At 31.6% G+C, this 57,671-nt stretch carries 62 protein-coding genes (2 of these 62 running past the window's edge); 2 read left to right on the forward strand and 60 right to left on the reverse strand.

Going from position 1 to position 57,671, the window contains the following annotated elements:
* From smc to FOC48_RS05725, 14 genes are all read right to left on the reverse strand, one after another.
* Positions 1-3,272: the 5' portion of a chromosome segregation protein SMC gene (gene smc / locus FOC48_RS05660; protein WP_003147020.1), read on the reverse strand. It extends 283 nt beyond the left edge of the window; 3,272 of the gene's 3,555 nt are visible here — the first part of the coding sequence; the start codon lies at positions 3,270-3,272; its stop codon lies beyond the left edge, outside the window.
* 21 nt (positions 3,273-3,293) lie between these two features.
* Positions 3,294-4,007: a ribonuclease III gene (gene rnc, locus FOC48_RS05665; RefSeq protein ID WP_003147021.1), complete on the reverse strand. Its 714-nt coding sequence runs from the start codon at positions 4,005-4,007 to the stop codon at positions 3,294-3,296.
* 101 nt (positions 4,008-4,108) lie between these two features.
* Positions 4,109-5,242 carry a radical SAM family heme chaperone HemW gene (gene hemW, locus FOC48_RS05670; RefSeq protein WP_003147022.1) on the reverse strand — a complete coding sequence of 378 codons (1,134 nt, stop codon included), beginning with the start codon at positions 5,240-5,242 and terminating at the stop codon, positions 4,109-4,111.
* Positions 5,242-7,059, reverse strand: coding sequence for a translation elongation factor 4 (gene lepA, locus FOC48_RS05675; RefSeq protein WP_003147023.1), 1,818 nt, complete (start codon positions 7,057-7,059; stop codon positions 5,242-5,244). Before lepA ends, hemW begins: the two co-directional genes overlap by 1 nt.
* 12 nt (positions 7,060-7,071) lie before the next feature.
* Positions 7,072-7,857 (reverse strand): RecX family transcriptional regulator, encoded by a 786-nt coding sequence (locus FOC48_RS05680; protein ID WP_003147024.1) that lies wholly within the window; start codon positions 7,855-7,857, stop codon positions 7,072-7,074.
* 144 nt (positions 7,858-8,001) lie between these two features.
* Entirely contained in the window at positions 8,002-9,516 is a 1,515-nt protein-coding gene (locus FOC48_RS05685) for an ABC transporter permease/substrate-binding protein (protein WP_003147025.1), read from the reverse strand.
* Entirely contained in the window at positions 9,516-10,244 is a 729-nt protein-coding gene (locus FOC48_RS05690; protein WP_003147028.1) for an ATP-binding cassette domain-containing protein, read from the reverse strand. The genes FOC48_RS05685 and FOC48_RS05690 overlap by 1 nt, the downstream gene beginning before the upstream one ends.
* A gap of 2 nt (positions 10,245-10,246) precedes the next feature.
* On the reverse strand, positions 10,247-10,705 hold the full coding sequence (locus tag FOC48_RS05695) for a MarR family winged helix-turn-helix transcriptional regulator (protein ID WP_003147029.1): 459 nt from the start codon (positions 10,703-10,705) through the stop codon (positions 10,247-10,249).
* Positions 10,706-11,034: 329 nt separating this feature from the next.
* Positions 11,035-11,421 carry a hypothetical protein gene (locus FOC48_RS05700; protein WP_003147030.1) on the reverse strand — a complete coding sequence of 129 codons (387 nt, stop codon included), beginning with the start codon at positions 11,419-11,421 and terminating at the stop codon, positions 11,035-11,037.
* Positions 11,422-11,681: 260 nt separating this feature from the next.
* Positions 11,682-13,340 carry a SulP family inorganic anion transporter gene (locus tag FOC48_RS05705; RefSeq protein ID WP_003147031.1) on the reverse strand — a complete coding sequence of 553 codons (1,659 nt, stop codon included), beginning with the start codon at positions 13,338-13,340 and terminating at the stop codon, positions 11,682-11,684.
* A 223-nt stretch (positions 13,341-13,563) separates the two neighbouring features.
* A complete protein-coding gene (gene miaA, locus FOC48_RS05710; RefSeq protein ID WP_003147032.1) occupies positions 13,564-14,460 on the reverse strand; it encodes a tRNA (adenosine(37)-N6)-dimethylallyltransferase MiaA in 897 nt (298 codons plus the stop codon).
* Between the two features lie 8 nt (positions 14,461-14,468).
* Positions 14,469-16,592, reverse strand: coding sequence for a DNA mismatch repair endonuclease MutL (gene mutL, locus FOC48_RS05715; protein ID WP_003147033.1), 2,124 nt, complete (start codon positions 16,590-16,592; stop codon positions 14,469-14,471).
* Positions 16,593-16,597: 5 nt separating this feature from the next.
* On the reverse strand, positions 16,598-19,360 hold the full coding sequence (mutS, locus tag FOC48_RS05720) for a DNA mismatch repair protein MutS (protein ID WP_003147034.1): 2,763 nt from the start codon (positions 19,358-19,360) through the stop codon (positions 16,598-16,600).
* Between the two features lie 335 nt (positions 19,361-19,695).
* Entirely contained in the window at positions 19,696-19,839 is a 144-nt protein-coding gene (locus FOC48_RS05725; protein ID WP_172497888.1) for a hypothetical protein, read from the reverse strand.
* Between the two features lie 31 nt (positions 19,840-19,870).
* Here FOC48_RS05725 and FOC48_RS05730 point away from each other — a divergent pair, with 31 nt between their 5' ends.
* Positions 19,871-21,154 carry an FtsW/RodA/SpoVE family cell cycle protein gene (locus FOC48_RS05730; RefSeq protein ID WP_003147035.1) on the forward strand — a complete coding sequence of 428 codons (1,284 nt, stop codon included), beginning with the start codon at positions 19,871-19,873 and terminating at the stop codon, positions 21,152-21,154.
* A gap of 37 nt (positions 21,155-21,191) precedes the next feature.
* On the opposite strand, the gene FOC48_RS05735 is transcribed toward FOC48_RS05730, so the two are convergent.
* From FOC48_RS05735 to FOC48_RS05760, 6 genes are all read right to left on the reverse strand, one after another.
* Positions 21,192-22,253, reverse strand: a complete 1,062-nt coding sequence (locus tag FOC48_RS05735; RefSeq protein ID WP_003147037.1) for a M42 family metallopeptidase — start codon at positions 22,251-22,253, stop codon at positions 21,192-21,194.
* Between the two features lie 4 nt (positions 22,254-22,257).
* Positions 22,258-22,527, reverse strand: a complete 270-nt coding sequence (locus tag FOC48_RS05740) for a hypothetical protein (RefSeq protein ID WP_003147039.1) — start codon at positions 22,525-22,527, stop codon at positions 22,258-22,260.
* Between the two features lie 10 nt (positions 22,528-22,537).
* Entirely contained in the window at positions 22,538-23,410 is an 873-nt protein-coding gene (locus tag FOC48_RS05745; protein WP_003147040.1) for a 2-oxoacid:ferredoxin oxidoreductase subunit beta, read from the reverse strand.
* A 1-nt stretch (position 23,411) separates the two neighbouring features.
* A complete protein-coding gene (locus FOC48_RS05750) occupies positions 23,412-25,154 on the reverse strand; it encodes a 2-oxoacid:acceptor oxidoreductase subunit alpha (RefSeq protein ID WP_035466995.1) in 1,743 nt (580 codons plus the stop codon).
* A gap of 276 nt (positions 25,155-25,430) precedes the next feature.
* A complete protein-coding gene (locus tag FOC48_RS05755) occupies positions 25,431-27,245 on the reverse strand; it encodes an ABC transporter substrate-binding protein (RefSeq protein WP_003147043.1) in 1,815 nt (604 codons plus the stop codon).
* 473 nt (positions 27,246-27,718) lie between these two features.
* Complete coding sequence (locus FOC48_RS05760; protein ID WP_003147044.1) at positions 27,719-28,843, reverse strand: 5'-nucleotidase C-terminal domain-containing protein; 1,125 nt, start codon at positions 28,841-28,843, stop codon at positions 27,719-27,721.
* Positions 28,844-29,237: 394 nt separating this feature from the next.
* On the opposite strand from FOC48_RS05760, the gene FOC48_RS10115 reads away from it, so the two are divergent.
* Positions 29,238-29,366 carry a hypothetical protein gene (locus FOC48_RS10115; RefSeq protein ID WP_269208039.1) on the forward strand — a complete coding sequence of 43 codons (129 nt, stop codon included), beginning with the start codon at positions 29,238-29,240 and terminating at the stop codon, positions 29,364-29,366.
* A 17-nt stretch (positions 29,367-29,383) separates the two neighbouring features.
* On the opposite strand, the gene FOC48_RS05765 is transcribed toward FOC48_RS10115, so the two are convergent.
* The 40 genes from FOC48_RS05765 to FOC48_RS05950 form a co-directional block, all read right to left on the reverse strand.
* Complete coding sequence (locus tag FOC48_RS05765) at positions 29,384-29,776, reverse strand: hypothetical protein (RefSeq protein ID WP_003147046.1); 393 nt, start codon at positions 29,774-29,776, stop codon at positions 29,384-29,386.
* A 72-nt stretch (positions 29,777-29,848) separates the two neighbouring features.
* Entirely contained in the window at positions 29,849-30,040 is a 192-nt protein-coding gene (locus tag FOC48_RS05770) for a hypothetical protein (protein WP_003147047.1), read from the reverse strand.
* A 1-nt stretch (position 30,041) separates the two neighbouring features.
* A complete protein-coding gene (locus tag FOC48_RS05775) occupies positions 30,042-30,323 on the reverse strand; it encodes a hypothetical protein (protein ID WP_003147048.1) in 282 nt (93 codons plus the stop codon).
* Positions 30,324-30,436: 113 nt separating this feature from the next.
* Positions 30,437-31,663 carry a CHAP domain-containing protein gene (locus tag FOC48_RS10120; RefSeq protein ID WP_003147049.1) on the reverse strand — a complete coding sequence of 409 codons (1,227 nt, stop codon included), beginning with the start codon at positions 31,661-31,663 and terminating at the stop codon, positions 30,437-30,439.
* A gap of 92 nt (positions 31,664-31,755) precedes the next feature.
* Complete coding sequence (locus FOC48_RS05785; RefSeq protein ID WP_003147050.1) at positions 31,756-32,016, reverse strand: phage holin family protein; 261 nt, start codon at positions 32,014-32,016, stop codon at positions 31,756-31,758.
* 12 nt (positions 32,017-32,028) lie between these two features.
* On the reverse strand, positions 32,029-32,454 hold the full coding sequence (locus FOC48_RS05790) for a hypothetical protein (protein ID WP_003147052.1): 426 nt from the start codon (positions 32,452-32,454) through the stop codon (positions 32,029-32,031).
* A gap of 26 nt (positions 32,455-32,480) precedes the next feature.
* Positions 32,481-32,795, reverse strand: coding sequence for a hypothetical protein (locus tag FOC48_RS05795; RefSeq protein ID WP_035466997.1), 315 nt, complete (start codon positions 32,793-32,795; stop codon positions 32,481-32,483).
* Position 32,796: 1 nt separating this feature from the next.
* On the reverse strand, positions 32,797-33,555 hold the full coding sequence (locus tag FOC48_RS05800) for a carbohydrate-binding protein (protein ID WP_003147055.1): 759 nt from the start codon (positions 33,553-33,555) through the stop codon (positions 32,797-32,799).
* A 1-nt stretch (position 33,556) separates the two neighbouring features.
* Complete coding sequence (locus FOC48_RS05805) at positions 33,557-33,733, reverse strand: hypothetical protein (RefSeq protein WP_003147056.1); 177 nt, start codon at positions 33,731-33,733, stop codon at positions 33,557-33,559.
* Positions 33,734-33,752: 19 nt separating this feature from the next.
* Positions 33,753-37,703, reverse strand: coding sequence for a phage tail spike protein (locus tag FOC48_RS05810; protein WP_003147057.1), 3,951 nt, complete (start codon positions 37,701-37,703; stop codon positions 33,753-33,755).
* Complete coding sequence (locus tag FOC48_RS05815) at positions 37,703-38,428, reverse strand: hypothetical protein (protein WP_003147058.1); 726 nt, start codon at positions 38,426-38,428, stop codon at positions 37,703-37,705. Before FOC48_RS05815 ends, FOC48_RS05810 begins: the two co-directional genes overlap by 1 nt.
* Complete coding sequence (locus FOC48_RS05820; RefSeq protein ID WP_003147060.1) at positions 38,425-42,015, reverse strand: tape measure protein; 3,591 nt, start codon at positions 42,013-42,015, stop codon at positions 38,425-38,427. Before FOC48_RS05820 ends, FOC48_RS05815 begins: the two co-directional genes overlap by 4 nt.
* A 23-nt stretch (positions 42,016-42,038) precedes the next feature.
* Positions 42,039-42,611: a Gp15 family bacteriophage protein gene (locus tag FOC48_RS05825; protein WP_003147061.1), complete on the reverse strand. Its 573-nt coding sequence runs from the start codon at positions 42,609-42,611 to the stop codon at positions 42,039-42,041.
* On the reverse strand, positions 42,604-42,975 hold the full coding sequence (locus FOC48_RS05830; protein ID WP_003147062.1) for a hypothetical protein: 372 nt from the start codon (positions 42,973-42,975) through the stop codon (positions 42,604-42,606). The genes FOC48_RS05825 and FOC48_RS05830 overlap by 8 nt, the downstream gene beginning before the upstream one ends.
* Positions 42,976-42,992: 17 nt before the next feature.
* The gene (locus FOC48_RS05835) at positions 42,993-43,448 is read right to left on the reverse strand and encodes a phage tail tube protein (RefSeq protein ID WP_003147064.1); all 456 of its coding nucleotides are present in this window, start codon (positions 43,446-43,448) and stop codon (positions 42,993-42,995) included.
* A complete protein-coding gene (locus tag FOC48_RS05840) occupies positions 43,441-43,854 on the reverse strand; it encodes a minor capsid protein (RefSeq protein WP_003147066.1) in 414 nt (137 codons plus the stop codon). Before FOC48_RS05840 ends, FOC48_RS05835 begins: the two co-directional genes overlap by 8 nt.
* Positions 43,851-44,195: a minor capsid protein gene (locus tag FOC48_RS05845; protein WP_003147067.1), complete on the reverse strand. Its 345-nt coding sequence runs from the start codon at positions 44,193-44,195 to the stop codon at positions 43,851-43,853. The genes FOC48_RS05840 and FOC48_RS05845 overlap by 4 nt, the downstream gene beginning before the upstream one ends.
* Entirely contained in the window at positions 44,196-44,537 is a 342-nt protein-coding gene (locus FOC48_RS05850; RefSeq protein WP_003147068.1) for a putative minor capsid protein, read from the reverse strand.
* Complete coding sequence (locus FOC48_RS05855; protein ID WP_003147069.1) at positions 44,527-44,922, reverse strand: hypothetical protein; 396 nt, start codon at positions 44,920-44,922, stop codon at positions 44,527-44,529. The genes FOC48_RS05850 and FOC48_RS05855 overlap by 11 nt, the downstream gene beginning before the upstream one ends.
* A 28-nt stretch (positions 44,923-44,950) precedes the next feature.
* Entirely contained in the window at positions 44,951-45,187 is a 237-nt protein-coding gene (locus tag FOC48_RS05860; protein ID WP_003147070.1) for a hypothetical protein, read from the reverse strand.
* A 15-nt stretch (positions 45,188-45,202) separates the two neighbouring features.
* Entirely contained in the window at positions 45,203-46,090 is an 888-nt protein-coding gene (locus FOC48_RS05865) for a hypothetical protein (RefSeq protein WP_003147071.1), read from the reverse strand.
* Between the two features lie 18 nt (positions 46,091-46,108).
* On the reverse strand, positions 46,109-46,678 hold the full coding sequence (locus FOC48_RS05870; RefSeq protein WP_003147072.1) for a phage scaffolding protein: 570 nt from the start codon (positions 46,676-46,678) through the stop codon (positions 46,109-46,111).
* Positions 46,679-46,786: 108 nt separating this feature from the next.
* Positions 46,787-47,896 (reverse strand): phage minor capsid protein, encoded by a 1,110-nt coding sequence (locus FOC48_RS05875; protein ID WP_003147073.1) that lies wholly within the window; start codon positions 47,894-47,896, stop codon positions 46,787-46,789.
* Positions 47,880-49,319, reverse strand: a complete 1,440-nt coding sequence (locus FOC48_RS05880; RefSeq protein ID WP_196792841.1) for a phage portal protein — start codon at positions 49,317-49,319, stop codon at positions 47,880-47,882. Before FOC48_RS05880 ends, FOC48_RS05875 begins: the two co-directional genes overlap by 17 nt.
* A gap of 61 nt (positions 49,320-49,380) precedes the next feature.
* Entirely contained in the window at positions 49,381-50,688 is a 1,308-nt protein-coding gene (locus FOC48_RS05885; protein WP_003147075.1) for a PBSX family phage terminase large subunit, read from the reverse strand.
* Positions 50,681-51,181: a hypothetical protein gene (locus FOC48_RS05890; RefSeq protein ID WP_003147077.1), complete on the reverse strand. Its 501-nt coding sequence runs from the start codon at positions 51,179-51,181 to the stop codon at positions 50,681-50,683. Before FOC48_RS05890 ends, FOC48_RS05885 begins: the two co-directional genes overlap by 8 nt.
* Positions 51,174-52,184, reverse strand: coding sequence for a DNA cytosine methyltransferase (locus tag FOC48_RS05895; protein ID WP_003147078.1), 1,011 nt, complete (start codon positions 52,182-52,184; stop codon positions 51,174-51,176). Before FOC48_RS05895 ends, FOC48_RS05890 begins: the two co-directional genes overlap by 8 nt.
* Positions 52,177-52,719, reverse strand: coding sequence for a ParB/Srx family N-terminal domain-containing protein (locus FOC48_RS05900; protein ID WP_003147079.1), 543 nt, complete (start codon positions 52,717-52,719; stop codon positions 52,177-52,179). The genes FOC48_RS05895 and FOC48_RS05900 overlap by 8 nt, the downstream gene beginning before the upstream one ends.
* 185 nt (positions 52,720-52,904) lie before the next feature.
* Complete coding sequence (locus FOC48_RS05905; protein WP_003147080.1) at positions 52,905-53,342, reverse strand: DUF1492 domain-containing protein; 438 nt, start codon at positions 53,340-53,342, stop codon at positions 52,905-52,907.
* Entirely contained in the window at positions 53,332-53,457 is a 126-nt protein-coding gene (locus FOC48_RS10125) for a hypothetical protein (protein WP_003147082.1), read from the reverse strand. Before FOC48_RS10125 ends, FOC48_RS05905 begins: the two co-directional genes overlap by 11 nt.
* A 123-nt stretch (positions 53,458-53,580) precedes the next feature.
* On the reverse strand, positions 53,581-54,081 hold the full coding sequence (locus FOC48_RS05910) for a hypothetical protein (RefSeq protein WP_003147083.1): 501 nt from the start codon (positions 54,079-54,081) through the stop codon (positions 53,581-53,583).
* Positions 54,074-54,202: a hypothetical protein gene (locus FOC48_RS10130; protein WP_269208041.1), complete on the reverse strand. Its 129-nt coding sequence runs from the start codon at positions 54,200-54,202 to the stop codon at positions 54,074-54,076. Before FOC48_RS10130 ends, FOC48_RS05910 begins: the two co-directional genes overlap by 8 nt.
* A 102-nt stretch (positions 54,203-54,304) precedes the next feature.
* Positions 54,305-54,670, reverse strand: coding sequence for a YopX family protein (locus FOC48_RS05915; RefSeq protein WP_003147084.1), 366 nt, complete (start codon positions 54,668-54,670; stop codon positions 54,305-54,307).
* 3 nt (positions 54,671-54,673) lie between these two features.
* Positions 54,674-54,898, reverse strand: a complete 225-nt coding sequence (locus FOC48_RS05920; RefSeq protein WP_003147085.1) for a hypothetical protein — start codon at positions 54,896-54,898, stop codon at positions 54,674-54,676.
* Positions 54,888-55,073 (reverse strand): hypothetical protein, encoded by a 186-nt coding sequence (locus FOC48_RS05925; protein WP_172497890.1) that lies wholly within the window; start codon positions 55,071-55,073, stop codon positions 54,888-54,890. Before FOC48_RS05925 ends, FOC48_RS05920 begins: the two co-directional genes overlap by 11 nt.
* Before the next feature lie 19 nt (positions 55,074-55,092).
* Positions 55,093-55,317, reverse strand: a complete 225-nt coding sequence (locus FOC48_RS05930; protein ID WP_003147088.1) for a hypothetical protein — start codon at positions 55,315-55,317, stop codon at positions 55,093-55,095.
* A complete protein-coding gene (locus FOC48_RS05935) occupies positions 55,318-55,515 on the reverse strand; it encodes a hypothetical protein (RefSeq protein WP_035467000.1) in 198 nt (65 codons plus the stop codon).
* A 119-nt stretch (positions 55,516-55,634) separates the two neighbouring features.
* Positions 55,635-55,844, reverse strand: coding sequence for a hypothetical protein (locus FOC48_RS05940; RefSeq protein ID WP_254263170.1), 210 nt, complete (start codon positions 55,842-55,844; stop codon positions 55,635-55,637).
* A gap of 7 nt (positions 55,845-55,851) precedes the next feature.
* Positions 55,852-56,172: a hypothetical protein gene (locus FOC48_RS05945; RefSeq protein WP_003147091.1), complete on the reverse strand. Its 321-nt coding sequence runs from the start codon at positions 56,170-56,172 to the stop codon at positions 55,852-55,854.
* 265 nt (positions 56,173-56,437) lie between these two features.
* Positions 56,438-57,671 carry the 3' portion of a phage/plasmid primase, P4 family gene (locus FOC48_RS05950; RefSeq protein WP_003147092.1) on the reverse strand. 647 nt of this gene lie beyond the right edge of the window, so the window shows 1,234 of its 1,881 coding nt (coding positions 648-1,881); its start codon lies off the right edge, out of view; it ends in the stop codon at positions 56,438-56,440.

A 57,671-nucleotide genomic window follows, 5' to 3' on the forward strand; every position in this document is an offset into this window, starting at 1 on the left:
GTTAAAGATTTCTCCCCACCTGATAATAATGAAAGGTTTTGAAGTTTTTTACCAGGAGGTGAAGCTTCGATTACTATTCCAGTATTTAATATGTCATTTGGTGATTCTAAAGTCATATCTGCATAACCACCTTTGAACAATTCTTTAAATATTTTATTGAAGTTCTCTGCTACTTGAACAAACGTTGTTAAGAAACGTTCTTTTACTTCTTTATCAATCTCTGCAATAGTCTCTTCTAGTTTTTCTTTCGCTTCTACAAGATCGGTAATTTGCTCATTATAAAAGTCGTAACGTTCTTTAACCTCTTCGAACTCTGCTATAGCATTTAGGTTAATATTACCTAACTCTACTATCTCTTTACGAAGTCTTGCTACATCGTGTTTATATGAAGATACCTCATCTATAATATCGGCAGTTAATCTATTTGATACACTCTCATACGTTACATTATAATTAGTAACAAGGTTTTCTAGATATTCATCAATTTTAACTTCTATCTTCGTCTGTTCTACAGTTAATTTTTCAAATTCTGAAGTTTTTTGACGTAGACTTTCGTTATTTCTTTGTTGAGCTACCGTAATTTCTTTTTCACGTTTAAACAATCCTGTTTTTTCCATATCAAGATCTGATAATAACGTCTTAAGCATTGTTAAACGTTCACTACACTCAGCAATAATCTTAGAATTATTTTCTAATATCTTAAGTTCATCTTCTTCACTTAATGACTCAGCATCTTTAGACATTTCTAATCTTGTCAACTGTTCGTTCACATCTGATATATCTGCTAATAGAGATTCTATTAACTCTAAACCATGCTTAGCAGTCTCTTCCAATTTTGATTTCTCTATCTTAAGCTCAGCAATTTTCTCTAAGAATAATTCCTCAGCACTTTGAGCATTTTGTTTCTTACTACTTTCCTCTTTAATCTTCTCATCAAGTTTTTGTAGCTCGATTCTAATCTTCTCGAGACTTTGAGTTAATTCGATAATATTACTTGAATTATCCTCATTGTCTTTAAATTCTAATAATTTTCTTTCATTAAATTCTATATTTGCTTTAATATCAGCAATCTCAGAATTTTTATGATTTATACTTAATTCTAATTGCTTAAGTTTTAAAATCGCTTCTTCTTTTGTTGATTTTAAACTTCCAATTTCATTTATTACTTCTTGTTGCTGATTTTCTAATTGATGTTTCTCACTATCTAATTTCTCAATCTTATCATTGATTTTAATAAGATTTTGTGAAAGTTCATCTAATTCAGCCTTATGTTTAATAGAAGAGTTATTATTTTTATTAATAGCACCTCCTGTGATAGACCCACCACTGTTAATAATTTGCCCATCAAGGGTAATAATTCTGTTTCTAAAATTAATCTTACGAGCTATTCTATTGGCATTATCCATATTATCAACAATAAGAACAAGCCCTAATAGGTGAGATATTATATTTTTATACTCACTATCAACAGTTATTAAATTCTCAGCAATATTGATAAATCCTTCTTCATTTACTACTGTCCTATAAACATCACTCGCTATTGCTTTTGCTTTAATATTATTTAACGGTAAGAATGTAACTCTACCTTTATTAGCTTTCTTTAAATGATTAATACATTGTTTAGCAACATTCTCATTTTCTACGATAATATTTTGTTGTGCTTGCCCTAAAGCAATATCAATTGCAACAGCATATTCGTTATCAAATTCTACAATATTTGCTACACTATTATGAACACCCGCTAGCACATCCTTATTCGCAAGAATCTCTTTTACTCCAATATTATAAAAGCTTAAATTGTTGATTTGATCTTCTAAGAACTTCTTACGGTTTTCCAGGTTACTCTTGAAGTTGTGACCTGTACGAATTTGCTCTTCTATATTTTTTCCATTTGAATTAATTAGAATATTTTTCTCAACTAATATATCAAGTTCTCTTTGAAGATTAGATAATTGTTCATTTAATACCTTTTGTTCTTCTGTAGCTGTAGAAAATTCTTCTTCTCTTACACTTAAAACTTGTTTTTGTCTTTTAATATTATCTAGAATTTCTTTACTGTTCTCATCAGCACTCTCAAGATTTTTCTTAGCAAACTCTATACTATTCTCTAGTTTAGTTTCTTCGTTAATTAAGCTATAGTAAGTATCTTTTAATTCTTCTATATTTCTTTCGATTAATTCTAGTTTACTCTCTTCACCTGATTCTAACGAAGATATTTCTTTGTTAATCTTTTGAATTCTCCCTTTAGTTTCATCATTTAGATTTTCTCTTTCAGACAGCTTACTTTCAAGGTTTTGTTTTCTTTCCTCAAGATACTTAATATCATCGTTAATTTTTTCACTTCTAAGTGTTCTGTTATTTTTTCTTTCCTCAATAACACTTAATTGTGATTGAAGAGATTCTTTCTTCTGAACTAATTCTAACTCCTCATCATGATATTTCATGTAAGTTCTATCTAATGAGACTAAATTATTCTTGATACTTTCTAAATCTTTTATTAGTTCTTCTTGTCTAATTTCAAGTCCAAGTTTTTCTGATTCTTTTTCCTGTTTAACTTGAAGTAAATCAGCAAGTCTTTTTTGATATTCCGCAATGTTATAGACATTTAATAAAATGTCTTTTTCTTCAAGTTCTTTAGAATAATCAAGATACTTTTGTGTTTTGTTCTTTTGATCTTCTAAGATTTTATAACGACCTGAGATTTCTGAGAAAATATCATTTAACCTCATTAAGTTATCATTTGTTTTCTCTAATTTAAGATTAGTTTCTTTTTTCTTATTTTTATATTTTAATACCCCTGATGCCTCTTCTATAATCGCTCGACGATCAACAGGTTTAGATGAAATAATATCTTCTACCTTACCTTGAGTAATAATACTATAACTTTCCTTATTAATCCCAAAATCAAGATAGATATCCGTAATATCTTTTAATTTAGAACGCTTATTATCAATGTAATACTCACTATCACCATTTCTATACAAACGTCTTTTAATTTCACAATTATCTTCTCCGTTAGAAAATGTTACCGCTACTTCAGCAAAGTTTTTTCTTTTCGCATCTTCAGTCCCCGAAAAGATAACATCTTTCATGCTACTACCACGTAAATTTTTAGCAGACTGCTCCCCTAAAACCCAACGAATAGCATCAATTATATTACTTTTTCCCGAACCGTTCGGTCCTACAACACCGATTAAATTATTTTTAAATTCAAATGTTGTCTTCTTTTGAAAAGATTTAAAACCTGTAACTTCAACCTTTGCTAATTTCATCTTTGTTTCCTTTCATTAATTTTAAATATCTTTGTATCCTAGTTTTTCTAATGCTTGTTTGGCTGAAAGCTGTTCAGACTCTTTTTTTGTAGTAGCTGTCCCACTTCCATATTGTTTTCCACCAATTAAAATAGCACTCGTAAAAGTTTTAGAATGTGATGGACCCGTAGAATCAAGTACTACATACTCAATTTCACCCAATTTAATTTTTGAAATGTACTCTTGTAGTATAGTTTTATAATCTACAAAGCTATGATATTCAAGGTCTTGAACTTCTGTAAATAATGTATTATGTAAGAAAGTTTTTACAACTTCAAGGTTTGACTCTAGGTACATTGCTCCTGTGAAAGATTCAAAAATATCAGCAAGTAACGCTGCTCGACTTCTTCCACCCATCTTTTCTTCACCTTTACCTAAGTATATACATTTGTCTAAGCCAAGTTGTAAAGCATATTTAACCAATGTTTTTTCACAAACAATAGATGCACGTAACTTAGTTAGCTCACCTTCAGGAAGCTCATAAAATTTCTTAAATAAAAATTCGCTTGTTGTAAGTTCAACAACAGCATCCCCTAAAAATTCCAAACGCTCATAATTTAAATGCTTCGCGATTCTTTTCTCATTAGTATAAGAAGAATGAGAAAATGCATTTTTAAAATTCTCACTGAATTTCAAATTAAAACCATACTTTTTATTCAAAGTATTAAGCAATCCTTCAATATATGTTCGTTCCACAATTATTCTCCTTTCTTTCATTATTGGGAGAAACTCAATAATTTTATAAAAATTAATCAAGTTCCTCCCATAAAAATCATTCTAATAATTTAAATATGTTATTAATCCAATAAAAACTCAGAGAAGACATCATTTCCATAGAATAATCCTTTTCTAGTTAATCGAAGTTTATTATCTTCAATTTCCAAGTACCCTTCTCTTATATTTTTATCAATAACGTCTTTAAATATTTCTTCTGCTCTTTTTCCATATTTTTCTTCAAATATATCTAAATCTACACCTTTTAAAAGACGTAGTCCTAGGAACATTTCCTCTTCAATTTTTTCCTTAGTCGTTACAGTATTTTCTTCACGTCTTGCATGACCTTTTTCTAACATACTGTCGATATAGAATTTTAATGCTCCTTGATTAGCATAACGTACTCCATCAATATAACCATGAGCACCCGCCCCAAGGCCATAATACTCTATATTCTTCCAGTAACTGCTATTATGAACACTCTCATGACCTGGTCTAGCAAAATTACTGATTTCATACTGTTCATAACCATTTTCTGTTAAGAAATTAATAACCTCATTGTACATTTTCTCTTCAGTTTCATTTGAAGGCAATGTAACTTTCTTGTCTCTCACCTGATTATAAAGTTTAGTCTTCTGTTCCAAAATCAATGAATAACATGAAATATGACTAATATTGTATTCTGCAACCTTCTTCATACTGTCATATAAGTCATCCATAGTTTGCTTCGGTAGTGAGAACATTAAATCTACATTAATATCCTCAATGCCATGTTTTTTACAATTAGCAATCGCCATATCTACATCATCAGCAACATGTCCACGTCCAAGAATTTTTAACAATTCGTTATTAAAAGTCTGAACTCCCATGCTAATTCTATTAACTCCGTAGCCCTTTACCAAAGCAACCCGAGAATCAACAAGATCCTCAGGGTTAGCTTCAAAAGTAAATTCACGCAGTTGTTGTGGAATTTTATTTCTTAATGCAGTTAATAAACGATGAAGTTGTTCATCACTTAATGCACTTGGTGTTCCTCCACCAATATAAATAGTTTCAACATTTTGAATGTTTTCCATACTCTCGATTTCTTTGATTAAGCAATCTATATACTTGTCAACAGGTTGTCTTTGTATATAAAACTTGTTGAAATCGCAATATGAACAAATATACTTACAAAATGGAATATGAATATATACTCCGCGTGGACAACTCTTCATTATTCTTCATCCATTTTAAGAACAGCCATGAAGGCATCTTGAGGAACTTCTACGCTACCAACAGCTTTCATTCTCTCTTTACCTTTTTTCTGTTTCTCTAATAGTTTACGTTTCCTACTAATATCCCCTCCGTAACATTTAGCAAGAACGTTTTTACGCATCGCTTTAATAGTTTCGCGAGAGATAATTTTATTTCCAATAGCAGCTTGGATAGGAATTTCGAATTGTTGTTTTGGAATAAGTTTTTTAAGTTTTTCTACAATAACTTTACCACGTTGGTAAGCAAATTCTCTGTGAACGATGAAGCTTAGAGCATCGACTTGTTCACCATTTAATAGAATATCCATCTTAACAAGGTTACTATCTTTGTATCCTGTTAATTCATAGTCAAATGATGCATATCCTTTTGTATTAGATTTAAGTTGATCGAAGAAGTCAAATACGATTTCTGATAGAGGTATATCATAAGTAATATTAACCCTTGTATCATCGATATATTCCATATTTAAGAAAATACCACGTTTCTTCTGACAAAGATCCATAACAGCACCTACATAGTCATTTGGTACCATAATGCTCGCCTTAACAAATGGCTCTGTAATCTTATTAATTTTTTGTGGATCTGGCATTTCTGATGGATTTGACACATCTACTAGAGTTCCGTCAGTTTTTTCAACTTTGTAAATAACCGATGGTGCAGTTGCGATAATATCAATATTAAATTCACGCTCAATACGCTCTTGAATGATTTCCATGTGTAACATTCCTAAGAATCCACATCTAAATCCAAATCCAAGTGCTTGTGACGTTTCAGCTTCATATTGTAACGCAGAGTCATTAAGTTCTAATTTTTCTAATGCTTCACGTAAATCATTATATTTTGATGAATCGATTGGATATAATCCACAGAATACCATTGGGTTTAATTTTCTGTATCCAGGTAATGCTTCTTTAGCTGGATTATTCGCTAATGTGATTGTATCCCCTACACGAGTTTCACTTACATTTTTAATAGATGCACAGATAAATCCTACATCTCCTGCAGTAAGTTCATCAACGATTTTCTCTTTAGGTGTGTGAATACCAACTTCAGTAACCTCGAACACACCACCAGTAGCCATCATCTTAATCTTATCTCCAGCTTTTACAGTACCGTTCTTAATACGTACTGAAACGATAACTCCTCTATATGCATCGTATAATGAGTCAAAGATTAATGCTTGTAGTGGTTCAGCCGCATCACCAGATGGAGCTGGAATATATTCTACGATTTGTTCTAAGATTTCATCAATACCAATTCCAGCCTTAGCAGAAGCTAGTACAATATCGTCTATAGGTAATCCAATTACATCCTCGATTTCAGTCTTAACCTTCTCAGGATCCGCTGCAGGTAAGTCAATTTTATTAATAATTGGAATAATCTCTAAATTATTATCTAATGCTAAGTATACGTTAGCTAAAGTTTGTGCCTCAATACCTTGAGCAGCATCGACTACCAAAATAGCCCCTTCACATGCCGCTAAAGAACGTGATACTTCATATGTGAAGTCTACGTGTCCCGGTGTATCGATTAAGTGGAAAATATACTCTTCTCCATTTTTTGCAGTATATTGTAATTGAACTGCATTAAGTTTAATTGTAATACCTCTTTCACGCTCAATATCCATTGAGTCAAGAAGTTGTGCTTTCATTTCACGTTGTTCTAACGCCTTTGTTTTTTCTAAAATCCTGTCCGCAAGAGTCGATTTCCCGTGGTCAATATGTGCAATTATAGAAAAGTTCCTTATTTTCTTTTGCCTTTCATTTCTTTTATCCATTTTATTCTTCCTTTACAAATCTTGTTTTTCTACGTAGTCTTTAGCTGTATAATACGAAAAACCATCCCTTATTAGCTTTTCAATCAGCTTTTGTTTAAGTGCATATCCTTCATATCTACGACTATAACTTTGATAAGCCCTTCTAAAATGCTCATCTAATATTTCCTCTTCATTTTCATCTTCATAGTCTTCGAAAAATATGTCAAACACCTTTCTTATTATATCAGATGTAAAGCCATTTGTATAAAGTTTTTGTGTTATTTTTTGAACTTTTTTGTTTTTCGTTTCTCTTCTTACTTTATACTCACGTTCAATAATTTTATATAGAATTTCTATCATTGCTTCTTCAGTACAAATCTTGGCAATATTTTCATCTATAACATCTTTATCTAGGCCTTTTTCTAACAGTTTTCTTTGTATCCAATATGGCCCCTTTAAATTTAGATTAAAATAATCTGTCACCGCAGCTTCTACATAGTGATTATCATTCAAATAACCAATTTCTATTAACTTCTCAATTACTTCATCAATAACATTATTAGCAATCTCTTTCTTCTGAAGATATTCTCTTATATCCTGCTTAGTTCTTAGACCAAATTGTAAATAATGTACTGCTTTACTATAGGCACTTTCTACACTTTCGTGAGCTATGATTTCTTTTAATTGCTCTTTTGATAAATCTATTTTTTTTATAAGTCCATACTTAATTATCGTATCTTCAGAAACATAAAAATGTTTACCATTTTCCAAATCTATTTTATACTTAACTTTTAGCTTTGTTATATTTGTAACTTGCAAATTTACACCTACTTTCTACATTCCTCGCTAAAAAAACTCTCACCTTTAATTTTATCAAAAATCACATGAAAAAGGAAATGTTAGAAAGAAAAAAATTCCCAAACCATAAGGCTTGAGAATTTTATTTTCAACTAAGATACTACGTTATTTTTTAATTAATCCTTCTTTTTGTAGATATTCTTTTGCTACATCATAAGCAGATTTACCTTCAATATCTACTTTGTAGTTCATTTCAGTCATTTCTTTTTCTGTTATTTTTCCAGCAAGTTTATTTAAGATTTTTTCAAGCTCAGGATGTTTTTTCAATGTCTCTTCTCTTAATAACGGTGCCCCTTGATATGGTGGGAATAAATGTCTATCGTCATTTAATAATTTAAGCTTATTTGTTATTATTTTGCTATCTGTTGAGAATACATCGATAATATTTACATCACCATTTGAAATAGCTTGATATTTTAACGCTATTTCCATAGTTTTAACATTTAGATTTAAGTGATAAAGATTTTTAAGTCCTATACCACCATCTTCTCTATCATTAAATTCCAATGAGAATCCAACTTTTGAAGAATTTTCTACTAATTTTATATCTGAAATATTATTTAATTTATTTTTATTTGCAAAATCTTCTGTTACGGCTAAAGCGTAAGTATCCTGGAATTTTGTAGGTTTTAGGTACACAAGATTGTCTTGTTCAAAAATTTTATTTTTAGCAACCTCATAAACCTCATCGGGATCATTAGAAGCAACAGTCTGAGGAGTTTTTAATAATGTTGTAGTAACTGTACCTGTAAATTCTGGATAAATATCAATACTTTTACCTTTTAACGCCTCATATAAGAAGCTTGTTTTTCCAAAATTAGGTTTAACCTCAACGTCAATATTTGTCTCATCTTCTATTAAAAGTTTATACATATTTATTAATATCTCAGGTTCTGCTCCTATTTTACCAGCTATTATTAGTTTATCATTAGACATTTTTCCAATTGGAAGGAAGCTGATAGTTAAAGCCACTACAGCTGCAAGTAATGAAGCTAAAATAGTTTTCGGTTTTTTATCTTGTAAAAATCTAATTAATAACCCAAATAGAATCGCTAATATTGCGGATGAAATAGCTCCAATTAAAATTAACGCTGAGTTATTTCTATCTATTCCTAGTAAAATAAATGAACCTAATCCCCCTGCTCCTATTAAAGCGGCAAGAGTTGCTGTACCAATTATCATAATACTCGCAGTTCTCACACCACTCATAAGTATTGGCATAGCGAGTGCAAGTTTAAATTTTTTCAACTTTTCTAGTTTTGTCATACCAAAGGCTGTTGCAGCCTCTTCTAACGATGGATCAATCTCCGATAATCCAGTAATAGTACTTTGTAGTATTGGGAATATTGCATAAATTACCAATGCAACGACTGCTGGTAATGTACCAATCCCCATAAATGGAATGAATAACCCAAGTAATGCAAGAGAAGGAATAGTTTGGAAGATACCCGTAATTTGTAAAAACCACTCACTTGTCTTTTTATTCCCTGAAATAATTATTCCTAACGGAACTGCTATAAAAATTGCAATAATAAGTGATAATAATGAAATTTGAAGATGTTCATATAAGCCAGTTATCCAATCACTTTTTCTTTCTAAAAATGTACTTACTAAATTCATTATTTATTCCCCCTTGCAAAAAATTCACGAACAAAATCATCCGCAGGATTTTCTTTTAGTACTTCTGGTGTAGCAATTTGAACCACCTTACCTTCTTTTAAAACACAAATTCTATCAGCAAGTTTCATCGCTTCATCCATATCGTGAGTTACAAAAACTGTTGTCATTTTATATTCATTGTGTAAAGATTTTATTAAATCTTGTAATTGAACTTTACTAAGCGGATCTAATGCCGAAAATGGTTCATCCATCAATAAAATTTTAGGATTAGCAATAATTGCACGTAGTATTCCTACACGCTGTTTCTCTCCTCCAGAAAGTTCTTTAGGAAGACGATTCATATAATGCTTAGGATCCAATCCTACTTTTCTTAGTAAATCTTCTGTTTTTTCTTTGATCTCTTTCTTATCAAAGTTTTTCATCTCTGGAATTAACGCAATATTTTCTGCAACCGTAAGATTCGGAAATAGTGCAATTTGTTGAAGAACATAGCCAGTTTCAAGTCTTAATTCCCTTAAATCATAATCTTTCAATCTCTTATCTTCAAAATAAATATCACCGTCAGTTTGTTCTATCAGTCTATTTATTAATTTTAAAGTTGTTGTTTTTCCACTTCCACTAGGTCCAACTAGAACAAAAAACTCTCCTTCTTGTATTTCAAAATTCAATCCGTCAAGTATTAAACCATTTGTGGAACAGCATAATGAAACATTATTATATTTAATCATTTTTATTTTTCTCCTTTCAATACTAGTTTTTCAATATTTTTCTTCATATTATCGTTAAAGATTGTATAGTATTCTATAAATAGTTTTTGTTGTTCACTTGAAAGTTGACCTATTGCTTTCTCTTCAGCCTCTCTAAGAGGGTCCAAAATTTTTGATGCATATAAGTAACCTTTTTCTGTAAGTCTAACTATTTTCTCCCGCTTATCTTTTTCTTGTTCCTCAAAATAAATATAGCCTTTTTCCTTAAAAGTCTTCATTGCTGCACTAACTACTTGTTTCGTAGAATATGTTTTTTCACAAATAGTATTTTGAGTTATTCCATCCTTTGTATAATAAAGACAGGTTAAGATTAATAGCGATTTACCTTGCAAACCATTTTTTCTAGCATAGTACTCATATAATGAGTTGTTTTCATATTTTTTTCTAGAAAATATACTTGAGTATTTTAATAGACTATTCACTTATTTTCACTCCCTACCTAAAGTCACAATTATTATCATTAACAATACTATGGACATGCTCTTCATCTCAAAACTTCAAAGGTATTTTTTGTTTTTTACATTTATTCTTCACTGTTATAAACAATGAAAAGTAATTCCAAATCAGTAAAATCTTTTGACTATTATTTTATTAAAAAAGATATTAGTAATATCCTAAATACTAATATGTTTATTCTACTCCTGTAGTTTACAGTTGTCAATAATTTAGTTTTCATGAAAATAGACAATCGATAAATATTTTACCAATTGTCTTAAAAATTTATTAAATTCATATTTAAAAATATTAACGCCTATTTGTTCTCTATCCTTTGTTTTATCTTGTTATAGCGACGAATAACATTGATTCTCTCCAATAAGTGTGGCAGTAAAATTATAACAATAATAAGTGAATTAATTACTTTGTTTAGTGTTTCCCCGAAGAAACTTATCAATAACCCTTTATCTATTATTGAAATGAGTAAATATATATAACATGCTACAGTGATAACTAAATTTAATAACAAGGAAATTTTTGAAGGGTTCTCCTTTAGTCTAACTTTTTCTATTTCTTTATCTGTTAACTTCTCTAAAAGCATTTCCTCTTTTTTCACTATTTTTCTAGCTATTACAAATACTATCATATAAAAAATACAAAAGATTAATGAAAATACTACTAATAAAATTTCTAATATACTCATACTATTTACCTCTATTTAAATTTATTATATCATATTATCTGTACAAAAAATTACCCATATATAACTCAAAAATAAATGTTACTAATAAATTTTCTTCATATACTATACCAATCAGAATATAAGCATCCTTAAAATAGAGAAAGGCTCATCTTTCGATGAGCCATATATCATGAAAAAAATATTATTAAGTTTTGTTATATTTATATTATATATCTTAAACCTTATATAAACTTTAGACTATAATTAAAATTTACTTAAATTTATAGTTCTCTTAATTTCTCCGCTCTCTCTAAAGAAGCATCAATATTCTCACATATATTTTCTTTACCTATTTTTTCAATAAAGCCAGCTTTTTCCATAACATGATATGGTTGTTCATTTACGTGTGATAATATTAATATTAATCCACGTTTTTTACAAGTTTCCAATATTTCTTCTAATACTTCTAATCCTGAAATATCCATTGCTGGAACATTACGCATTCTTATAATTAAAACATTTTTTCCTTCGCCATGCTCAAAGCTTGTAAACACATTAGCAGCTCCGAAGAACAACGCTCCAAAAATTTCATAAACTATAGTATTTTCAGGGACATATTTTAAATCAACTTCTTCAGATAACTTATCATCATCAGATGAACCTTTGTACGTCCATTGTCGAACTTCTGCAATATCAGACATACGTTTTAAGAATAAGAACGCAGCTAATACCATACCGAACTCTATCGCGATTACTAGGTCGAAGAATAACGTTAATAAGAAAGTGATAATTAATACCGCTATATCACTTTTCGGTGCAGTCTTTAACATACGTACACAAATACGCCATCCACTCATATTATATCCCACAATTATTAATATCGCAGCCAAGCAACTCATAGGAATATACGATGCATATGGCATTAAAAATAATAATATTAGTAACAAAGTAAATGCATGCACCATCCCAGATACCGGTGTTCTCCCACCATTTTTTACGTTAGCTGCAGTTCTCGCAATTGCACCTGTTGCAGGAATACCTCCAAAAAGTGCTGACATAAAGTTCCCCACACCTTGAGCAACTAATTCTGCATTAGATTTATGCTTACTTCCTGTCATACCATCAGACACTACAGCTGATAACAATGATTCTATAGCCGCTAATATTGCTATCGTAAATGCCGGTAAAATCATCTCTCTAATTAGTGAAAATGAAATTGTAGGCATTGTAAAGCTAGGAAGTCCTGCTTTAATTGTGTATAGATCACCAATAGTTTTAACCGGTAATTTGAAAATAGCCACTAAAAATGTTGTAACTAGTATTGCGATTAAAGAACCTGGTATTTTCTTCGATACTTTTGGCCAAAATACTTGAATTAATATCGCAAGTACACCTATACCTAAAGTAACAAAGCTAATACTTTTTATATTTTGTCCATACGCTACTAATTTTCCAACAAATTCTGCCGGAACTGCTCCCATACTTAATCCTAGAAAATCTTTAACCTGACCAACTACTATTCCCATAGCAATCCCTAGTGTAAATCCAATAGTGATAGTTTTCGGAATAAATTTAATTAAGTCACCAAAGTGAAATAGCCCCATTAGAATCAGCATAATCCCTGCCATAAGAGTAGCAACAGTTAATCCTGCAATTCCATGTTCAGCTATTATCCCATAAATAATAACGACAAAAGCAGCCGTTGGTCCACCAATCTGAACTCTACTTCCACCTAAAAACGAAATAAAAAAACCTGCTATAATCGCAGTATAAAGACCTTGTTCTGGATTCACCCCAGATGCAATCGCCAAAGCAATCGATAAAGGCAATGCTATAACAGCTACTATTAAACCAGCAATTATATCTTTTAAGCATTGTTCCTTTGTATAATTTTTCATCACACTAAATAACTTTGGCTTAAGATATTTAAATGAATTCATCTTCTCCTCCTACTTCCTAAGAATCTTTAGTATTACTAGTTTAGCACATAACTAACAAAAACTCTAGTTAAATCAGAAATACTCTTGAAATATTTTAAATTTTTCTATTATATCTTATCATAACTAGAGTTCAATCTATTATACAATAGAAAATAACTTGTAATAAATTAGAAAAAAGGCTTGAAAAATTAATCTTCCAAGCCCTAGACAATTACTAATATAATTATAAATTAAATTTCTCTTTGATCCCTCTTATTACATCTGCCAATAGTTCCTTATTAGCAGTATCATACCAAGTTCCATCCATTTTATTTCTAAACCATGTTAACTGACGTTTTGCATAACGGCGTGAGTTTTGAGAGATAGCTGCAATGGTATCTTCTTTAGAAACATTACCATTAAGATACGGAATCATCTCCTTATATCCTATCGCTCCTAAAGCTTGGAGTTCTATTCCATACTCATCTATAATTTCTCTAACTTCTTGTTCTAAACCTTCTTCAAACATCAGCTCAACTCGCTTATTAATACGACTATATAGAACTTCCCTATCAGTATTAAGAACTATTAAAAATGGATTATAACAATCAAGAACCGTATCCCCATTGTTGTTAGTCGTTACAGATTTCTTTTCATTCATCACATAATTATATGCATTGATTACACGACGATGATTTTCTAGGTCGATCGAATTATATGTATCTGGATAGTTTTCTTTTAGATACTCTCTGGCCATATCAACATCAATGTCATAAGTTTTTTCCTCTAAATCAGTAAACTCATAATTATTTAGAACAGCATTCATATAAAAACCAGTTCCTCCGATTAATAAAGGCATCTTACCACGACAATGTATTTTCTCTATTTTCTTACGTGCTAGTTTTTGAAAATCATAGACAGAACAAGTATCAGTAGGCTCTAGTTCGTCAATTAAATGATGAACTATTCCATCCATCTCTTCTTTTTTCACCTTCGCAGAACCAATATCAAACTTCTTATAAATTTGAACACTATCTATAGAAATTATTTCACAGTTGAACTCTTTTGCTAGTTCTATACTAAGTGCTGTTTTCCCAACTGCAGTAGGTCCTACTATCGCTATTAAAGGTATTTTTTCCATCTTACCTCCTACACTATACGCTTAAACATTTTTTCTAAATCTTTTTTCTCCATTTTTGTGATTATCGGACGTCCATGTGGACACGTAAATGGATTCTTACATTCATAAAGATCACTTATAACCTTATTCATCTCTACATCAGTAAGTACTTGATTCGCTTTTATAGACATTTTACAACTCGCCATTGCAATTGCATCATTTCTTAATTCGTTGAAAGTTATATTATTATTTTTAAGGACCTTCTCAACAATAATTTTTATCATTTGTTCTTCGTCTTCTTCTATCCAACCAGGAAATTCACGAACAACATAAGAATTATCTCCAAACTCTTCGAATACAATACCAAGTTCCTCGAATTTTTCTAAATTATTACGAACTTCAGCCGCTTCATCTACAGAAAAATCAAACATAAGCGGTATTAACATCTGCTTTTTATAATTCTTTCTTTCAATAAATTCACGTTGTAATTTCTCATAATTATATCTTTCCGCAGCAGCATGCTGATCTATTAGAAATAACTTATTATCCGCTTCTGATAAGATATATGTTTTAAAGATTTGTGCTAATACTTTTAAGTCTGGTAGAGTTCTAACTTTTGTATCATCATCTTGGACAATTTTAGCATCTTTAATTTCATTAAAGTGACTGTAATCTTTTACTACATTAGAAACTACTTCTTCAGTACGATCATCATAATTCGTATTATCTTCTTTTTTAGAAAAATTCATGAAGTTCTCTATTTCTTTTTTAGTCGGCTTATCTCCGTATTTGTTTCTATTGTCGCGTGGATGTAAACTATAACTTAAATCCGGTAAGTCGCTCTTAATTCTTTGCGTTTTACTTCTTTGATTAAATGTGTTTTCTTTACTTTGTACTGAAGTTTTTTCTTCGCTAGAGCCCGTCAATAAATCTCCTCCGAAAAGAAACTCATCTTCTTGAACAACATGACTTGCAAGTTCTGTTTGGTTATCAGTAAAGCCACTTTCATCTTGATTATTATCCGCAACTTCTCTTTGCTCCGCTGAGAAAATACTTTCATCTTCAATATTTCCGAACTTATTATCAAGTTCATCTAAGAAATTTATTTTTTCGATTTTCGCCTTTTCTTTTTTCGTAAGAACATTATTCATTCCTTGTGGAATATATGTATAATTACTTAATCTTTCTGCAATAACCTCTTTGATTAAACGTATTAACTCCGCTTCTTTCGATAATCTTACTTCTTGCTTAGTTGGATGCACGTTAACATCTAATAAAATTGGATCCATTTCGATATTAATTACACATAATGGATACCTATTAATCATTAAAAGTGTTCCATACGCATCGATTATAGCATTTTGAATTCCATAATTCTTTATATAACGACCATTAATAAAAATATTTATATAGTTTTTACTAGCTCTCGTCTCTTCAGGAACAGAAATATAACCAAATACTTTATAATCATCATTACTACCACTGAATTCAATCATATTTCTAGCAACACCCATATTATAGATTTTAGATAAAATCTTATGAACATCACCATCACCGTATGTTTTAAAGGTAATCTTACCATCTACATGAAGTTCGAAAGCTACATTAGGATAAGACAAGGCAAACTTATGAATAATATTAGTAATATTAGCTTGTTCTGTGTGAGGATTGCGCAGATATTTTAATCTTGCTGGTGTATTGTAGAATAAATTTTCTACACTTAAATCAGTTCCTTTAATAGGAGCGTAATATTCCTCAGAAACTACTTTTCCACCTTCAAGAACTAACATTTTTCCTTGTGCTTCTCCTGCACAACTCTTAATTACTACTTTACTCACAGATGAAATACTCGCTAATGCCTCACCTCTAAAACCTAGCGTTTCTATATGAAATAAATCATAGTCTGCACTTATTTTACTAGTTGCATGACGTAAAAATGCTCGAGCTAAATCATCATTAGAAATACCACTACCATTATCAATAATTCTAATTTGTTGAATACCAAATTCTTTAATTATAACTTTAATATTAGTACTTCCTGCATCAATAGAGTTCTCCACAAGTTCTTTAACAACAGAAGAAGGTCTTTCGACTACTTCTCCCGCCGCTATTTTATTTGATAATTCTGCAGATAATATATTTATTTTTCCCATTTAATTTATTTCACATCCTCACTTATTTTTCGTTGTAATTCATAAAGAAGATTGAAAGCCTGCATTGGAGTTGTTTCTAAGAAGTTTACATTTTCTAATTGCTTTTTGATTTCATCAAATTTCTCATTATCTCCATCGAAATCCAATTGTAATTTCGCATAATTTTTCTTCGATTTCTCTTCAGATTTTAGTTGTTTTCTAATATTCTTTTCTAATTCTTCTTTAAGTTCTTTTTCAAGTTCTTGACGGAGCTCCGTTCTTAAAGCTTCCTCATCTACTTTTATAACATCTTCTTTAACTACTCTACTACTATATTCTTTTTCTAGTTCAGAACGAATTTTCGCTCTTAGTTTTTCTTCAGACTCTTGTGATGGGGCATCACTTAATAATACTTTATTATATCGAGCATTATCAACAAGGTCCTCGCTACCTTTATTACCACTTTCTAATTCTCTTAAAATTTTATTAGCACCTACGATAACATCTTCTGGTAAATGAGCGAGTTGAGCTACATGAATACCATAACTCTTCTCGATAGGTCCTTCATTAATTTTGTATAAGAAAATTAGCTTTCCATGATCTTCTTTTGCAGAAACGTGGATATTTTTTATTCCCTGGGTAATATTTTCTAATTTTGTAAGTTCATGATAGTGAGTTGAGAATAATGTTTTACATTTTATAGTATTATTTATATATTCTAGTATCGATTGAGCTAAAGCAATACCGTCATATGTCGATGTACCACGTCCAATTTCATCAAAAATTAATAATGAATTTGCAGTAGATTCAACTAAAGCATTCTTCGCTTCAATCATCTCAACCATAAACGTCGATTTACCACCAGCAAGATCATCACTCGCACCTATTCTCGTAAATATTTTATCGAAAATCGGTAAATTCGCATAAGTTGCTGGAACGAAAGATCCTATTTGTGCAAGAATCACTATAAGAGCAAGTTGTCTCATATAAGTAGATTTACCAGACATATTAGGCCCTGTAATAAGCAAGATATTATTATCTTTATCTACTTTACAATCATTACTAATATAACTATCAGCACTCACATTTCTCTCAACAATCGGATGACGTCCATCAACAATATCGATAACATTATTATCATTGAACTCAGGTTTAACATAACCATATTCTTCCGCTACATCAGATAATGAAACAAAAACATCAATATCACTTAGAGTATTCGCTACTCTTTGTAATCTCACAATATAATTATGAATTTTCGTCTTAACATCTTGGAATAATTTTAATTCTAATTCTTCGATTTTCGTTTTAGAATTTACGATATGTTCTTCAACTTTTTTCAGTTCTTCAGATACGAATCTCTCACAGTTAGAAAGGGTTTGTTTCCTATGATAACCTAACTCTGTTGGATCTATAGTCTTAAGCCCAACTTTAGATACTTCAATAAAATAACCAAAAATCTTATTGTATCCTACTTTTAGATTTTTAACCCCAGTTCTCTCTTTTTCACGTTCTTCAATTTCTAATAATATTCTATTTCCATTCTTACTAGCATTCTTATATCTATCTAATTCTTCATTGAAGCCTAATTTAATTACATTTCCTTCTTTAACAGTCTGACCAGCTTCTTCATGGATTGTCGCTTCAAGATAATCGTATAAATCTGTTAATTCATCGATATTCTCTGCGATATCTTTTAATTTATTAGATTCAAATCCTAATAACAATTTCTTAATTTCTGGTATTTGAGCTAATGTTTTCTTTAGATTTAATAATTCCTTAGGACTTACTATATTATAAGAGACTTTTGTAGAAATTCTCTCAAGATCATATACTTCTTTCAAACTAGTTTTCACATCAGCTTTTTCAAAATAATGTTTAGTAAAATCTTCTACAATTTCCTGACGTTTTTTAATTTCTTTAAGATCTAATAATGGATTTTCTAACCATTTTTTCAGTTTTCTAGAACCCGCTGCTGTTGAAGTTTTATCAACAATACTAAGAAGAGACCCTTTCTTACCACCATTAGCCATGTTTTGAGTAACTTCTAAGTTTTTTAACGAGTAGTTCGTCATATAAACAAACTTATCTTTGAAATATACTTCAAAATCTTTTAAGCTCGAAATATCTTTATTTTGAGTTTTTTCAATATAATCTAAAAGTACATCACAAGCAATACGAAGATTACTATCAGTAAGATTACTTGTTTTTTCCTTAGTAATGTCATTATTTAATTCAACTTCAGTAATATAAGCACTAATATCCAACTCTTGATCTTTTATACTAATTACTTCTTTAATATTATTTTTTAGTACCTCATCTTGAAGGTCAGCCATAGTTTTTAATACAGTACAACGGCTATCCCCTGTCATAATGTCACAAAATGCGAAGTAGATATTATTATCTTTTACATATGCACTACCTAAATAGTTATTTTCATCGTAGTTTTTGTAGTTCATATAAGTCCCTGGTGTAATCACCTGCACTACCTTACGTTCTACTATTTTTCCTTGACCTGGTTCTGAAACTTGTTCACATATAGCTACTTTATAGCCGTTATTAACTAAAGTATCAATATAAGTAGCTGATGAATGAAATGGAACTCCACACATAGGAATTTTTTCATCTCCCCCATCACGAGCAGTTAGAGTTATTTCTAATATTTTTGACGCTCTAGTCGCATCTTCAAAGAACATCTCATAAAAATCACCAAGACGGTAAAATAAAAACATGTCCTGATAATCTTTTTTTATCTTCAGATATTGTTCTATCATTGGAGTATATTTCATCTCAAAAGTTCCTTTCTCTTTATTTCTTGCATGTATTTATAACATATATAATTTTAGCATAAAACGTTATTTTTTAGTAGTGTGACATATGACAAAACACATAAAAAAGAGTTATCCAGTAACAAATTGCTTACTAACGTAACTCTTTTATTATTTATTCTTATAAATTTAGTATACAATTATTTTTTCTTTCTTAATATCAATATTACTATAAGAGGATGATAACTGATAATACTCCCATTCCCCCCAGTTAAAAGTCCAGTATTTTCTAAAGGTTTATTAAAAACATTATTATCATTATTTTCTGATTTATTCAATTTGGATTTATTTTCATTTTAATCAATAAGCCCTAGCTTTTCTCTTTTAACATCTTCGTTCGATACTTCAAATTCACCATCAATATTATATATATATTCTGGTTTAATATCATAACCAAATTCATATTGTAGATTCCTATTAAGTTGCGTATATCCCTTCAATATTGTATAATTACATCAAAGGAGTTGACTTATGTTAAATTTCATAAAAAATAAAACAAATTTATCAATATTGATATTTTATTTTATATTTAGCTTTTCTAGTTTACTATTTATACTATTAGCTGAATATAACAACAATAAAACACCAACACTATTTCTAAAACAATTTGTTTTTTACTTAATTGGTTTTGGAATAATATATCTACTACAAAGAATACCAATAACTTATATCGAAAAATTTTCAATAGCATTTTATTTATTTGCTTTGGTTCTTTTAGTTGGAATATTCTTAGTTCCACCTACTCTTGCTCCAATAGTTAACGGTGCTCGTAGTTGGTATAATTTTAAATTATTTACTTTACAGCCTTCAGAATTTGGTAAAATAGCTACTGTAGCAATGGTTAGTATGCTTATTAAAGAAAAGAGTTTTAAAGAAAACACAGATACAATTAAACTTTTAAAAATAGCTTTAATAATTTCTATACCATTTATCCTAGTTGCTAAAGAAAATGACTTAGGAAATGGATTGTTTTTCATCTTTTTATTCCTAGGGTTAGTCTTCTTAGTTTGTAACAAAGGTAAAACCCTATTTAGGATTTATTCGGTAGTTATTGCTGGACTAGCAATTATTATTCTAGCGGCTTTATACTTCCCGAGGTTGCTTAGCTTGGTTGGTTTAAAATCTTACCAGCTTAACCGTATTCTTTCATGGCTAAATCCTGAAGCATATAAGTTAGATTATTCTTATCAAATTACTCAAGTACTTAGAGAGATTAAACTAGGTGGATTAACTGGTACATTTGTTAAGAATAAAAACTATATAGATGAACAATTTAATGATTTTATTTTCTCTATAATCGCAAAGAACTTTGGATTTATAGGTGCAGCAATATTCTTATTTATCTTCTTCATCTTTGTTCTGAGACTATTTTATATAATGAAAAAATGTGAACAAGGTAACTATAGCTACTACTTTATTCTTCTTAGTGTTTGTAGCTTTTGCTTTTCATTTTTCATCAATATATTCTCAACACTGAGCATTATCCCAGTTATCGGTATTAGTATGCCATTTATTAGTTACGGTGGAAGTTCACTTATTGCAAATAGTATTCTATTCGGAATAATAGTAAAAATTCATGCAACAATACAAGATGAATATATGGAAGATGAATACTATGATAACTACGAAGAAGATTATGATGAGGTTAAATATGAAGAAGATTATGATCCTTTAGAACCTGTATACGAAAATAACAACAATAGGTATTATGAAGAAGAACCTCAACAATTTCGTCGAAGTAAAAGAAAAAGATAAAAAAACGTGGATAGAAAAAATTTCTATCCACATTTTTTTATTTTCTTACATCTTCAATGAACTTATCATCGATAGTTTCAATTAGTTTCCCTAAAATTGCTTTAGCAGCATAATAATCACGAATATCAAATACTGCGTTATGAGTATGAATATAACGAGCACAAATACCAATTACAGTAGTTGGAACTCCATTTAAAGCTTGATGAATGTTACCCGCATCTGTTCCACCTGGTGAAGTGAAGTATTGATATTTAATTCCATTTTCTTCTGCAAGAGTTACAATTTTTTCTCTCATATTTGCACGAAGAACCATAGTTCTATCTACTAATCTCACTAAGAAACCTTGTCCTAAACGACCATTACTAGTTTCTTTTCCATCCATATCATTTGCTGGACTACAGTCTACAACAAAACATACATCTGGTTTAATCATATTAGCAGCAATAGTTGCACCACGAAGACCTACTTCTTCTTGAACAGTAGCACACACTACTAAATTAAAATCTAACTCTTTTTCTGCAAATTGTTCTAAAATTTCCGTAATAATTACACATCCATAACGATTATCGACAGCCTTACTCATAAATCTGTGTTCAGTAAGTTGTTCAAAAGTTGTTTTTGGAGTAACAAAAGCACCTTCACGAATTCCCATCGCTAATGCTTCTTCTCTTGATGAAGCACCAACATCAATAGTCATATCACTAATTTTTACATTTTGTGCTACACCTGCAGTAAAGTGTTTAGGAATAGATCCAATTACACCAGTGAATTTTTTCCCTTCATACGAAGTTACTGTATATGTTTGAGCTAAAAGAACATCTTCTCTAAAACCACCAAGCGTTTCAAACTTAAGCATACCATTTGGTAGTACCTTAGTTACGATGAATCCAACTTCATCCATATGCGCTGAAATCATAACAGTTTTAGCATCTTCTTTTTTTGATTTCTTAATAGCATAGATTCCACCAAGATTATCATATTTAATCTCATCAGCATATTTAGATAAATTTTCTTCTAAATATTTTGAAATTTCACTTTCAAATCCTGATGTTCCGTCTAACATTGTTAATTCTCTGAATCTTTCTATTGATTTACTCATTTTCTTATACCTCTTTTATGTACTCTATTATTTCCGTTTCTTTATCATATCGAACTTCGTACTTGATATTGTCGTTATCAAAATAAAACATTAAGTATGGATTCTCTTTTAGATTCAATGTATAACTATCAATCACATCATAACCTAATGCAATTAGTTTATTTCTACATCTATCTATATGATCATTATCTAACTCTTGTTCCTCTGTTTTTTGATATATACGATATCCAGCATAAGCTGCTACTAATGGAACTAGTATTTTTCTAAATTTCATATTTTACCTCTTATCTAAATTCATCACATAACGAGTTAAATAATTCCTCACTAAACTCTAAATTCTGATGAGCAATTGGTTCATCTCGTTTATAATTACGTAAAGTATCTTCATAATGAGGTTTTTTATCATTTTTATAAATTACCCCTGTTACAAGGTCATTATACTCTTCTAATACTCTATACGCTTCTAATTTATTAGTATTGTCATAACCTTCGATATCAGAAAGTTTAGTTAAGTTTTCCTTATACCAAGCTGGTGTATTTTTATAGTTATAAGTTTTACATGGACTAAATACGTTAACTAGTGAGAAACCATCATGGTTAACAGCTTCTTCGAAAATCTGCATCATCTCTTTCATATCACCAGTAAATGCTTGTGCTAAAAATGTTACTTCACAAGATAAGGCAATTTTCATCGCTGATAAAGGTTTTTCCATTACTCCTTCTAAAGTTGTAGTCGTTACTAAACCTTCATCAGACTTAGGAGACATTTGACCTTTAGTTAAGGCATAAAGTTGGTTATCCATTACTACGTAAGTCATATTAACATTACGTTTCATAGCATGAACTGCATGACCAATACCGATAGCATATCCGTCACCATCTCCACCCATTGCAAAAACTGTTAAATCTTGGTTCGCTAATTTAATACCTTGTGCAATTGGTAATGAACGTCCGTGTAGTCCTTGTACACCATACGCTTTTGTGTATCCACTAATTTTACCAGAACATCCAATCCCCGCAGAAATTACAACATTCTCTGGTTTAATCCCTAGGTTAACTACAGCTCTATTTATACCCGCAAGTACCGAGAAGTCTCCACAACCGGCACACCAATCGGGCTTAACATCATTTTTATAATCTTTTAATGTTACTTTCAAACTATTTTTCCTCCTCTAGTAATTGTTCAACAAGTTGGTGAGTATAATAAATATCTCCATCATATTTTAGTAAACTACTAATTTTTTCTGAATTATGATATTTACTAGCAATTACCGTACGCAATTGTTTATTGTGGTTATGTTCAACAATATATATTTTTCTATATTTATCAAATGTATCACGAACAGCTTGAGCAACTGGATAAATTTGACGAATATGCATTGTATCAATTTTCAATCCTTGTTCTTTTAATTGTTTAGCAGCTTTATTTAATACTCCATAAGTTGAGTTAACACCCACTAATAGAATATCTTTTTCATCATTGTGTTCATTTAATACAAATGGTCTTTCTACTAATGCTGATTCAATCTTGTTAGCACGTTTTTCTTTTTGACGTTTTGTATTACGTTTCACCTCTGAAGGTAGTCCAACTACTGAGTGTTCATAACTGTTCGCATTGTGAATCCCACCTTTTTGACCAGGGATAGTTCTATTTGAAACTAATACATCAGTTGCATAACGTTTGAAGTAGATAATATCTTCTTCTGTAATTTCTTCTTGTTTTAATAAGTTACCACGATCGATTTGAACTTTACTAAAGTCAAAGTTAGGCACTGTTTCTTTATTCATACCTAATTGTAAATCCATTAAAACAATGACTGGTGTTTGATATTTTTCCGCTATGTTGAATGCATCTATCATAGTGTAGAAACAGTCTTCTACAGATGTAGGAGCTAGTACGATACGAGAAGCATCTCCAGTTCCACCGTATACTGCGTGGAAAATATCAGATTGTTCTGTTTTCGTTGGAAGCCCTGAAGAAGGCCCCCCTCTTTGAACATCTACAATAACAACTGGTTGTTCTGCCATAGCAGCCATACCTAAGAACTCAGTCATAAGTGAAATACCTGGTCCAGATGTAGCTGTCATAGCACGTACTCCTGCGAAGTTAGCTCCAATTGCAACACCTAATGCCGCAATTTCATCTTCAGTTTGAATATATGCTCCATTTACTAACGGAAGCTTATCAAATAAATATTCCATGATTTCTGTTGCTGGTGTAATAGGATATCCAGCATACATTCTACAACCTGCTGCTAAAGCACCAAGACCAGCTGCATGGTTACCGATTAACCACATATTTTTGTGAGTTGGATTTAATTTTTTAAGATAATACTTATCTTTAATACTATTTTCTTCCATAAACTCAGTCATGATTTCACGACCTTTATCAAAGGCTTGAATATTGATATTTACGATTTCTTCACCTTTACTAGCAAATTTTGAATCAATCATATCATAGAATAATTTTGAATCGATATCTAATAACGAAGAACAAATTCCTAACGTAATTATGTTTTTGATAATCGGATTAGCAATTTCTTTAGCTAATTCTGTAATTGGGAATACCGCGACTAAACCTTTAATTTCTTCTGAAATTTCCGGTTTAATTTTAGCATCCGCAATAATAATACTATTTTCATCTAATTCTGGAATGTAGCTATCCAGTGTAGCTTGGTCGAAAGCTATAAGAATATCTGTCTTATAGTCAATTACATTTATTTTTTCTTCTGAAATACATATTTTACTATTACTGTGACCACCTTTAATTCTACTCGCAAAGTCTCTTGTAGAATACATGTGGTATCCAAGTGTATTTACTACTGTAGAGAAAATTTCGGCTGTACTTTCAATACCTTCACCTTGTTCTCCACCAATTTTCCATCCTAATTTATTAATCATATAATCTCCTTTAATCTCTTTCATTAGAAATTTACTCGTTGATTTCTCAATACTTTATTCTATCATATTTAAGAAAATTTTTCCATATAATAATATCTATTATCACTATGAAAAAACTAATAAAAATATTATTATTTCATTATTTTTCAATATTATTAAGTTGCAATTAACATTTTAAAATTTGTATAATATTTAGGAACAAATAAATCTTTTAATGTTTATTGTTTTTGAATAAATATTAATTTATTTGTTCCCAATCTATTTATATATTTATTTTTAGTTTTTTATTCCTTTGTCTGAAGTTAATTCAAGTTCATAGAATTGTTGATCAAAAGTATTATATTTTTTAAGATCTATATTTTTAACTCTTTTATTAACCCAAACTATATCTGTACTCCAGCTTAGCGGTAACCATGGAGTAGCTTCAGCAAAATCATTATCAAATTTATTAAAGGCTTCTTTTATTTTGTTGTCATCAAATGAATCTTTCGAATCAATTGTATCCAAGTCTTTTGCTAGAGTATCATCAATATATCTTGGTAAGTTTAATTTTGATGTTCCTCCAGCTATATAGTTAGGGTTTGGATTATTAAAGAATCCCCAAGCTCCTTGGAAGATATCTATAGAAGGATCATCACCTTGCACCCTTGTTGACCAATCTTTAGGTGACAATAATTTACCATCTACTAACTTAACATCAAGTCCTACTTCTTTCCAAGATTTTATAAAGTTATCTGCTAACGCTTGATCTATTTCACTACCAGTATTTCTTGCAGCATAATTGAATACTAATTTCTCGCCATTTTTGTTTTCACGTAATCCATCTCCATCAGTATCTTTATATCCCGCTTCATCTAGTAATTTTTTAGCTTTTTCTACATCTTTTTTGAATTTTTTACCGTTAGGATTAACTGCTAATTCGATTCTAGGTGGGAAGAAACCTGAACCAGTTGGAGTATATCTTAACCCTTTAAACAATTTATCATTAATTTGATCCCAATCAACAGCATACCCAAAAGCTTGTCTTAGTTTAACATCACCTAATTTTCCACTTGTATCAGTTACGACTTTTCCTTCTTTTTTATCAAATTTTCCTAATTTAAATCCTACGTAAGATACATAAAGATCCGTTTGACCTAAGACATCTCCATTTTTAGAATCTTTTATACCTTCCCAAATATTTGGACTAAGAGAACGGATATAGTCTACGTCCCCATTTTTAATAACAGATGCAGCTTGAGAAGGTGATACAGCTTTAAATTCAATTTCTTTTACTTTGACTTTATCTTTATTAAAGAAATGAGGATTCTGTTTAGCTAGAACACTTTCTCCATTGATTTGTTTATCTAAGTAGTAAGGTCCATATGATAATGGTTTTGTATTAAGATTTGCTCCAGAGGATTTTGTGAAATCTTTAGAAGCTTCTTCTACTTGACCTTTATTTAGAAATACAGTTAAAAATCCATTTCCCCAAAGTAACGATGGTCTCACATCTGTATATTTAATTACTACAGTTTTATCATCTTTTTTAACTATACCTTTTATTGACGAGGCTTTCCCTTCATGATATTCTTTCATTCCTTCAATCACTTCATAATCAGAAGAATATCTGATATTTTCCACATATTTAGGATTCCCCATTAGATTATATGTAGCAATGATATCATCAGCTGTAACATCTTCTCCATTATTCCACTTTAGATCTTTCCTCAACGTAATTGTTGCTTCTTTTTTCTCTTTATCTAAATGAAATTTTGCAGGGGCATTATCATCATCTTGTTTTAATCTGTAATCTTTATCTAATGCAAAAGTATACAACATCGTGTCTCTCATAATATAATAATCCGTTGCTTGTAAAAAGAATATCGGATTAAACATTCCAGTAAGGGGATCTGCCGATAATATTCCTACTTTTAAATGACTATCTGAAACTGAATTTCCATCATTTTGAACTAAAGTTTTAAATTCAACCGATGGTTTTGTAATATCCCCTGTTTTCTTACTTTGATTAGTAGCACAACCTGCTAATAATAATGTCAAAGCTAAACTTGAACTTACAACTTTTGTTATTTTTTTATTATTTTTTTTCATAAATATACCTCACTTTTCTTACACAAAGAAAAAAGTCCCTGTAGAAGTTATTCACTTCTACAGGGACGTATCTATTGACGTGTTACCACCTTGATTTATAGTATTCTCACAAATACTAACTTATAAAGTACCAAAACAAAATCTAGATTTTATTTTTATACCCTTAGCTATATCGGGCTATACCGTAGTAGTTTAACTATTCAACTACTAACACGAAAAGACCATCTTCATAGTATCATCTTTGATCTCCTTTCACCTACCGAGACTCTCTAAGCAAACATCAACTACTACTCTTCTTTTCAAAGTGTAATTTTTTATTGTGTTTTAAGTATATCAAGTTAAGAAACCCTTGTCAATATTTTTTTATCATTCAATTTTAGCAATTACTAAAGAACATTATAATAAAACTTTAAAAATTAAAGAGTACAGAAAATATCCATACTCTTTAATTTTTTTATAATTTAATTACTTAATTATTCAGAAAGTTTACGTCTAACGGCAGCTCCAACTAGGGCAATTAAGCTTAATCCTAATGCAGTTGTGCTATTTGTGTTCATACCAGTGTTAGGTAGTTTATTTTCTTTACTATTTTCTACAACTTGGTTGTTAGCTGCACTAGTTGGTAATTTAACATTAGTTGCTTTAGATTCTGATTTAGCTTCTTCATCTTTGTTTTCAACATTTTCAACTTTACGTTGTTCATTATTACCGTTTTGTTCTACTTTCCCTGAAGTTACTCCTTCTTCTTTAGTTGATTGTTCTCCTTGATTAGCTCCTGAACCTACATTTCCAGTATATGAATTATCTTCTTTAGGTTGTTCTGCTTTTTCCTCTTCAAATTTGTAAGTTTTTGAATCTACAGAAATTGTACGTGAATTTGGATTTACTACAGCATACTTAGTTAAATCTGCTTTTTCTAAATAATTTTTGAACGCTTCATCCATAGATGGACCTTCTTCACGTGCTCCACCTAGCATAGTATATCCATCTCCACCTGCTGCTAAGAAATCATTTGTAGTTAAGTAGTAAGTTTTAGCTAAATCTAATTTATCATAGGCACCTGTATCATGATTTTTAACTTCTACGCGTAATACACGTTTACCTGAAGGTAAGTTTGTATCATAGTATACTTTAGCTCCTGATACATGTAAGAAACCTCCACTTGGTTCTAATAACGGTTGTCCATTTTCATCTAAAACAGTTTTACCAGCTTTGTCAACTTGTAAAATAGATCCTAAAGATTTTTCGAACATAGCTAATACGTCTTTACCTGTAACACTAATTTGAGAAATTGTATTACCGAATGGAAGAACTGCAATTACGCTACCTTTTGTAATAGGTTTGTCTTTAGCAATAGTTTCACGTAAACCACCACCATTTGTTACTGCGATATCCGCTTTATTTTTAAATCCTGTTTGACCATACTCATAAAGTGAATCAGCTACTACGTTCCCAAGGTTAGTTTCACGAACACGAACATTTTCACGAGTACCACTTAATTCAACTGGACTATTTTTCACTACCACAACAGCATTTTCTGCATCGTATTTAGCTTTAATTTTATCAACTAACGCTTTAACTTCAGCATTTGGAGTCACATTAGTAGTTTCTGAAGCTTTAATTAAACTTGGAGTTCCTAATAAACTATTTGGTTTTAATGTAACTTTACCAATGTTGTTTAAGTAACTTCCTGTTTGGTTATAAGTAACATTGTCTCCATATGTTTTTGATTCAACAGTATGAGAGTGTCCATCGATTACTACTACACGTTTTCCTTTAAGTAAAGGACTTTTTGATAGTTCATCAGCAAGAGTAGAACCTCTCCATTCGTTTGGAGTTGTTGTATCTACTCCAAGGTGAGCTAAAACAACATACGTTTTATAATCATCACCAGTAGCTTTTGCTTTTGCTTGAATTTCTTTAACAACATTTAAAACTTCTGGAATAGGATCTTTGAACGTTACACCTTGTACATTTTTAGGGTGTGTTTTTGTGGCAGTTTCTGGTGTTGTTACCCCAATAACAACAACTTCATCACCTTTAACTGTTTTGTCTTTATCAACAATTGTTGAAGCTTCGAATAAACGTGCTCCATTTACGTATGTATTAATAAATGTGTAAGAGGGGGTTATTTTTTATTAGTATAAAAATTCTTCAGCTAATTCTGTAAGCTGTTCGCTTATTTTATAAGCTCCTTTATCGTATTCAACATAGTATTCATCATTGAATGCATCAAGTTTAATACAAGCTTTTAATTCATCATTTAATGAATTGATAAATTCTAAAGTTTGTGAGTAATTCATATCCCAAACTGTTTCAATATCTTTGAAATATTCAACTGTTTCTCCTGTGAATCTTAATTCACCATTTAAGAAGTCTTTAATATAATCTTCATAGTTTCCATTGTTGATGTACTCATTAGCTTGTTCATCATTTTTGTAAAGTTCAAAACTTTCTAAAGCTACTGCTTCTATATCGTTTCCGTAAAAGTATTTGTCTGTTCCTTTGTGTCTAATTTTTAATTCTAGCATAATTAAGTTCTCCTTTAAATTTCTTTATACTTATATTATACACTTTAAAGTGTATATTGTAAATAGTTTTTTTTAAGATTTTTTTATTTTTTTGTAATATTCATGCAGTTTTAAAGCGTTCTTTAATGTTATGTTTTCTAGTTTCACCGTTTTTCTGTAACGGTCTATTTGTTGTACTGGTATTCCAGTATCTTTACCAATTTTATAACTTGTTAAGGTTTTATCATCTAATAATTCTTTGATCTCTTCAATTATTTTATACATATTAGATTTCCCCCATTGCTATCGCTATGCAAAATGCTTCAAAATTCATTCTTAAAAATCCGTTTAGATTGTACATTGATTTCATAGCGTCAGCTTCTAAGCCATTATTTATTAATACTCTTAATCCTTGAATACTTAAATCTGAGTAATCATATATTATTTCAGCGTCAGTTTTTACAAAATCGTTAAATTTATCAAAGTTCTTTAATAAGAACTCTTGCTCTTTTTTAATAAATGCGTGGTTTTTTGTAATTGCCTCTTTTAAGAAATCATATTTTGTCATTGTGTTTACCTCTCTTTTTCTTTATACTTATATTATACACTTTAAAGTGTATATTGTAAATAGTTTTTTTTAAAAAAATAAAAAAACCCCACATTTAGTGGGGTTTGTGTAACTTAGAAGATGTTACAGTTAACTACGTAATCATCTTCTATCCATTGATTACTAGAGTTTGAACCAATTCTACTCCAGCCGTTTTTCTTCTCATAAATATAAACTTCAGTACCTTTCGGTAGAAATTCTTTATCTTTGCTGTTTGCGTTAGGTTCTGTTTCTACATAATAATCTGTGTTTAGGTAACCTCTGTAATAAGGTTGTTCTCTGTTTTCAAGGTTCGTATTTGTGTCTAATACATTTATTTCAACTACTGTTGGTTTATTGCTAATCGTTCCAGTTTCAACATCTTTCTTGAATTGCTCCTTAGTAATTCCCCATTTTGCTAAATAAGGATAAGGGTCGATGTGGTCTGAAAAGTTGTTAGGTTGGTTATTCGTACAATAATAGTGCGTTTTAATTCCCTCTAAACTATCACTATCAACTGTGATAGGTATTCCAGCTTGATTTGCTAAATCTCTTAATAGTTGAATATAGATTTCATAATCCGCTCTAAATTCTTCATAAGTCTGATGGCTTTCTATAAGTTCGACTGCTGCGAATGTTTCGTTGTTCCAACCTCCGCCAACGTCCCATGCACCTTGACCTACGTATGCAGTTTGATAAACCTTACCATTTCCAACCACGTGAGTATAGAAGCCACTATTTAGATCTTTATTTCTCATATAAGTTGCTTCACCACTAGCTTTACTTGTTGGGTTCCCTGTTGAGTGTGCGTGAACCTGTCTATAAGGTGCAACCCCTACTTGTGGGGTTTGTCTTAGGTAAGTAGTATCTTCAGTATATGAACCATTTGACTTTTCAGTTTCAAATTCTGGTCTAATCCATCCGATTATACCTGTAAAATCACGCTCGTTTAATCGAGCTGGACCACCAACTGTTAATGCGTCAGCATTGCCATCTATATTTTGTTCTACAGTCTTAATTGTGTAACCATCACTATCTTCTAGAACTACTCCCGTGTGACCGTAAGGGTGTGTTGGCACACTCATAACGAACACATCTCCAGCCTTAGGGTTAACCCCTGGAGCGTCATATATAACCGTCATCCCCTGCCTTTTGGCGCTCTCTAGTAAATCAATCGCATTTCCTGGTAACTTGATTTTCCAGAATTTATATAAATAACGGTTGACTTCATCAACACATTGCGCCCCATATACTCCATCGAAGTCATGCGGTTGGTTGATTCCGTCTTTTAAAAATTTTAGTGCTTCACTAAATACTACCATCTTTTTTATCCTCCGTGTTATTAGATTTTAAAACGGAAAAATTAATCGTTTTTTCCATTTTGAAAAGTAAATATTAGTTAAAAATGGAAAATTTAGCTGTTTTTTCCATTTTGAATTTCTGTAGTATCTTCATTTTTTGATTGTTTATAAACTTGGTGTGTTCCAACGCTGGCAAGTCCTAAAAGTACTGCGTTAGTATCTTTAAATACCGCCCAACCGATTAAGCCCCCAAGTACTCCTAATACTTGAGGGATAAGTTCTGTTGGAAATGGTTTCCACTCTTTTAAAAACTTACCTAGTAAGTTAAGTGCAAATACTATTCCTGTAATTAAAATTGGTTGTAATTGTTCCATTGTTTAGTCCTCCTATTTGTGTATTGGTAATGTTTTAAATCGGTTAAATAAGGTTTCTATCTTACCATTACCACCGATTTTCTCGTAGCTTTTGTATAAACCACTTAACTCTGATAAATCTTCGCTTGTTGTATATCCTCGATCTATTGCCTCACTAAATTCATTATGTAATCTATACGACATAATGCTTTTATTAGAATCTCTGTTCTGAAGTCCAATTTGAGTTACTTCATCGACTTTATCTTGCGTATTCTTTATTTCCATATTTACTCTATCGAGTTGCTTTTCCGTTTTATCTTGAATGCTTTTTACTTCGCCACTTAACTGTTCAAATTGTTTTGTGATTTGTTTGTTGCTGTTGTCAAACCAAATCTTAACTAATGGAATAATAGCTACAGTAAAAAGTTGCAATATAAATTGCAAAATATAGTTCGCCATTTAGACTACCTCCAAAAATGAACACGCTATTCAGCGTGCTCTGTACTTTCTGTAGTTTTTGGCGCTTCAGTTACTGTTGGAGTAACTGCCTCTTTTGGTGCTTCTTCCATTTTAGGTGCTTCACTTACTGGAGCAACAACTTCTTTTGCTGCTTCCTCAATTGCTTTTAATTCAGCTTCTTTTTTCTTAAACTCCTCAACTGCTAACCTAACCATTTCACGTAAATTCCCAAAGTTAGGCACTTGTTCTAAAGTTTCAACTTCTGTAATAATCATTCTCATGTGTGTTTGCACTAAATAATCATCTTGTTTAAATTTTGCACGTTTAAAACTAAATTTCATCTTAATTAACCCCCTCGTTGTGTGATACAGTGTTGCTACTTTCTCCGTTATTGTCATGTTCTTCTTCTCCTTCGTCTTCATCTTGTGATAATTGTTCCATGATTGTTTGCACTACTTTTGTTAATGCTTCATCTAATTGTAATTTAGTGATGTATCGGTTGTTATCATCCTCTAATTGTTCTTTATTTTCAGTTCGTTCAAAAGTAATTTCTTTATACTTAGTTGGTTCAGCACTTGGCACCCACTCAACAACGCTTGTGTGGTCTGCGATAACTTCGTATAGTTTGCCATCAAATTTAAACTTATCTCCCACTGAATAATCTGTGTTAACTTCATAAGAATCAAATGCGTTGATAATTTTATCTTTATTTGTTTTGATAGTCTTAGGGTCTAACACATCTAAAAGTAACGTCATTAGTACTTTGTCATTACCTTTATTCACCTTAGCGAATAGCTTAGTTAATGCTTTTTCACGTTCTGTAACGTCTTCTTTATTCCCTGTTAAAATTCCTACTTGTTTATTTAGGTTAGCATATTCAGCAACTAGTGCTGGAGTTGCTTCTCCTGTGTACATTTGAACGGCAATTTGTTTTCTAATTTCTTCTAAGATTTCCGCATCATTAGCAGTTGCAAATTTACCTGGCAATTCAACGTTACCATTAAAATAAATTCCACCTGTATTCATATTAAAATATACGTTTACACTTTTGTATCCTCCAGCAGTTGGGTTAGGTTGTTTAACTGAAATTTCTAAAGTCATGTTATTGTGCCTCCTCATGTTCTTCTACTTTAGTTTCTTTTAATGCTTTAAGCTCTTTTTCTTTAGCTTCCAATTCTTTAGTTAGTTCATTGTAAGCAACTTTATAATGTGCTAGTTGTATAGTTTTTTCGCTCAATTCTTGAGCGATTAAATCTATTGGTTGTAATTGATTATCCATTTGTTATTTCCTCCAGTTTTTATAATTCTATATCTTTATAATCGAATGTGGTATAAGTATATCTACTTTCATTTGCTTTATTATTATGCAATAATTCTAGATTCCATATAATATTGGCTAAAACCTTCCTTAAAGAAAATACCCCCCCACTTTTTGAACCTATATAAATATCTGCACTCGTTGTATTAACAGGTGAAATTCTCGATTTCAATACGTCTATATAAAATCCATTGCTTTCTCCTACTCCTCCGCTCATAACTATCTTATCGGCTAGGAAACTTACTTTATCTGTTTTTGGGAAAATCCTCATCCCAACAAACGTTCCAGCATTTGGATCAAATGTGTTATTTCTGTTTCCACCTAACACAACGCTTGATTCTGTGTAAGTAATATCATTTACAAAGTTTAAAAATGTTGTTTGCCCATTGTAACGTCTAAATAGAACATTTCCACTCTCTTTAAACTCAATAGATGCGTTAGATTTTAATATCATAGAGTTATTATTTAAATCCCATTTCATATTTCCATTAGTTGATTGGATATAATCCCCACTTCCTCTAGTGAAATCAAAATTCACAGTTTGTAGATTTTTAATGAATGCATCTTGTGCCCAAAGCTTATTAATGAAAGCTTTATGTGCCACAAACTCATCTATCATTGCATCATCTACAAGTAAATGACCAACTTTTACTGCCTTAGCAGCAATAATTTCTGAAGTTATACTTCTTGCTTTGTGGTGTCCAGTTTCAAGCGTGTTAGCTTTAACGTGTCTTCCTTCGATTGAACCATCTACGATAAGTTCCGCACTTTTCTTTTTACCTACAAATAATTTTTTCAAATGAAACCTATAAAAATCGCTAAATTTATTTTGAAAAATTAAAGGTTCTATATATTCAATTTCTTTTATCGATTCCACTTTCACTTTTACAGAAGTGCTTGTTTCTAAAGTTTCTAAATTAGGTGATGGAAATTCCGAATTAAACCAACTATCAGTTCCATCTTTATATTTTACATGTATTGATGCATAAAGCGTAGGTGGATCAAAATCAATTATAGAAACTTTAAATTGATATTCTCCTTCTAAATCAACATTTCTCCCATAAATTTTATTTAAGAAACCATTTCTAACGTTTAAAATAAAAATATCTCTATGTTCAGGCAATACTAAATTCTCATTAGTTGGTGTGATTACTAATCTATCAGTTATTGCTTTAATACTATCAGGACTTACTGACAACATACTAGCAAGGTTTCTTCCGTCAAAAACTTGATTTGAACCAAAGTTAATTCCATCAGCACCTACTCGCAGTTGTGAGTGTCTTACAGTATCATTTAAGCCACTACTAACAGTATTTAATGTTTCTGTAGCAGTTTGTTTCCACGTGCTTAACTCATTGACACTTTGTTCTACATCTTCTGGGGCTGGTGTCCAGTCGGTAGCTATATTTCCTTTTTCTAATTTGATATTATCAATATAAAAATTGATAAGTTTATTATTTTGAGTGTGTATCATCAATCGACATCGATTCATATCAGAGCCAATTGTAAATGTTTTTGTAATTCGTTTATATTTTCTAACTTCAAAATTTTGAGTTGCTAAGTCTAGCGTTTGCCATTCTTGGTTAACTATATTATTGTCAACGATATAATGTAAACCTATAAATAAAATAGCATTGTTATTTAATGCATCTTTTCCTAAATCCATTGATAAGGTTAATTTCTCACCTTGTTTTGCTGTTAAGTTAAACATAGTTCCTAAACCTTTATAATCTCCGTTAGGTGTACCCCAAATATGCAATCCTCTTCCAAAATTAGTTATTGCGTGTCCTTTTTGCCAATTTAAACCACTATTATTTAATCTAGCCATTTCCCAGCTTTCTAAATCTTTAGCAAAGTTAGAATTAAGTATATAATTTCTTCCACCTACACTAGTTGGGATACTTTCCCTTACATTACTAATCTCACGACTGAAACTATTAGCTGTTTCTTGCACTTTATTTTCAACAACAGACGTAGTTATATATCTTTTGTTGTTTACCCAACGTTCAATACTACGTCTTTCTGTAGCTAGTTGATTAGCTGTGTTATTTTGAACCCAAATTTGTAAATTAGCTGTTCTTACTCCGTCTTGATTCTTGTAGTTTTCTAACGCTGTTAATTGGTTGGTTATCTCTCTGGCACTCTCTGTAAACTTGCTACTAAATTCTGTGTTCTTAACAAAACCTTTATTATCAATTATTCTATTAATTTCAGTTCTTTCACGGCTTAATTGACTAGCAGTATCGTTTTGAATCCATTGTTTCAAGTTTTCAGTTCTACTTTCATCTTGATTTTTGTATTCTTCTAAAGAACTAATCTTGCTTGTTAGTCCATCTACACCTTTAGTAAATTCAGCTTTAACTGCATTTAAACTATCTTCATTTTTCTTTTTAACGTCAGTAAATTCTCTAGTAATGCTAGTTTCAAGTTCTGTAACCTTACTAGTAGCACCGTTAACTAGTCCTCTAAGTTCTCTAACTGTTTCATTGTTAGAAATATCTTGAATGTTGTTTACTCTATCAGATAAGGCTTGAATTTGTTTAGTAGCTTCAACTCTGTTCTTGCTTATTTCTAAGTTTGTAGCTTGAAATTGTCTATTGTAGTTTTCAACGGTTGTTGATACTTGGTCTCTAATAGGTGCTAGTTTCTCATCAAAGGTTTCACCCATTTTTCGGATTTTTTCTTCGCTACTTAATAAGGTTTTTTCATAAGCATCTTTAACCTTATCTTCAATAACTTTAGATTTTTCTTTAAAGAATCTGTCGTATGCTGCTTCTTGTTCGGCAACTAGGGCATTTATTCTAGCAATTACTGAATCATTTTGTGCTTGTAGTGATTCTAATTTAGCTGAAGTACTATCTGTGAAACTACTTCTACTATCCCCTACTTCTATTTCGTGATTTTCTTCAAGGATAACATCCCAAATTACCTTAACGACTTTCGCATTTTCATTTAATATCCCTAGCTCGTTGTAATAAACCTTTAATCTGTCGCATAAATCTATCTGTTCAAGTGCTGGGTTATCAAATATTCCCTCAACTTTTGATAAGTCTTGGTAGTTGATCTTTAAGTTAGTTTTCGGTACACCTACATTATTACTTTTAATGTAACTTTTAGCTTTACTTCTTAACTGCTCCACCGTTTTTAAGTTTTCATCACTTGAAAAATCAATTTTTAAAATTCTTCTATGTGTGAATTTATTTAAGTGTGTGCTATCAAGTAGTATTTCTGGCAATGTTATTAATTGCTCCCTGTTATTATCATCAGTATATTTTTTAAAAGGAAAGACCGAAGTGTAAGTTTCAAGTATGGATTGTTCTTGTTCTAAGTCTAACAAGTTTTTACCATAAGCAATTATGGTTGGGTTATCAATTCCCATACTTTTATGAAGCGTGATATTTAAGTTATTAAACTCATACTCACCGCCCCAAACATCAAGAATTGAACCTGCTTTACCTCCTAAAGCGTCACGGGCGTTCTCAATATTTTCAACTTTCCATGTTGTTGAATTTAACGTGCTAATATCAGATTGCACGAAGAACTCCTCACGACTATCTAACAAGTTATCTCGCCAGACTGTTAAAGCACCTACTGCACTAGCACTCGTTAATGTTATATCTGGTCTGATAGCATTCATTGTAGTTTTAACTTGTGATACGTGTTGGCAGTATATTTTAAAATCATTTTGTGTTTTAGTAATCTTTGAAACTATAAAACGTTGATTTTTAGTTCTGTAACCTGCGTCTGCTTTGACTATCATCCCTTCTTTGATTTTATCAACGTCTTTACCATTGACTGGATAATCAAATTCAAGAATATATATCCCGTTTCTTTCTCTTGAAACGTAGCATTTAGAAGCGTCAGATAAAACTGACACTCCCAAATGTTCAAAGTTAGTTTCATTTGCTTTATATAGTATAGGATAAGCCATTAAACTAGTGCCTCCCATCTTGGGGTTATTTCAACAACAAATGAGTTGTTGTCCCATGAAATCCTGTTATCACCTATTTCAAGGTGTGGAAATGGATATGTGAACACTTTATCGTACTGCGGTTCTTTGTTGTCCCAATGAGCGGACTGTGTTTCACAGTCAATTATAATGTGTCCACTAACCCCTTTTAACCTAAATATTTGAGAATTAATATTTAAGTTAATATCTCCAGTTCCTCTTAATTTAATTAGTGGATTAGCTTCTCTTCGTTCTGGGTTTCTTAGAATTTGACCATTAGAAACTGTTATCTTACTAAGTCCTGTTTTCAAGTATTTAATAGGGTGTAATTTAAAATTTAAGATACATTTTTTCTTACTAGTTAATGTTCCTTCAATTTTAAATGTTTCATAAAAGTATGCTTTATAAAGATACTCACTATCCCAACTGCAACCAAAATCATACCATCCAGGCTTTAAATTTATAATACGATCGTTTAATTTATTAATTATGCTTTGAACATCTACTTTCTCATCGTAGATTTTAAATGGAAATGCTCTTTCAATTACAGTCAGTCGTTTATTATCTTTAATCTTAGCACCGTTCACACCGTCTATTTCTACTAATTCCATAGAGTGAGAAGAAGATTCAAACTCTATTTCATCTACTAATCTTAATCCCAACTCCTTAGTATTCAGTTGATTGTAAGTGATATATTTAGTTATCATAATCTGTCTTTCTCCTCCTTAATTAAGAATTTTATTTGCTCGTAAAGTTTACGAACATCTTCTTCAGAATTTGTACTTAAATTCTCTATGTGAAGCAATGCTCCAAAGTTGCTTGTTTTGTTGTTAGTAACGTTGTTACTACTTCCTCCAGCTGTTGCAAATGATGGAACACCTTTAAAACTTAACATGTTTTCAGGCACAAAGTTAGGTTTGAACTTATCAATTGCACGTTGATAAACGTCGAAAGCTTTATCTAACGCTGGCATATTTTTAACCATACCAGTAGCAACCCCACTTGTTAAGTGGCGACCTGTTCTTTTTTGTGTAAGCCTTGATGGTGAGTGAATTTGAGCCTTAGCTCTCAACGCCCTATCAACCTCGTCGACTATTGCATTTGCTGCAGCAGTCACCGCACCTAAGGCTGAATACATACCTTCAGCAACACCGTTACTTACTTGTGCTCCCACGTTATAAGCAACTGGCACAATACTTTGACCCACGCTTTGAACAATATTCTTGATACTTTCCATCGCTGAACGGACGTTGCCTTCGTTACTTCTTAACCCCTCAGCGATATTTTTTCCTGCTTCTTCACCTGCTCTACGTCCTTCTTGTGCCATTTGAGAGGCTGTTTGTTGAAGTGTAGATACAAATTGTTGACATGTACTTTGAATAGACCCTAAGGCACTATTCATAGCTGAAGAAATGGCTCCAGCTAAACTGTTCATTGCTCCACTTATGCTTGCGACCATACCAGATACTGTTGCTCCAACTGATGAAATCGAAGTACCCATCTGATTAATCTGACCTGCTACGCTAGTTGATGTACTTCCCACTTGAGATAATGCGCTGGTTAAACCACTAACTACACCAGTTAATGCACCGATTGAAGCTGAAGTTGTTCCAAAACTTACTGCTAAGCTTGAAAGCACAATACCAAATGCACCAATTGATACAGTTACAGAACTTACCGCTGTTCCAATGCTTGTAATCTGACTATTGAAAGCACTAATTGAACCACTAGCAGTCATAAGTCCAGCTAATGAAGTAGTAATGTTAGTACTAAATAATTGAACGGCTGTTGAAGTTGTAATTAAGATAGGTGGTAAAGCATTTAATGAAGTAGTTAAGCTTGTGATTAATGTTGGTAAGGCAGTAAATGCTCCTTGAACGGCAGTTGCCGCTTGTCCTAACATTGATAAACCACTAGCCATTGTTTGCATACCAGCTCCAGCCGTTGTCATTTCTCCAGCGTGAGCTGTTATTGCACCTACTCCAGTTGCCGTTGCTGTTAATGTAGCAACTAAATCACCTAAACTTAAATCAACAAGTGTCTTCACTCCCTCGGCAAATAACCTAAACCCGTTACCTGCTTTTTCAGCTGATTCACCAATACTTTTAATAACGTTCGCTACTCCATCAAGTACATTCTTAATTGCGCCACCGATTGAATCGATTACTTCTTTAACTCCGTCACACACATTTTTTACTGCATTACCGAATTTTTCAAAGGCTGTTCCAACACCCTCTAATACTGATTTTATTGAATTACCTACAGATTCAATCACGGAACCTACACCCTCAAGAGCTGACTTAATAGCATTACCAACGGAATCAATAATGCTTGCTACTCCTTGTAAGGCTGATTGAATAGCAGTACCAACTGAAGTAATTACAGTTCCAACTCCCTCAAGAGCCAATCTTACTCCATTTCCAAAACCAGTAAAGGCTGAACCTAACCCCTCAAGCACTGACTTAATGGCAGTACCTACAGATTGAATTACAGATCCAATTCCCTCAAATACTAATCTTATTCCATTACCTACACTCTCAATTGCTGTCCCAACTGATTGAATAACGCTACCTAATGAAACTAAAACGGCTGATAATCCAGTACCTAATGCAATAATCACTTGTGACACGGCACTTCCTAAGGCTTGAAAGACCTTAGCAACTCCATCACCTTGAGTTCCTAAAAGTGCAAGACCAGCACACACCAAAAGAATGGCACCACCCAATGCAAGCCACGTTGGTGGTGGCACTAGAGCAATGGCACTTGCCAGACCTCTAAAAGCGATGGATAATCCAGTTCCTATACCTTGTGCAGCAGTTGAAATTCCAGTACCTAAAGCAGTAAGAACGGACGGAACTCCGCTCAATGCTGTTTTGATACCCTCACCAATTCCCTTAGCTGCAGTACTTATTCCTTTTCCTGCTGATTCTAGTACTTTTCCTAAACTCTCTATTATTTGAGATACAGTACTTTTAGTTTCTTTAGTTTTTTTCGTTACTTCATCTAGTGACTCAGTAGCGTTTTTCTTGAATAACTTAAACGGGTTCAACCCCTTAATTAAATCAAGTCCTTTAGTTGCCAACTTGATGGCTTTAAGAGAACCAACGATACCTAACAATGAGTAAGCAATGGCACTAATCACACTAGGTGGAAGTGAAGCTATTAATTTAGCAAAACCACTAACCACTTTCGCTACTACGTTAACGATTAAACCTAAAGCATGTGCAAATGTGCTAATTGCTCCACTATTTGACAAAGCTGTAACAAGGTTAGTTACTGCCTTTTGAATGTTTTTAAAAGCATTTAAAACGGCGCTTATTGCTCCGCTATCATTCAACCCTTTCCACAGTTCCTTAGCAACTGTTACAACATTTTTAATTGAAGTAGCTATTCCATTAACTACTCCATCAATATCAATGCTTTCTAAGAAACTACCTAATTTTTCAGCAAAGTTCCCAAAGTCTACTTTGTCTAGTGCGTCTGCAATACCTGAAATAGCTTTAATTCCGAACTTATTCACTTTCTCAAACGCTGGTTGAAGTTTGTTAGCTAAACTTTCTTTCGCTCCATCGATTGCTTGGTCTATAGTTTTAAACTCGGTCGCCATTTTACTGAAATCAGCATTGTTACCAACTTTCTTAATAGCGTTGAAAAAATCTTCAGTTTTGATTTTACCGTCTTGAACACCTTTAACAAGTTCTTCTAAAGACATCCCCATTTCCTTGGCAATTGCCGCCATACCTGCTGGGGTTTGTTCAAGCATAAGTTTAAAATCTTGCCACGCTACTTTTGGCTTCGCCGCCATCTGTGTAGCTTGTTGTGATAGTGTCTTCATGGCTTGTTTTGGATTTTCTGCCGCTGCTGCTAACCCACCAAAACCAGTTACAAGTTTATCAGTTTCTTTTATCCCTACTGCTGCTAACTGCGAATAGGTTTGTGCCATATCTGAAGCACTGTAAATAGTCTTGGTGGCATAATCTTGCATAACGCCCTTAGCTTGTGCGATTTCTTCCTTAGACTTACCAATCATTGACATGTTGCCTTCAAAAGTTTTCCAGGCTTTCGCTGAACTGTTTAATTCAGTTACCATTCCTCGTATTCCGTTAGAAATACCACTAATACCTGCCGTTATCCCAGCACTTACTAAATTAGCACCTAACACACTTTTAAATACTGAACCTGCCTTAGTTCCAGCACTTTCAAGTCCGTTTAAGGCACTTTTTAACCGTCCGATACCAGAGGTGGCACCCTTTTCGTTCAAGTCAACATCTATTTTAACTTTTCCTTCTGCCATATATTAACCTCCTTTCTTTTAAACTAATCATTGATAGGAAGTTCATATTGACGTTGTAGTTTTCGCATGTGCTCCTTATATTCAGAGCTATCATGTTTTGATGGTTTGTAAGACCTAATCTTTACAACTTCCATAAATTTAGTATTTTCTGGAAGTCCATTTAATAAGGCATTAAACTTTCTCCAATGCAATTTACCTTGCATTTCTATTAAATCAATATTGTATGCTTGCAAAAAAGAAGCAAAGATATAGTCTGAATCATATTTCAAACTATATAATTGCTCCTGTTCTTCTTCTGTTTCCTTAACTGGCATAGGGTTTCCAGCTAAATCATATTCTACTGAATTAAATTCCTCATTCTTGATATGCTCTTTTATTACTTCGTCTAAAAATAAAACTACGTCCTCAATCGAGTATTTCTCAAATGATTTTCCCGTTAGCATTATCATTGCAAAATGTGCTTTCTGATAATCTTCAAGATCACTAGAATTTAACATATCAAACAACCTAATTACATTATCAAAGCTAAGATTAAGCTTATAAACTTCACTACCAACAATTAATTCATCTTCTAATTTATAAGCTAAATTAAGCATGGTCGATATTTAGATACTTAATAAGCTTATCTGGAGAATAACTGTTACCTAATTCTTGAGTTATTCCACGTAACGTTTGAAATACTGCTAGTAACGTTGGCATACAAGATTTGTTATATAAGTTATAAACTTTCTCAAAAGTTTCTTCATCGAATAAATCAATCCACAATTCTTTAGCTAAATCATAGATTAATTTAATATCTTCAGTTGTTCCTTTTAGTTCATCGATTATATCTTTAACCTTACCTGCTTTTTCTTCTACGTTTGCTAGTTTAATAACATTTTCATCACTAGTCACAAACTTTAATTCAAATTCTCCAAAATCAACTGGAATTACATTTTCAAATTTCTTAATTACTACCATGCTTAAATCCTCCTAAATTATGCTACCGCTGTTTGTTTTGGCAATGATACCCACTTAATCGTACATTCAAAGTTTTCAAAGTCACTAGCGTCACCATCTCCAGCTTTAATCTTAGAAACAATTGCTACTGCTTCCCACGCTGTTTTTCCGTCTGAAGATACCACCTTGAACCATACTTTCCTATCATCACCAACTTTATATCTAAGGTCAGCGATTAGTTTTTGTGCTTCATCTTCTACATCGAAGTTCCCCTCAAATGAGAACCCAGCTTTTACTGATTTTACTGTTTCTTCTGGTGTACCGTCTCCGTCGTACCATGCTACATCGTCAGTATCTTCATCTGTTTCGTCATTTACTGTTTTAATATATTTTGCTAACAGTTTGTACTGTTCTTTTGTTGGTGCTGTTGTAGCGTTCGCCTTATCAAAAGGTGCTACAAAATGTTTTCTTAATGCGTTCTTTTGTCTAGCCATTTAATATATCTCCTTCAATTTCAATTTTTGCTACTATACGTAAAGTATAAATAAAATAATCTTGCTCATCACGTCCGTTAACTGCAGGCTTTCCAACCTCTAGTCCTAAGAAGCGATAAGTATTGTTTGCACTAGGTAATTGCAAATTAAATTCAGATAGTGCGGTGTGGATAGTCCACAATATAGAGTTAGCTTTTTGGTTGTCCATACACTTGATGGCAATTTCAAAAGGTAAACTAATTTCTTGTGTACCGTCCATAAATAACCGCTCTACCTTACCACCAGCAATTAAATTAACTACTAAATCATCTGATTCAATAAAATAATCTAATCTAGCTACTAATGGCAAATTTAAAGAATTAATATAATCACAAAGCACATCTTGAAAATCAATGTTATTAATCATCTTATTCCTAATCCTTTCTTAACTACTTCTTCCCAATTTCTCATGTTGCTGTTTGAAGCTTTTTCAGTCCACTTACTACCAGTTCCAGGGGTTGTATATTTTCTGAATCTAACAATTCCGTTTGTACCGAAAAACTGTGCTCTAGCATATACTGTTCCCCAAACGGCGCTACCATCATCAGCGTGACCAGTTGCTCTTAAAGTTCCTTTACCATCACTTGGCACATAGTTTTCACTGTCAATCACTATTTGATTAGCAACCATTGTTCTAGTATTTTTAATGTTCCCTGGACCGAACTTTCGCTCCATAGGCGATAAATCGTAAGATACTTTTAGTGACATCTAAATCACCGTTAACTCATAAGAGAACACTTTATTTCCAAAGTAATTCGTTTCAAAACTAATCACTTTGTAATCTCCGTGTTTATCTTTAATGTTAGCTTGTAACCAACTATCATCAACAACAACAACATTATTAAATTTAGGATAAATAAATAAGGTTCCCGATTTGTTCCTTGTGATATTTGTTAAGCTTTGTGTGTTTGTAGTCTTATCTATAGAACTTCTATCAAACCGAACAAATTTTATTTCAAACGGTTCTTTATATGTAATCTTCCCCCATTTGTCTTTCTCGCCTGCCAAACTTACAGTTACAGTATCAGTTAAAAGGCGCTTATCTATCATAGCAAACACCTCTATAACCGAACCCAACGCTTTTTAGTAAGTTCATCGTGTCTAATGCTAGATTATATTTACTAGCTTCAATTTTAGCTGGACTAGTTCCACTACTGCCATAATTAACAGTAGTTCTTCCAATACTCAAACTACCTAACGAATGTTTATCTTCAGCAGTAAGTATTCCAGTTTCATTCAAGTAGCGAATTTGATTAGCAATAGCAAGCTTTACTGCATGTTTTCTAGGTGGGAAATCATCTTCTAAATTGTTATTTTGATAGAAGTAGCTAGTGTATAAATCTACTGCCATTTCTGCCTTTATTTTTAATTCTGAAAATTCTTCAATCTCTGCAAAACCTAATTCTTTGTATTCTTCTAAAGTTAAATAACTCATTTTTTTAACCTCCTAAAAAGAGGCTGAATTACTCAACCTCTTTAGTTTCTTTTTTCTCTTCTGCTGGAGCAGGTGCTGGAGTTACTTCTTTAACTTCTTCTTTTGGTTCTTCTTTTACTTCTTCAAGATTAGTTAAAGCTCCCTCACCTAATGATTTTAAAATTTCTTCAGCACGTTTTACTGTGATATCTAGTTCTGTACCTTTAGGCACTTGTTCATAAGTATCTTTATCTGTAAAATCTACATTTACTAAGTATTTAACCATTATTATTTCCTCCTATTATGCTAACGGTGTAGCACTTGTAACTTTAATAATTGCTTTCTTGTTATCATCAAGAACGAATGTACCACCTTTAGCAGCAGCTTGAAGTTTAACACCGTCAAAATCTTCAGCTTCTACAGTTCTAGCAGTTTCAATTCCGATGAATGGAATTACAATTCCATCTGGAGAAAAGATTGCAACAACATTATTTTCAAAGTATTGTTCAGGCACTACAACTAATTCAATGTTTTTATATTTTAATAAACCGTTAGAATCTAAATTTATATTTGAACCTTTTGATTTGTTTGTTGAAGCCATATCAATAATAGCATTATAAACTTGAGCTCTTACATAACATTTAATCGGTGCGTTGATTTCAGTATTAACCACATAAACGTTAACTTGGTTAAATAGTTTCTGAATACTAGCTTCATCAAGTTTAGCAAGTTCTTTTGTTTCTCCTGCATTTGTTGATAAGAATTTTCCGATTCTCTTGTTAATCTCTCTAGTTTGAGCTTCTGAGTGTAATCTTAAACGGTCTGCTACTGCTGCGTTTAAATCGTTATTAACTGTGTAACGGTCAATTCCCTCATGGATTGCTAGTGAGTAATCATAGTTTACTTCTGTGTCTGTGTAGATTACTTCTTTTAATTCACCAAAACGGCTTCCTGTTCCTGTTCCTGCTCCGAATACTTTTGTTGAATCAGCATTGTAAGTTCCTACTACTACTGGCGTATTGTTAGTTTTAACCATGAAAGCCTTAGTGTTGTGTTGTACTCCATCTAATGTTTGAATTGGAGCTAAGGCTCCTGCAAATGCTTTTTGCACACCGAAAATTGTAGATAACACTTTAGTATATTGCGGTGTGTAAACTCTTACTGGTAAATTATTATTGTTTGTTGTCATATTTTAAAATTCCTTTCTTTATTTCGTATATTGGTCTATTACTGCTTGGAACGGGTCGACCCCTGCTGTTCCGTTCCCGTTAGGGTTACCTCCAACTGTAATCTGAGGTGTAGTTGGTTGTTGTTCCTGTTCAAATAAGAAAGGTTTACTTTCTTTCAATGAACTAACCACCTCATCAAGTTTAGGTTTCCCGTCTTCTCCTAACTCAACCTTATCTACATCGATAAGTTTCATTAGAACGTCGCTATCGTGTGCTTTAACATCTTTTAATGCTAATGCGATAGCATTTGTTTTATTGATTTGTGCCAACTTGATATCACTATCTACCTTGAATTGGTTGTATTCTTCCTGTAATTTCTCTAAAGCCTGTTTAGCTTCTGAATTAACATCATTACTTTTAGTTAACTCTTCAAGTTTATTTTTTTGTGATTCAAGTTGTTCTTTTAATGTGTCATTCTCAGCAGTTAGTTCTAACTTCACTTGTTGCTTTGCTTTCTCTAAACCTGCACCGTACGCTTGCATGATTTTATCGATTGCGTCCTTATCAACTACTCCTGCTTCGATTAACATATCTCGTTTTAAGCTCATAATTTAAGCTCCTTTCGTTTTACGTCCTGTAGACTGAATTTTTAGCACTTTAACACCGTGCAAGGCATAAAAAAATAAGCCTTTTAACGTCATACTCAGGACGAAAGATTAGTATTTTCTGATAACAACTGGATTCTTTTCTATAAGGTTCTTTCTACCAGCCTTTAAAGTATTTTCTCTTAACTTTAATTTAGCTTGTAGTTCGTTATCTTGTAATTCTTTAGCTAATCTTTGTTTATCTTTATTTATTTTTATTTCACGGTCAAAAGCTTTTAATCTTGCTTTATCGAGAGCGTTTTGTTTCGCTTGTTCCTCGGTTAGATTCTCTAAATACTCTGGCAATTGGGGTTTATAATTTACACCAACTACAAAAGGTGTCAGATAGTGTCCACAGTTGATTCCTAAGCAACCACCGGGGCTACCATATCCATAATCTGGTAAACTCAACACCCTTTCACCTTTTATAGTCCTTGCAACTCCTTTAGTTACTATTTGATGCTGCAATGGTGCACACAATTCTCTTGCACTAGACTTAGCACTGTAATAATAAGTGTCGATTCCTAAATCATCAGCGGGCCTTTCTCTCATTTCTCTATATACTCTGAAAGTTGTAGTCCGTATTACTGTTTGTGCATATCGCTCAACAGTCCACGTCCTACCTCCACTATCTTTAAATGCTGTGAACCCCCGTTGGTACATACTCATAACGGCTTCAGATAGTGCTTTTTCGTGAGTTTTTGTTCCACTTACTGCACTAGCTACTGCCTTTTCTAATGTATGCTTATAATTATTTTGTAGTGATCTTGGTAATGTAGTATTAATTAAATTATTAACCTCAAACATTGTTTGCTTAGCTAGTGAATCTAAACTATCTTGAACTAAATAATTAGGTTGTGCATTAGTTTTCAAAGCCTGTGCCAATTGTTGATAGCTGTCTTGATAAACTTTGTAACCCTCATTAGCAATTACATCACGGAAAACATCTTCAGCAACTCCGCTATATTTAGCTATAAGTTTTACATTTTCTTCTGTAATTAAATGCATATCGTTTAATTTTTCTAACTGCCATATATAAGGGTTATCTATTAAATCAGCCGTTCCACGTTTCTTTAATCGTCTGATTATATTAACCATAATATCCATTGTTAGTTCGTGATATAAACCTTCTACTTCTTTTGATTTTATCCAATAATTACCGTCATTATTCTTTAGCTCCATAGATTACCTCGTCTGTTTCATCTAGGTTCGGTTGCATTTCTTCATTGATTTCATTTAACATCTTGCTAGCTTCTTCATCAGTCACCCCTAATACTTTAGAAATGGCATATTGCTTACTAACAATTCCACTTGCTAAGGCTTTAACCCAATAATCAAGCTCTGCATTTCTATCTGTGAATACTCCATCATCAAGGTTAACTGATATATCTTCAAGCTTAGGTATTTCACCTTGATATATTCCATGTGCCTTACCTAACTCACAAATAGATACTACTAGTTCTTTGATTGAATGTTCTACTAGTGACACAATACTATTTCTTAATTGGAACGTGTCAGAGTTCTCACTAACAACTTCTGTTGCTGTCTTCATCGTTTTTCCGTCAAAACTAAACATTCCACCGCTAACACCTACTTGCATTTCAAACATTGCTAAGCCTTTGTTAATAGCTTTGATATAATCATCTGCTCTGATTGGTGTAGTTAAATCAACGATTTTACTTTCGTCAAGTCCACCACCTATTTGAACATAAACATTTTGATCAGTTTCAAATCTTCGTCTAGTTGTAAATTCACTACCTGACATAACAGTCATAGTTGTTAATCCCTCTGGAACTGCAACTCTACGTTGTCCCATCTTAATTTCCCACATAAACTCATCATAAGTTCTATTAATAAAATCAATTGTTGTTTTCGCATTGTCAAATATCGATAACCCCAACGGACTATTAATATCTTTATTGTTCATTCCTGGAGTTTTCAAGTAAGTAAATAACGGTCTAGTCAGTCCTTTAATCACTATGCTTTCCTCTAGGTCTTCATATAGTTCACTCAATAACACTTGACTACCAATTGTGCTTGAATTGTTTGACTTGTAAAGCTCATTTGTAATTGTTAAATCTTCATCGTTCCATTCGTGGAATTCAACTAATGTGTAATAAATATTTGTCTTACCTTGACTTTTAACAGTCTTAGTAATGATTGCTGCACTACTTACATCTTGCATGTTGCTTTGTAATGGTAAAAATACTGGTGCTTGAATAAATGCTACCTTAATTGTTTTACCATCAAAATATGGCCTCATTGCCATCCCACCCAAAGCCAAACAACTTTCAAGATATCTTTCAAAGTTTTTGTTAAATCTATCATTTAGCAAAACATCATTAACAAATTGATTAATCGTTTCATTATTCACCGTTATTTCAGCTTGTTCATTATAAACCAAACTAGCTATCTTCTTACAAGCTGTTCTTGCTAATGGTAAATGATTAAATTTTCTTGTTCGTTGCTCCCCGTCTGTATTTAGATAGGTTACATCGTTAAACTTACTTTGAAAGTATCTCAAATTGTTCTGAATCCTGTTGTATTCTTCCGAAGACACAACAATTTTCGGATGGTCTAATATGCTTGTTAAACTTCCTTGCATTGTATATTTGCTCCTTTTGAAAAAATCTTTAATAATTTGTATAATTTTCATTTTTATACTCCTACACTTTTAATCCTAATAGTTTTGAGTTGTCTAAAATAAAATACTTAAATTCGTCGACGGTGTGATCGTCCTCTTTAATTACTTTTGGTTCTGGTGTCTTGATAGTTTTTTCATCATATCTGTACATTTTATGTTCTTCAATGAATATCTTGTTATTTTCATTATTCAAATAAAAAAACCTACCTTGAGCAAGTAAACTTGTTACCATATCAATCATGGTCTGATTCTTTTTTTTGGCCACGGGTACCCACCTAATACCAAAATCTTTATAATACTGATTTCTTAACGCTCCCTCAGCACTATCTATAGTTAATCTAATAATAGGTACATTGTATTTTTCCTGTACTCCAGTAATGAAACCATTAATCATAATCGTTAAATCACTGGGTGCAGCTTTAACACTTCTACCTGCTGGAGAATAATAAAAAGTATCTAATAAGATTACATTTCCTTTAGCAGTGATACCGTAAGCACCGCAAGCCGTGGCGCTTTGTTGGTGTCCTGTATCTAGAGCATAAGATATTCCTATGATTTTATCATCACTAGGTAATTCATCTAAAAGATGAAAGCAAGCCATGTTATAGACGTTATTACCTAATCCAACTGGCTCTCCTAAATAAATATAGCGATAATAATCAAAGTCATTTTCTTTAATTCGGTTAATATCAGCTAACATTTGTTCAGTAACAAAACCTAATTCATCGTTTAAATAATTTGATTCATGAACCAAATAACCCTCAACTGTTTTCATTTCTTCGCTCCACTCGTTAATCCAATCATACGGGTTTCTAGGTGGATTATAACTCCAAAAGAACTGTACAAACGGTATTAATTTATGTTTTTGTCGCATGAAAGTAATGTTTGTCTGGTCAAATTCTTCTTTGCTGTCAAACTCCGCTGATTCTTCATACCAAACCGCTATGATATTGTTAATATCATTCGATTTTAACTTTTGAAAGTCATCAGCACCGTAAAAGTAAAAACTTGAACCTGTAGCTTTGTGAATAATTTTAAACGGTGATACTGTGCTTTTGAATGAATCAGTTAAGCCATATAAATTAATGGCCCAATTAATCTTATTAAAGACACTATCACGAATTGTATTCGCTACTTTCCTGATTACTACAACATTAGCTTTCTCACCTTTAGCTATCATTTTAGCCATATCATTAACCAGTTTTAAAGCTACTACCGAAGACTTGAAACTATTCCTACCACCTTTTAACACGTTATAAGGTACTTTCGAACACCATACTGACTTAAAATGAGGGTTGACGTTCTTTTGAACATAAAATACTTTATTCATCTTCCCACCTATCCACAATTACAATATTTTCACTAGGTGCTACCTCATTATCTTTTAACAATGATTGAGTTTCAGCTTTAATCTTAGCTTCTACCACAGGGTTAAATTTACGCCATTGTTCAGGTTTACGATTTTTAAGCCAAAAAATAATAGCACTAGTTTCTGGAAGTGCTACTTTCTTGATTCTCTTAACCCGTTTCTTCTGTTTCCCGTCAATTTCTTCAATGATAGTTTCTGTTTCTTCGTATTCAAAACCAATTGCACGTTTTAAAAGTGCATTCTCAACTTCAAAATCTACTGGAGCCTTTCCCCTTTTTAGGGAGTCTGAAATAGCTGGATACTTTTTTTTCCACTCTTTCAAAGTAGAAAGTCCAACTGCCATATTCTTAGCTATCTGTTCATCAGTAAGTCCTTGACGTGCCCAACCCTCAATCATTAATAAGTTATCTTGTTCTAACCACTCTTGGTACTTACCTCTAGCGATATTATTCACCTCCCAACAATTTAGCAAGTTCTCTAGCAATCTTACACATCATTACAGGAGGAACACTCATTCCCATAAACCAAACAGGCGGTTTATTCTTGAATTTATAATCTTGAGGAAATGAACTAATTAATTTCAATTCATTCTCAGTTGCAAATAACTTATCTTCAAATTTGATTGGTAGATATCCACTAGTTAAAATAGTGTTAGGTACATTTTCATCACTAAACAAAACAGTATTAAAGAATGAGCCTTTTCCTCTAAGTCTAATACAAGCTTTTTCTAGGTTAGTTTCACCTTTTTTAGCATACGCTAATAGTTCACCTGCTACACCTTTGACTTCTTCACCTTTACCCTTTTCTCTAACTTCTTTAAATTTTATAGGTTTCTCATTAAAATTCAATTGTAATTCAGGCAAGTTCAGATCCTTTCTTCTACAGATGAAAAATACACGCTCTCTTTTCTGAGGTACGCCCATAGTTGAAGCATTTAACAAGAATAATTGCACATCATAACCGATTTTATTTAGTTCTTCAATGATTTTCTTTGAATAAGCTCTACCACTTCCGATTATCATTCCTTTAACATTTTCAGCTATTGCAATTTTAGGTTTCAACTTACCAACAAGTTTTATCCAGTCAAAGAATAAATCATCTAATCTTTGTTCAGCTTGTCCCTCAGCAAATACTTTCTTTTTGCCCCAGTCTTTCTCACGGTTTCCCGCTAGTGAAAAACTTGAACAAGGTGGGCTTCCCTCTAAAACATCAAGATTATATAGTTCTTCTGGGTATTCATCTCTAGCTAAAAAGGCTCTTATATCTTCGTTGTATAAATATTTAGGGTTGTGATTAAGTTGGTAGACTTCAGCAACTTTAGGGTCTATTTCTACACCGCCTAAATGTTCAAAACCTGCAAGCTTAAACCCCATAGTAGAACCACCACCACAAATAAAGGTACCGAAAACTTTTAAACCGTTCTTTTTTTGATAATCTTTAAAACTCCAGTTATACATCGAGCACCTCTAACAAGGCCAACCTTTTATCCTCGTTAATTTCATGTAACTTCTCAACAACCATTTGATATTCATCATAACCAAATTCAACTTTTAACATAACTTTATCTTCAAGCTCTGACAGTTCAATTTCTTTATTTAATTCACTTGTTTCTTCTTCAAATACTTGTTCGAACTTTTCAAAATCAAAATTAGTCATATCAAATTCAATTTTATTTAACTCTTGTTCTAAGATTCCTAAGTCAAAACCAGTATTCATAGTAAGTTTATTGTGAACTAAAATATATTCACGCTTTTGTTCCTCAGTTAAATGTTCTAATTTAATAACTGGTACTTCTTCCACACCTAACCTTTTAAGAGCAAGGTAACGTCCGTGACCCTCAATAATCACATTATTCTCATCAATCGCTATCGGGTCATTATTTCCATATCTTTCAATAGAAGTCACTATTTGTTCTATTTGCTCATCAGTATGAATTTTAGCGTTGTATTCATATTCTTTTATATCATTAATGTTAATATTTACTATTTGCATATCTTCCTCCTTAATAAAATAAAAAAGCACCTGCGAACAGGTACTTTTTAAATTGCTGATAAAATACTTTTACTTAAAAGAGAACTTTGTAAAAATATCACTCTATCATAATAGCACATTAATTATTATCTTTGGTAATATTATATTATAAAATATAATAAAATATTATAAAATATAATAAAATATTATCTAGTATTAGGTATTCTGATTGCACTTAATGCTTGTGCATGTAATTTATTTCTAGTATTTTGTGGTAGTTCCATTTTCTCCTCGATAATATCCCAATTGAGGCGTTCTATATATCTAAGAGTTAACAGAAGTTGTAACTTTGGATTCTTCACCTGATTAACAACCTCTAACACTTCTTTCTTAAGTTCTACTGCTTTAAGGCACGTGTCAATAATATCTTGTTTATACCTATCAGTCTTATCAATCAAAGCTTCCCAACTATCCTTATTACCGCCTTTGATTTGTTCTTTACGATAATCAATAGCCTTGACACCCTGTTTACGTTGTTCTTCAGCTTTCAAACTACGTTGCAAACTATCTATTCTATCTTCATACCACCAAATACGCTCTAAATATCTTCTTTTATCATTTCCAACACGTTTTTTAATCTTCATCTTTCGTTAACTCCTTTAATAAAGTTGCTAAAATGTGCATCGCCATAACTAACACTATCATTAAAACAATAGCACATATACTCCAAAATAACCCCGTTACAATTGATGGCAGCATTGCTATTCCTCCTTTGCACTCCAGTAAAAATAATCAATGTTATTAACATCATTAGCTTCAACGGTTAAATCTTCACCGTTATTATACTTAATTGTTAAATCATATATCATAATTCAATCCCCATTAGCAAAGCACCTCGATTATTTCTTCTCTGAACTCTTCAATGAATTGTTCTGCTATTTCTTCTGATTTAAAATAAGGTAGTTTAGAGAATGCATTTTCATACCAACAACTTTTTACAAAAAGTTTATATTCATCACAATCACACGATACACTATATTTATATTCATCAAAATCTCTCCAATTCGGCGTCCATCCTCCATTATGTTCCTCTGCCCATTTATGTAATTTAAACAGTAATATAAGTTCTTTGTCGTGTTGTTCAGCTTGTTCTCTAGTTTTGAAAATTAAACCACGTTTATAACAACCTTCCTTATAAGGTGTACTAAAATTTTCTAAACGGTCAACAATACCATATATACCAGTAGTATAACAATCGTCTACATCCTCTGGCACTTCCACTTCATAAGGCTTCTTCTCCACCTCTTTTTCCAGTTTTACTTTTAAATCTTTAATTTGTTGTTCTAATTGTTCAATCTGTTGTTTTAATTCTTCATTAATCATCCTCAACCACTCCTAACTTATTTAATTCTTCAACCATTCCATCTCTAATTCCTTTTAAAATATCTAATACTTTCTCCATTTGCTCATCAAAAAGTATAGCTTTATAATTGAAACAATACATAGGAACACATTTTTCTATTCCTATTTTTTTAATTACCTAGTTAATCTTATGTAATTCATCTATTAATTCATTAGCTTCTTTTAATTCTTCATAGTTCATTAATTAATCCTCCAACAATTCCTTATTTTCGTAAATGTTACCAACTACACATGCTGATTCATTATTTGCTTCTAATGATAAATATATGCAATCAATATGTTTTTCACTTTCAATTACAAAACCTTTAAAAGATTTGTATTTCACTTCAAAATGCTTTTCTAATATCTCAACAATATCTCCTAAATGTATTTCTACACCGTTTTTATCTTTTAATCCTGTATTTTCCATGAATTCAACATCTTCAAAACCAATGTATCTATACATGTTACAACTTTCATCGTAAACCACAACTACTTTAGTATCAAAATTAATTGATTCTACTTCTAATACTTTGTTCAAATACTTAATATATACTTTAGGTTGTTTCATAACTTATTCCTCCGTAACCCCTAGCTCATTTAATTCTTTAATTATTTCTTCTTTAATTTCTTTTAGAACATTTATAAATTTTTGTTGATGTTTTTCTCCAAAACAACTTGTATCGTGTTCAGTTTCAATTTCAACATAGTTATAATCTACAATATCTTCTATCATCATATCGATTTTTTTTGTTTCATTTAATAAATTAATCGCGTTTTCTAATTCTTTATAGTTCATCTTCTTTTACCTCGTCATAAACAAAATATTCAATCATATCTACGTTGATCACTTCTCGCCCTAAATCAACAAACTTACTGTTACGGAATCCGTGACAATAGGCGAATATTTCATTTAAGTCATTACCATTAATTGCCATTGTTAAATCTTCGCCACTTTTAAATTTTATTGTCAAATTATTTTTTTTATATTTTTTATTCATTTTTATCCTCCCCAATATACAATAACGCCATTAACTGGCAATCTTTATTCCTACTATCATATTCATAACCTGGATATTCATATTCACCAATCTTAACGATTCTAACATCAATAATATATTCACTTTCTAGCAACATTGAGTCAATAAAAGTATTAATTTCATCTACTAAAATATCACTACTTTCTTCAATCTTCGCTATATATTTCAAATTTCTCATTTAAAACTCCAACCTTTCTAAGTTTTTTTGAAATACCTCTAAAATTTCAATAAGCCTTTCCTTTTCTTGCTCAGTTTCAATTCTAATTCCTAAGTTATTGTTGTATTCTAATTGTTTAAGAGAAAAAGAAATTGTGTAACCTTTATATTCAATAAATAGGTTATCTATATCTTTAAAATTAGCTATTTTTAATTTCATTGTTAACCTCCTATATCTTTTTAACCTTGCTACATTTTCTACAGTAATAATAATCACAGAAATTATGTTCATAAGGTATCCAAACCCACTCATGTTTACAAAATAATTTTTCAATAAATCTAAATCTCAAAAGGTTGTCCCCCTTTAATCTCTTGTTGTTGCTTAAATAGTTGTAACTCTCTTATCCTATCTTTTTGTTGTTCTATCAAACGTTGTTTTCTAATATTTTCATTTGCCAACTTTTCGATATTATCACTAGCAATATATGTTCCAACCACTAATCCAACAGTAAACATTATTAGCAGCATTCCTAACGTTATTAAAAACAACGGTAAATTAAACTCCTTTTTGAAACCTTTCATAAGTCTTTAACACCTCACTTTTAATAAATTGTTCTACATTTAAACTTAATTCAGTTTCTAACGTTTCAATAAGCATTTCTCTAGTGTAATATTTACCTAATTTAAAATCTGTCATATTATCAAGGAATTTGCTTATAAAATCCATAACTCTCTTTTGTCCAAAATTATAATCATTTCTCAATGTGTACATTAGTATTAAAATTGACTGGATGAACACATCCTGTCTTTCTTTTGCAATGTAATTTGCCATCTTGTGACGTTCCATTTCACGTCTTACTCTTTGTTGCTTGTTCATTTTTCTTCCTCCGTTAAAAATATCGTAACACGCTTTAAAGTTGTTCTTATGAGTTTTCATAATAATTTTCATGTTACTATATATATTATATATATAGTATTTTCTTTAATATTTATATATATAATATATAACTACTACTATATAAAGATTTGAGAAAATATCGTAACATCGTAACATACCTCTTGAAAAACCACTTGTACCAATATTCTAAAGGTGTTACTATATTTAAAAACAATATCGTAACATCGTAACAATATCGTAACACCTATTTTTTTACATAAGTTTTAACAATCATACCGTCAACACGTCTATTTTTTGTTGTCAGATTAAAAAAGTTATTTACTTTTCTAGTGAAAGCATTAATAGGTATATTTTCATAGCCCTCACGCATGCAATATTCCATATACTCCGAATAAATTTTACCTGACATTTCATTAACGATTAAATCAGCATTCAACGTTTCTAAATACTCGCTTACAGGGTCAATCTCGTTTTTATATTCTTCAAATTCACGGTTAGTATATTCACTTTCAGTAAATTTCCTGTTCTTTAAAACTCGTTTAAGTCCAGCAAGCCCCAGATTGATTAAATATTCCATACTTTCCTCGGTTATTAAATCATCAATAATAAACGGCTTATAGTCAGGACTACTACTATCAAAGTAAGCTTTAAAAGGCACAATAACCAACCTACTTAATACCGCAGGTGCGTCATCTCCATCACCTAATTTAGGAATGTTATTTGCACTATAAATCAACTTACAGTAAGGAGTGAATTCAAATTTATCACGCCCTTTTTGTTCAGCTGTGATTTTTTCACCAGATACAATTTTCTTGAATTGTTCAGTATCATATAGTTTTTTATTTGAGATATCATCACCAATATTAGCTAACTTGTTAACCATCATTGCTGTTGAAAATCTATCATTTAAATGTTTAATATCTAATACTGAAGTGTTTTTACTTCCTAATAATTCTTTTAAAATATTAAGAAATGTACTCTTCCCGTTTTGCTTCTGTCCTGTTAAAATAAAAGCTTTCCTCAACTCATTACGCCTGTAGAATGTGTAACCAATCATTTCCTCAATTAACATTCTGATTTCTTTGTTATTAATAGCTAAGTTGTTTAAAATTTCATCAGTTAAACTCGCATAACTTTTAGGGTTGTAATTCCAGTTAATTTTATTAGTGATAATAATATCGGGTGTAAAACTAATAAATTCATCAGTTTTAATGTTATATAAGCCATTTTTAAAAGCTATATAGTTATAATCACGTAACTGATATTCTTGTTCTACTAATAGTTCTAACATTGCCAGCGCTTCTCTACGTTGTCCAATTGTGAAATTCGGCATATACTTTGAAATAGTACGTTCTAGCTCTATATTTCCATATTCATATATTCCGTCCTTATAAACATGTAAATTACCATTTATTCGCTTAATGTTATGATTACTAATTAAGAATTTACAGAACTTGTGATAGTTAAATTTTCCTTCT

The sequence above is a fragment of the Gemella haemolysans genome, assembly GCF_012273215.1.
In the GTDB taxonomy this organism is placed as follows: Bacteria; Bacillota; Bacilli; order Staphylococcales; family Gemellaceae; genus Gemella; species Gemella haemolysans_A.

Coding starts and splice junctions, on each gene's coding strand:
- hemW (WP_003147022.1), bottom strand. CDS start 5,242: ATGAAGAGTTGTCCACGCGGAGTATATATTCATATTCCATTTTGTAAG.
- lepA (WP_003147023.1), bottom strand. CDS start 7,059: ATGGATAAAAGAAATGAAAGGCAAAAGAAAATAAGGAACTTTTCTATA.
- FOC48_RS05685 (WP_003147025.1), bottom strand. CDS start 9,516: ATGAATTTAGTAAGTACATTTTTAGAAAGAAAAAGTGATTGGATAACT.
- FOC48_RS05690 (WP_003147028.1), bottom strand. CDS start 10,244: ATGATTAAATATAATAATGTTTCATTATGCTGTTCCACAAATGGTTTA.
- FOC48_RS05700 (WP_003147030.1), bottom strand. CDS start 11,421: ATGAGTATATTAGAAATTTTATTAGTAGTATTTTCATTAATCTTTTGT.
- FOC48_RS05705 (WP_003147031.1), bottom strand. CDS start 13,340: ATGAATTCATTTAAATATCTTAAGCCAAAGTTATTTAGTGTGATGAAA.
- miaA (WP_003147032.1), bottom strand. CDS start 14,460: ATGGAAAAAATACCTTTAATAGCGATAGTAGGACCTACTGCAGTTGGG.
- mutL (WP_003147033.1), bottom strand. CDS start 16,592: ATGGGAAAAATAAATATATTATCTGCAGAATTATCAAATAAAATAGCG.
- mutS (WP_003147034.1), bottom strand. CDS start 19,360: ATGAAATATACTCCAATGATAGAACAATATCTGAAGATAAAAAAAGAT.
- FOC48_RS05730 (WP_003147035.1), top strand. CDS start 19,871: ATGTTAAATTTCATAAAAAATAAAACAAATTTATCAATATTGATATTT.
- FOC48_RS05735 (WP_003147037.1), bottom strand. CDS start 22,253: ATGAGTAAATCAATAGAAAGATTCAGAGAATTAACAATGTTAGACGGA.
- FOC48_RS05740 (WP_003147039.1), bottom strand. CDS start 22,527: ATGAAATTTAGAAAAATACTAGTTCCATTAGTAGCAGCTTATGCTGGA.
- FOC48_RS05750 (WP_035466995.1), bottom strand. CDS start 25,154: ATGATTAATAAATTAGGATGGAAAATTGGTGGAGAACAAGGTGAAGGT.
- FOC48_RS05755 (WP_003147043.1), bottom strand. CDS start 27,245: ATGAAAAAAAATAATAAAAAAATAACAAAAGTTGTAAGTTCAAGTTTA.
- FOC48_RS05765 (WP_003147046.1), bottom strand. CDS start 29,776: ATGCTAGAATTAAAAATTAGACACAAAGGAACAGACAAATACTTTTAC.
- FOC48_RS05770 (WP_003147047.1), bottom strand. CDS start 30,040: ATGTATAAAATAATTGAAGAGATCAAAGAATTATTAGATGATAAAACC.
- FOC48_RS05775 (WP_003147048.1), bottom strand. CDS start 30,323: ATGACAAAATATGATTTCTTAAAAGAGGCAATTACAAAAAACCACGCA.
- FOC48_RS10120 (WP_003147049.1), bottom strand. CDS start 31,663: ATGGTAGTATTTAGTGAAGCACTAAAATTTTTAAAAGACGGAATCAAC.
- FOC48_RS05785 (WP_003147050.1), bottom strand. CDS start 32,016: ATGGAACAATTACAACCAATTTTAATTACAGGAATAGTATTTGCACTT.
- FOC48_RS05790 (WP_003147052.1), bottom strand. CDS start 32,454: ATGGCGAACTATATTTTGCAATTTATATTGCAACTTTTTACTGTAGCT.
- FOC48_RS05795 (WP_035466997.1), bottom strand. CDS start 32,795: ATGAAATTTAGTTTTAAACGTGCAAAATTTAAACAAGATGATTATTTA.
- FOC48_RS05800 (WP_003147055.1), bottom strand. CDS start 33,555: ATGACTTTAGAAATTTCAGTTAAACAACCTAACCCAACTGCTGGAGGA.
- FOC48_RS05805 (WP_003147056.1), bottom strand. CDS start 33,733: ATGGATAATCAATTACAACCAATAGATTTAATCGCTCAAGAATTGAGC.
- FOC48_RS05810 (WP_003147057.1), bottom strand. CDS start 37,703: ATGGCTTATCCTATACTATATAAAGCAAATGAAACTAACTTTGAACAT.
- FOC48_RS05815 (WP_003147058.1), bottom strand. CDS start 38,428: ATGATAACTAAATATATCACTTACAATCAACTGAATACTAAGGAGTTG.
- FOC48_RS05820 (WP_003147060.1), bottom strand. CDS start 42,015: ATGGCAGAAGGAAAAGTTAAAATAGATGTTGACTTGAACGAAAAGGGT.
- FOC48_RS05825 (WP_003147061.1), bottom strand. CDS start 42,611: ATGCTTAATTTAGCTTATAAATTAGAAGATGAATTAATTGTTGGTAGT.
- FOC48_RS05830 (WP_003147062.1), bottom strand. CDS start 42,975: ATGGTAGTAATTAAGAAATTTGAAAATGTAATTCCAGTTGATTTTGGA.
- FOC48_RS05835 (WP_003147064.1), bottom strand. CDS start 43,448: ATGGCTAGACAAAAGAACGCATTAAGAAAACATTTTGTAGCACCTTTT.
- FOC48_RS05840 (WP_003147066.1), bottom strand. CDS start 43,854: ATGATTAATAACATTGATTTTCAAGATGTGCTTTGTGATTATATTAAT.
- FOC48_RS05845 (WP_003147067.1), bottom strand. CDS start 44,195: ATGTCACTAAAAGTATCTTACGATTTATCGCCTATGGAGCGAAAGTTC.
- FOC48_RS05850 (WP_003147068.1), bottom strand. CDS start 44,537: ATGATAGATAAGCGCCTTTTAACTGATACTGTAACTGTAAGTTTGGCA.
- FOC48_RS05855 (WP_003147069.1), bottom strand. CDS start 44,922: ATGAGTTATTTAACTTTAGAAGAATACAAAGAATTAGGTTTTGCAGAG.
- FOC48_RS05860 (WP_003147070.1), bottom strand. CDS start 45,187: ATGGTTAAATACTTAGTAAATGTAGATTTTACAGATAAAGATACTTAT.
- FOC48_RS05865 (WP_003147071.1), bottom strand. CDS start 46,090: ATGACAACAAACAATAATAATTTACCAGTAAGAGTTTACACACCGCAA.
- FOC48_RS05870 (WP_003147072.1), bottom strand. CDS start 46,678: ATGAGCTTAAAACGAGATATGTTAATCGAAGCAGGAGTAGTTGATAAG.
- FOC48_RS05875 (WP_003147073.1), bottom strand. CDS start 47,896: ATGGAGCTAAAGAATAATGACGGTAATTATTGGATAAAATCAAAAGAA.
- FOC48_RS05880 (WP_196792841.1), bottom strand. CDS start 49,319: ATGCAAGGAAGTTTAACAAGCATATTAGACCATCCGAAAATTGTTGTG.
- FOC48_RS05885 (WP_003147075.1), bottom strand. CDS start 50,688: ATGAATAAAGTATTTTATGTTCAAAAGAACGTCAACCCTCATTTTAAG.
- FOC48_RS05895 (WP_003147078.1), bottom strand. CDS start 52,184: ATGTATAACTGGAGTTTTAAAGATTATCAAAAAAAGAACGGTTTAAAA.
- FOC48_RS05900 (WP_003147079.1), bottom strand. CDS start 52,719: ATGCAAATAGTAAATATTAACATTAATGATATAAAAGAATATGAATAC.
- FOC48_RS05905 (WP_003147080.1), bottom strand. CDS start 53,342: ATGAAGATTAAAAAACGTGTTGGAAATGATAAAAGAAGATATTTAGAG.
- FOC48_RS10125 (WP_003147082.1), bottom strand. CDS start 53,457: ATGCTGCCATCAATTGTAACGGGGTTATTTTGGAGTATATGTGCTATT.
- FOC48_RS05910 (WP_003147083.1), bottom strand. CDS start 54,081: ATGATTAATGAAGAATTAAAACAACAGATTGAACAATTAGAACAACAA.
- FOC48_RS10130 (WP_269208041.1), bottom strand. CDS start 54,202: ATGTATTGTTTCAATTATAAAGCTATACTTTTTGATGAGCAAATGGAG.
- FOC48_RS05915 (WP_003147084.1), bottom strand. CDS start 54,670: ATGAAACAACCTAAAGTATATATTAAGTATTTGAACAAAGTATTAGAA.
- FOC48_RS05920 (WP_003147085.1), bottom strand. CDS start 54,898: ATGAACTATAAAGAATTAGAAAACGCGATTAATTTATTAAATGAAACA.
- FOC48_RS05930 (WP_003147088.1), bottom strand. CDS start 55,317: ATGAGAAATTTGAAATATATAGCGAAGATTGAAGAAAGTAGTGATATT.
- FOC48_RS05935 (WP_035467000.1), bottom strand. CDS start 55,515: ATGAAATTAAAAATAGCTAATTTTAAAGATATAGATAACCTATTTATT.
- FOC48_RS05945 (WP_003147091.1), bottom strand. CDS start 56,172: ATGAACAAGCAACAAAGAGTAAGACGTGAAATGGAACGTCACAAGATG.